Source organism: Flavobacterium frigidimaris (assembly GCF_002217275.1).
Classification (GTDB): Bacteria; Bacteroidota; Bacteroidia; order Flavobacteriales; family Flavobacteriaceae; genus Flavobacterium; species Flavobacterium aquidurense.
Genome location: NZ_MUGV01000026.1, coordinates 1 through 57,671 on the forward strand (window position 1 = coordinate 1; position 57,671 = coordinate 57,671).

General features: G+C 33.4%; 58 protein-coding genes and 1 tRNA gene (1 of these 59 running past the window's edge). 27 read left to right on the plus strand and 32 right to left on the minus strand.

Annotation, left to right across the window (positions count from 1 at the left end; genetic code table 11):
* The first annotated feature begins 999 nt into the window (after positions 1 to 999).
* Positions 1,000 to 2,637, plus strand: a complete 1,638-nt coding sequence (gene pafA, locus B0A65_RS15660) for an alkaline phosphatase PafA (RefSeq protein WP_074659214.1) — start codon at positions 1,000 to 1,002, stop codon at positions 2,635 to 2,637.
* Between the two features lie 133 nt (positions 2,638 to 2,770).
* Here pafA and ald read toward each other — a convergent pair whose 3' ends face one another.
* The gene (gene ald, locus B0A65_RS15665) at positions 2,771 to 3,889 is read right to left on the minus strand and encodes an alanine dehydrogenase (protein WP_074659213.1); all 1,119 of its coding nucleotides are present in this window, start codon (positions 3,887 to 3,889) and stop codon (positions 2,771 to 2,773) included.
* A gap of 202 nt (positions 3,890 to 4,091) precedes the next feature.
* Here ald and B0A65_RS15670 point away from each other — a divergent pair, with 202 nt between their 5' ends.
* Positions 4,092 to 4,550, plus strand: coding sequence for an Lrp/AsnC family transcriptional regulator (locus tag B0A65_RS15670; RefSeq protein WP_041516998.1), 459 nt, complete (start codon positions 4,092 to 4,094; stop codon positions 4,548 to 4,550).
* Positions 4,551 to 4,612: 62 nt separating this feature from the next.
* Here B0A65_RS15670 and B0A65_RS15675 read toward each other — a convergent pair whose 3' ends face one another.
* Positions 4,613 to 6,061, minus strand: a complete 1,449-nt coding sequence (locus B0A65_RS15675; protein WP_074659212.1) for a glyceraldehyde-3-phosphate dehydrogenase — start codon at positions 6,059 to 6,061, stop codon at positions 4,613 to 4,615.
* A 230-nt stretch (positions 6,062 to 6,291) separates the two neighbouring features.
* Complete coding sequence (locus B0A65_RS15680; protein WP_074659211.1) at positions 6,292 to 7,692, minus strand: trypsin-like peptidase domain-containing protein; 1,401 nt, start codon at positions 7,690 to 7,692, stop codon at positions 6,292 to 6,294.
* Positions 7,693 to 7,830: 138 nt separating this feature from the next.
* Here B0A65_RS15680 and dapF point away from each other — a divergent pair, with 138 nt between their 5' ends.
* The 4 genes from dapF (at position 7,831) to B0A65_RS15700 (ending at position 11,400) form a co-directional block, all read left to right on the plus strand.
* On the plus strand, positions 7,831 to 8,613 hold the full coding sequence (gene dapF, locus B0A65_RS15685) for a diaminopimelate epimerase (protein ID WP_074659210.1): 783 nt from the start codon (positions 7,831 to 7,833) through the stop codon (positions 8,611 to 8,613).
* Between the two features lie 68 nt (positions 8,614 to 8,681).
* A complete protein-coding gene (locus B0A65_RS15690; protein ID WP_074659209.1) occupies positions 8,682 to 9,215 on the plus strand; it encodes a GNAT family N-acetyltransferase in 534 nt (177 codons plus the stop codon).
* Between the two features lie 10 nt (positions 9,216 to 9,225).
* Positions 9,226 to 10,266 carry an endolytic transglycosylase MltG gene (gene mltG, locus B0A65_RS15695; RefSeq protein ID WP_074659208.1) on the plus strand — a complete coding sequence of 347 codons (1,041 nt, stop codon included), beginning with the start codon at positions 9,226 to 9,228 and terminating at the stop codon, positions 10,264 to 10,266.
* 486 nt (positions 10,267 to 10,752) lie between these two features.
* Positions 10,753 to 11,400, plus strand: a complete 648-nt coding sequence (locus tag B0A65_RS15700) for a peptidoglycan-binding protein LysM (protein ID WP_074659207.1) — start codon at positions 10,753 to 10,755, stop codon at positions 11,398 to 11,400.
* Between the two features lie 53 nt (positions 11,401 to 11,453).
* On the opposite strand, the gene scpA is transcribed toward B0A65_RS15700, so the two are convergent.
* From scpA to dnaA, 10 genes are all read right to left on the minus strand, one after another.
* Complete coding sequence (scpA, locus tag B0A65_RS15705; RefSeq protein ID WP_074659206.1) at positions 11,454 to 13,589, minus strand: methylmalonyl-CoA mutase; 2,136 nt, start codon at positions 13,587 to 13,589, stop codon at positions 11,454 to 11,456.
* Between the two features lie 45 nt (positions 13,590 to 13,634).
* Positions 13,635 to 14,999, minus strand: coding sequence for a methylmalonyl-CoA mutase subunit beta (locus tag B0A65_RS15710; protein ID WP_074659205.1), 1,365 nt, complete (start codon positions 14,997 to 14,999; stop codon positions 13,635 to 13,637).
* A gap of 12 nt (positions 15,000 to 15,011) precedes the next feature.
* Positions 15,012 to 15,347, minus strand: a complete 336-nt coding sequence (locus B0A65_RS15715; RefSeq protein ID WP_074659204.1) for an FtsB family cell division protein — start codon at positions 15,345 to 15,347, stop codon at positions 15,012 to 15,014.
* Between the two features lie 153 nt (positions 15,348 to 15,500).
* Positions 15,501 to 16,109, minus strand: coding sequence for a uridine kinase (udk, locus tag B0A65_RS15720; RefSeq protein WP_026984962.1), 609 nt, complete (start codon positions 16,107 to 16,109; stop codon positions 15,501 to 15,503).
* Between the two features lie 254 nt (positions 16,110 to 16,363).
* Complete coding sequence (locus B0A65_RS15725) at positions 16,364 to 17,245, minus strand: SDR family oxidoreductase (protein ID WP_074659203.1); 882 nt, start codon at positions 17,243 to 17,245, stop codon at positions 16,364 to 16,366.
* A 74-nt stretch (positions 17,246 to 17,319) separates the two neighbouring features.
* Positions 17,320 to 18,447, minus strand: a complete 1,128-nt coding sequence (locus B0A65_RS15730) for a methionine aminotransferase (RefSeq protein WP_074659202.1) — start codon at positions 18,445 to 18,447, stop codon at positions 17,320 to 17,322.
* A 59-nt stretch (positions 18,448 to 18,506) separates the two neighbouring features.
* On the minus strand, positions 18,507 to 19,019 hold the full coding sequence (locus B0A65_RS15735) for an energy transducer TonB (RefSeq protein ID WP_083370413.1): 513 nt from the start codon (positions 19,017 to 19,019) through the stop codon (positions 18,507 to 18,509).
* 23 nt (positions 19,020 to 19,042) lie between these two features.
* Complete coding sequence (locus tag B0A65_RS15740) at positions 19,043 to 19,756, minus strand: SAM-dependent methyltransferase (protein WP_074659200.1); 714 nt, start codon at positions 19,754 to 19,756, stop codon at positions 19,043 to 19,045.
* A gap of 67 nt (positions 19,757 to 19,823) precedes the next feature.
* Entirely contained in the window at positions 19,824 to 20,291 is a 468-nt protein-coding gene (locus B0A65_RS15745; protein WP_074659199.1) for a low molecular weight protein-tyrosine-phosphatase, read from the minus strand.
* A gap of 9 nt (positions 20,292 to 20,300) precedes the next feature.
* On the minus strand, positions 20,301 to 21,728 hold the full coding sequence (gene dnaA / locus B0A65_RS15750; protein WP_074659198.1) for a chromosomal replication initiator protein DnaA: 1,428 nt from the start codon (positions 21,726 to 21,728) through the stop codon (positions 20,301 to 20,303).
* 186 nt (positions 21,729 to 21,914) lie between these two features.
* Here dnaA and B0A65_RS15755 point away from each other — a divergent pair, with 186 nt between their 5' ends.
* Complete coding sequence (locus B0A65_RS15755) at positions 21,915 to 22,319, plus strand: acyl-CoA thioesterase (RefSeq protein WP_074659197.1); 405 nt, start codon at positions 21,915 to 21,917, stop codon at positions 22,317 to 22,319.
* 31 nt (positions 22,320 to 22,350) lie between these two features.
* On the opposite strand, the gene B0A65_RS15760 is transcribed toward B0A65_RS15755, so the two are convergent.
* From B0A65_RS15760 to ribD, 3 genes are all read right to left on the minus strand, one after another.
* Positions 22,351 to 22,983 (minus strand): IMPACT family protein, encoded by a 633-nt coding sequence (locus tag B0A65_RS15760; RefSeq protein ID WP_074659196.1) that lies wholly within the window; start codon positions 22,981 to 22,983, stop codon positions 22,351 to 22,353.
* Positions 22,984 to 23,152: 169 nt separating this feature from the next.
* The gene (locus B0A65_RS15765) at positions 23,153 to 23,755 is read right to left on the minus strand and encodes an HAD family hydrolase (protein ID WP_074659195.1); all 603 of its coding nucleotides are present in this window, start codon (positions 23,753 to 23,755) and stop codon (positions 23,153 to 23,155) included.
* Positions 23,748 to 24,797, minus strand: a complete 1,050-nt coding sequence (ribD, locus tag B0A65_RS15770; protein ID WP_074659194.1) for a bifunctional diaminohydroxyphosphoribosylaminopyrimidine deaminase/5-amino-6-(5-phosphoribosylamino)uracil reductase RibD — start codon at positions 24,795 to 24,797, stop codon at positions 23,748 to 23,750. Before ribD ends, B0A65_RS15765 begins: the two co-directional genes overlap by 8 nt.
* 109 nt (positions 24,798 to 24,906) lie before the next feature.
* Between ribD and B0A65_RS15775 the strand changes: the two genes are divergently transcribed.
* Both B0A65_RS15775 and prmC read left to right on the plus strand, forming a co-directional pair.
* Positions 24,907 to 25,392, plus strand: a complete 486-nt coding sequence (locus B0A65_RS15775; RefSeq protein ID WP_074659193.1) for a GNAT family N-acetyltransferase — start codon at positions 24,907 to 24,909, stop codon at positions 25,390 to 25,392.
* An 84-nt stretch (positions 25,393 to 25,476) separates the two neighbouring features.
* Positions 25,477 to 26,331 (plus strand): peptide chain release factor N(5)-glutamine methyltransferase, encoded by an 855-nt coding sequence (gene prmC / locus B0A65_RS15780; RefSeq protein WP_074659247.1) that lies wholly within the window; start codon positions 25,477 to 25,479, stop codon positions 26,329 to 26,331.
* Positions 26,332 to 26,609: 278 nt separating this feature from the next.
* Here prmC and B0A65_RS15785 read toward each other — a convergent pair whose 3' ends face one another.
* Entirely contained in the window at positions 26,610 to 27,854 is a 1,245-nt protein-coding gene (locus tag B0A65_RS15785; RefSeq protein ID WP_074659192.1) for an ABC transporter permease, read from the minus strand.
* A gap of 247 nt (positions 27,855 to 28,101) precedes the next feature.
* Between B0A65_RS15785 and hisS the strand changes: the two genes are divergently transcribed.
* The 11 genes from hisS (at position 28,102) to B0A65_RS15840 (ending at position 38,436) form a co-directional block, all read left to right on the plus strand.
* Positions 28,102 to 29,529, plus strand: coding sequence for a histidine--tRNA ligase (gene hisS, locus B0A65_RS15790; protein WP_074659191.1), 1,428 nt, complete (start codon positions 28,102 to 28,104; stop codon positions 29,527 to 29,529).
* A gap of 286 nt (positions 29,530 to 29,815) precedes the next feature.
* A tRNA-Trp gene (locus B0A65_RS15795) sits at positions 29,816 to 29,886 on the plus strand.
* Between the two features lie 481 nt (positions 29,887 to 30,367).
* On the plus strand, positions 30,368 to 30,946 hold the full coding sequence (locus B0A65_RS15800; RefSeq protein WP_074659190.1) for a nucleotide exchange factor GrpE: 579 nt from the start codon (positions 30,368 to 30,370) through the stop codon (positions 30,944 to 30,946).
* A gap of 79 nt (positions 30,947 to 31,025) precedes the next feature.
* Complete coding sequence (gene dnaJ, locus B0A65_RS15805; RefSeq protein ID WP_074659189.1) at positions 31,026 to 32,135, plus strand: molecular chaperone DnaJ; 1,110 nt, start codon at positions 31,026 to 31,028, stop codon at positions 32,133 to 32,135.
* Between the two features lie 163 nt (positions 32,136 to 32,298).
* Positions 32,299 to 33,228, plus strand: a complete 930-nt coding sequence (locus B0A65_RS15810) for an ABC transporter ATP-binding protein (RefSeq protein ID WP_074659246.1) — start codon at positions 32,299 to 32,301, stop codon at positions 33,226 to 33,228.
* Positions 33,229 to 33,311: 83 nt separating this feature from the next.
* The gene (locus B0A65_RS15815; protein ID WP_074659188.1) at positions 33,312 to 34,628 is read left to right on the plus strand and encodes an ABC transporter permease; all 1,317 of its coding nucleotides are present in this window, start codon (positions 33,312 to 33,314) and stop codon (positions 34,626 to 34,628) included.
* A 106-nt stretch (positions 34,629 to 34,734) separates the two neighbouring features.
* The gene (locus B0A65_RS15820) at positions 34,735 to 35,898 is read left to right on the plus strand and encodes a sigma-54-dependent transcriptional regulator (protein ID WP_074659187.1); all 1,164 of its coding nucleotides are present in this window, start codon (positions 34,735 to 34,737) and stop codon (positions 35,896 to 35,898) included.
* A 94-nt stretch (positions 35,899 to 35,992) separates the two neighbouring features.
* A complete protein-coding gene (locus B0A65_RS15825; protein WP_074659186.1) occupies positions 35,993 to 36,658 on the plus strand; it encodes a DEAD/DEAH box helicase in 666 nt (221 codons plus the stop codon).
* Between the two features lie 89 nt (positions 36,659 to 36,747).
* Positions 36,748 to 36,966, plus strand: a complete 219-nt coding sequence (locus B0A65_RS15830; RefSeq protein WP_074659185.1) for a putative signal transducing protein — start codon at positions 36,748 to 36,750, stop codon at positions 36,964 to 36,966.
* A gap of 128 nt (positions 36,967 to 37,094) precedes the next feature.
* The gene (locus tag B0A65_RS15835) at positions 37,095 to 37,922 is read left to right on the plus strand and encodes a Cof-type HAD-IIB family hydrolase (protein WP_074659184.1); all 828 of its coding nucleotides are present in this window, start codon (positions 37,095 to 37,097) and stop codon (positions 37,920 to 37,922) included.
* Complete coding sequence (locus tag B0A65_RS15840; protein ID WP_074659183.1) at positions 37,906 to 38,436, plus strand: GNAT family N-acetyltransferase; 531 nt, start codon at positions 37,906 to 37,908, stop codon at positions 38,434 to 38,436. Before B0A65_RS15835 ends, B0A65_RS15840 begins: the two co-directional genes overlap by 17 nt.
* A 99-nt stretch (positions 38,437 to 38,535) precedes the next feature.
* Here the strand turns inward: B0A65_RS15840 and B0A65_RS15845 are convergent, their stop codons facing one another.
* Complete coding sequence (locus B0A65_RS15845) at positions 38,536 to 39,057, minus strand: hypothetical protein (protein ID WP_074659182.1); 522 nt, start codon at positions 39,055 to 39,057, stop codon at positions 38,536 to 38,538.
* Positions 39,058 to 39,547: 490 nt separating this feature from the next.
* Between B0A65_RS15845 and mtaB the strand changes: the two genes are divergently transcribed.
* Entirely contained in the window at positions 39,548 to 40,882 is a 1,335-nt protein-coding gene (gene mtaB / locus B0A65_RS15850) for a tRNA (N(6)-L-threonylcarbamoyladenosine(37)-C(2))-methylthiotransferase MtaB (protein WP_074659181.1), read from the plus strand.
* Between the two features lie 84 nt (positions 40,883 to 40,966).
* Here the strand turns inward: mtaB and B0A65_RS15855 are convergent, their stop codons facing one another.
* The 10 genes from B0A65_RS15855 to B0A65_RS15900 all read right to left on the minus strand — a co-directional run bounded on the left by B0A65_RS15855 (position 40,967) and on the right by B0A65_RS15900 (position 48,206).
* The gene (locus B0A65_RS15855) at positions 40,967 to 41,584 is read right to left on the minus strand and encodes a hypothetical protein (protein ID WP_074659180.1); all 618 of its coding nucleotides are present in this window, start codon (positions 41,582 to 41,584) and stop codon (positions 40,967 to 40,969) included.
* Between the two features lies 1 nt (position 41,585).
* The gene (locus B0A65_RS15860; RefSeq protein WP_074659245.1) at positions 41,586 to 42,095 is read right to left on the minus strand and encodes a hypothetical protein; all 510 of its coding nucleotides are present in this window, start codon (positions 42,093 to 42,095) and stop codon (positions 41,586 to 41,588) included.
* Positions 42,096 to 42,329: 234 nt separating this feature from the next.
* Positions 42,330 to 43,046 (minus strand): 3-ketoacyl-ACP reductase, encoded by a 717-nt coding sequence (locus B0A65_RS15865; protein WP_074659179.1) that lies wholly within the window; start codon positions 43,044 to 43,046, stop codon positions 42,330 to 42,332.
* 111 nt (positions 43,047 to 43,157) lie between these two features.
* Positions 43,158 to 43,745, minus strand: coding sequence for a phospholipid scramblase-related protein (locus B0A65_RS15870; protein WP_074659178.1), 588 nt, complete (start codon positions 43,743 to 43,745; stop codon positions 43,158 to 43,160).
* Positions 43,746 to 43,864: 119 nt separating this feature from the next.
* Positions 43,865 to 44,290: a TonB-dependent receptor plug domain-containing protein gene (locus tag B0A65_RS23665; protein WP_074659177.1), complete on the minus strand. Its 426-nt coding sequence runs from the start codon at positions 44,288 to 44,290 to the stop codon at positions 43,865 to 43,867.
* 77 nt (positions 44,291 to 44,367) lie between these two features.
* Positions 44,368 to 45,336 (minus strand): hypothetical protein, encoded by a 969-nt coding sequence (locus B0A65_RS15880; RefSeq protein WP_074659176.1) that lies wholly within the window; start codon positions 45,334 to 45,336, stop codon positions 44,368 to 44,370.
* A 2-nt stretch (positions 45,337 to 45,338) separates the two neighbouring features.
* Positions 45,339 to 45,839, minus strand: coding sequence for an RNA polymerase sigma factor (locus B0A65_RS15885; protein WP_074659175.1), 501 nt, complete (start codon positions 45,837 to 45,839; stop codon positions 45,339 to 45,341).
* A gap of 526 nt (positions 45,840 to 46,365) precedes the next feature.
* Positions 46,366 to 46,830: a hypothetical protein gene (locus tag B0A65_RS15890; RefSeq protein WP_074659174.1), complete on the minus strand. Its 465-nt coding sequence runs from the start codon at positions 46,828 to 46,830 to the stop codon at positions 46,366 to 46,368.
* 17 nt (positions 46,831 to 46,847) lie between these two features.
* The gene (locus B0A65_RS15895; protein ID WP_074659173.1) at positions 46,848 to 47,360 is read right to left on the minus strand and encodes a hypothetical protein; all 513 of its coding nucleotides are present in this window, start codon (positions 47,358 to 47,360) and stop codon (positions 46,848 to 46,850) included.
* A 9-nt stretch (positions 47,361 to 47,369) separates the two neighbouring features.
* Positions 47,370 to 48,206, minus strand: coding sequence for a DUF6929 family protein (locus tag B0A65_RS15900; protein WP_074659172.1), 837 nt, complete (start codon positions 48,204 to 48,206; stop codon positions 47,370 to 47,372).
* Between the two features lie 123 nt (positions 48,207 to 48,329).
* Here B0A65_RS15900 and B0A65_RS15905 point away from each other — a divergent pair, with 123 nt between their 5' ends.
* The gene (locus B0A65_RS15905) at positions 48,330 to 49,205 is read left to right on the plus strand and encodes a PPK2 family polyphosphate kinase (protein ID WP_074659171.1); all 876 of its coding nucleotides are present in this window, start codon (positions 48,330 to 48,332) and stop codon (positions 49,203 to 49,205) included.
* Positions 49,206 to 49,391: 186 nt separating this feature from the next.
* On the opposite strand, the gene B0A65_RS15910 is transcribed toward B0A65_RS15905, so the two are convergent.
* Positions 49,392 to 49,937 carry a hypothetical protein gene (locus B0A65_RS15910; protein ID WP_074659170.1) on the minus strand — a complete coding sequence of 182 codons (546 nt, stop codon included), beginning with the start codon at positions 49,935 to 49,937 and terminating at the stop codon, positions 49,392 to 49,394.
* A gap of 247 nt (positions 49,938 to 50,184) precedes the next feature.
* Here B0A65_RS15910 and B0A65_RS15915 point away from each other — a divergent pair, with 247 nt between their 5' ends.
* The 3 genes from B0A65_RS15915 (at position 50,185) to B0A65_RS15925 (ending at position 53,920) form a co-directional block, all read left to right on the plus strand.
* Positions 50,185 to 51,570 (plus strand): MATE family efflux transporter, encoded by a 1,386-nt coding sequence (locus B0A65_RS15915; protein WP_074659169.1) that lies wholly within the window; start codon positions 50,185 to 50,187, stop codon positions 51,568 to 51,570.
* 120 nt (positions 51,571 to 51,690) lie between these two features.
* Entirely contained in the window at positions 51,691 to 51,918 is a 228-nt protein-coding gene (locus B0A65_RS15920; RefSeq protein ID WP_056196313.1) for a hypothetical protein, read from the plus strand.
* A gap of 64 nt (positions 51,919 to 51,982) precedes the next feature.
* Complete coding sequence (locus B0A65_RS15925) at positions 51,983 to 53,920, plus strand: LTA synthase family protein (protein ID WP_074659168.1); 1,938 nt, start codon at positions 51,983 to 51,985, stop codon at positions 53,918 to 53,920.
* 60 nt (positions 53,921 to 53,980) lie between these two features.
* On the opposite strand, the gene meaB is transcribed toward B0A65_RS15925, so the two are convergent.
* The 3 genes from meaB to B0A65_RS15940 form a co-directional block, all read right to left on the minus strand.
* Positions 53,981 to 55,078 (minus strand): methylmalonyl Co-A mutase-associated GTPase MeaB, encoded by a 1,098-nt coding sequence (gene meaB / locus B0A65_RS15930; RefSeq protein ID WP_074659167.1) that lies wholly within the window; start codon positions 55,076 to 55,078, stop codon positions 53,981 to 53,983.
* 139 nt (positions 55,079 to 55,217) lie between these two features.
* Positions 55,218 to 55,859 (minus strand): NAD(P)-dependent oxidoreductase, encoded by a 642-nt coding sequence (locus tag B0A65_RS15935; protein ID WP_074659166.1) that lies wholly within the window; start codon positions 55,857 to 55,859, stop codon positions 55,218 to 55,220.
* A gap of 56 nt (positions 55,860 to 55,915) precedes the next feature.
* Positions 55,916 to 56,323, minus strand: a complete 408-nt coding sequence (locus B0A65_RS15940; protein WP_074659165.1) for an RrF2 family transcriptional regulator — start codon at positions 56,321 to 56,323, stop codon at positions 55,916 to 55,918.
* A gap of 248 nt (positions 56,324 to 56,571) precedes the next feature.
* On the opposite strand from B0A65_RS15940, the gene B0A65_RS15945 reads away from it, so the two are divergent.
* A complete protein-coding gene (locus B0A65_RS15945; RefSeq protein ID WP_317044616.1) occupies positions 56,572 to 57,501 on the plus strand; it encodes an AEC family transporter in 930 nt (309 codons plus the stop codon).
* A 109-nt stretch (positions 57,502 to 57,610) separates the two neighbouring features.
* Positions 57,611 to 57,671 carry the 5' end (the start) of a peroxiredoxin gene (locus B0A65_RS15950; protein ID WP_074659163.1) on the plus strand. The gene runs 578 nt beyond the window's last position, so the window shows 61 of its 639 coding nt (coding positions 1-61); its start codon is at positions 57,611 to 57,613; its stop codon lies beyond the right edge, outside the window.

Below are 57,671 nucleotides of genomic sequence, written 5' to 3' on the forward strand. Positions count from 1 at the left end.
TTAACCGCAAAGTGCGCAAAAGATTTTTTTTTGTGTTTGTAGTTGTCTTTATTAAGTTCGCAAAGCTGTGTGGTGTAACTTTGCGAGCTTTGCGTATCCCTTTGCGTGCTTTGCGGTAAGATTTTTAACCGCAAAGAGCGCAAAGGTTTTTTTTCTTTATACTTTGTTGCTGCCTTTATTAAGGTCGCAAAGGCTTTTGGTGGTGTAACTTTGCGAGCTTTGCGTATCCCTTTGCGTTCTTTGCGGTAAGATTTTTAACCGCAAAGAGCGCAAAGAATTTTTTTTCTTTGTGTTTGTCGGTTGTCTTTATTAAGTTCGCAAAGCTGTGGGGTGTAACGTTGCGAGTTTTGCGTATCCCTTTGCGTTCTTTGCGGTAAGATTTTTAACCGCAAAGAGCGCGAAGGCCTTTTTTCTTTGTGTTTGTGGTTGTCTTTATTAAGTTCGCAAAGCTGTGTGGTATAACTTTGCGAGTTTTGCGTGTCCCTTTGCGTTCTTTGCGGTAAGATTTTTAACCGCAAAGAGTGCGAAGGCCTTTTTTCTTTGTGTTTACTGTTGTCTTTATCAAGTTCGCAAAGCTGTGTGTTATAACTTGGCGAGCTTTGCGTAGCTCTTTGTGTGCTTTGCGGTTAAATAGCAGTTGCTGCATAAAAGTTTTTTCTGAAAGTGAAAACAAATCTTTCACGGTCTATATTGGAATTTGGGATTTAAAAGTTGGAATTTCTTTTGAAGACAATACTTCCTTTTTGCCGTAGACTGCGTTAGGGATGGGAGCGGCATCCTTTTGCGACACCCGAAACTTCTTTTCAAACCCAAAACGTCTATCGCAAAAGATATAGCGGACAGCCCGGCCCGGAGGGAAACGCCCAGATTATATGTATTCTTTAAACAATGTATCATCTTGTTTCTGTTAAATTAAAATCAATTTTGAGTTTTAATTTAGCCTCGGTTAGCCATTTTAAATGTGAATCAGTATTTTTGTGTAAATATTATAATTTAAGTATGAAAAAAAGTATTGTATTGTTGACATTGTTTGTTATCGCAAATTTAAATGCTCAACAACGACCTAAATTAGTTGTAGGTATTGTAGTTGATCAGATGAAAATGGAATATTTATATCGGTTTTCAGATGATTTTTCACCGTATGGTTTTAAGAAATTAATGAATAATGGGTATACTTTTCAGAATATGCATTATAACTACATGCCAACTTACACGGCTCCGGGACATGCTTCAATTTATACAGGAACAACTCCTGCTACACATGGAATTGTTGGTAACGAATGGTTTAGCAGAACACTAGGCAAAGAAATGTACTGTACAGATGATGCTGGTGTGAAAACAGTTGGAGATGGAACAGTTGAAGAAGGAGCAATGTCTCCTAAAAATCTTCAAAGTACCACTATTACAGATGAAGTAAGAATGGCTACCAATTTTGAAGGTAAAGTTATTGGAATGAGCCTTAAAGACCGTGGTGCAATTTTGCCTGCGGGTCATTTTGCAAACTGGGCTTTCTGGTATAGCAAAACTGGTTCTTTTATTTCAAGTACATTTTATGGTGAAAAATTACCTGAATGGGTGAATCAGTTTAATAATGAGAAGCATTACATGCCTTATATTAATAAAGGTTGGGATTTGTATAAACCTGCTTCAACTTACAATGAAAGTTTGCCGGATAATAATCCGTATGAAGGTAAGTTATATGGCAGTGCAGCACCCGTTTTCCCATATGACTTGAAAACGATGTATGAGAAAAATGATGCAGGAATTCTAAGGGCAACTCCTTATGGTAATGATTTATTAGCTGAATTTGCTAAAAAGGCTATCGAAAAAGAAGAATTAGGAAAGGATAATATTACTGATTTTTTAACGGTTAGTTTTTCGTCAACAGATTATGTGGGGCATTTATTAGGGCCTCGTTCTATGGAACTTCAGGATACTTATTTAAGATTAGATCAGACGATTGCTGATTTTTTAGATTATTTGGATAAAACAGTTGGAAAAGGGAATTATTTACTTTTTCTCACAGCGGATCATGCAGGAGCAGAAAATGTTATTTACTTAAAAGATCGTAAATACAATGTTGATAATTATCCGTCAAAAGATTTTAGAAAGAATTTGGGTGATTTCTCTGTAAAAACTTTTGGTGTTGATTTGCTTTTAAATTATTCTAATTTTAATATCTTCTTTAATAAACAAATAGTTAAAGATAAAGGTTTGGATTTAGTAAAAGTAAAACAAGCTTTTAAAGAGTATATGATTTCCATGCCTCAGATTAAAAAAGTCTATACAGAAGAAGAAATTTTAGCTAATTCTGGAAATGATTACTATTTAAATTTTGTAGCAAAAGGATATGATGTTACTCAGGATGGGGATATGGTTATAATCAATAAACCTGGAGATATGGAATATTCGGTTACCGGAACCTCTCATGGGACACCTTATGCATATGATACTCATGTACCGGCTATTTTTTACGGATGGCACATTAAAAAAGGTGAATCATATGATAAAAAAGCAATTACTGAAATTGCCCCGACAATAGCTCAAAAAATTAAAGTTAGTTTTCCTAATGGAACTGAGGCAAAATTGTTGCAAGAGGTTTTAGATGAAAAAATCGAGAAAACTGAGAAAAAATAGTTTTTCTATTTCTATATAAAGTTAAACCTGTCATTGTTTTATGACAGGTTTTTTTTATGCTAAAAAAAAGGCTTTTCAATTAAGAAAAGCCCTTTTAGTAGTGTTTTAGTAAGCACTTATTATAATGTTAACACTATGCGTTTGCTAACACTAATTCTTCGTTAAAAGGAAGATTCCAAGCTTCAGCAACTCCTTTGTAAAGGATTTTTCCGTTAGCAATGTTTAATCCTTTTTTCAATTCTTCGTTTTCGTTACAAGCTTTTTCCCATCCTTTGTTTGCTAATTGTACAGCGTAAGGTAAAGTAGCATTTGTTAAAGCTAAAGTTGATGTGTAAGGCACAGCGCCTGGCATATTAGCCACACAATAGTGAACGATATCATCAATAATAAAAGTTGGGTTTTCGTGTGTTGTAGGCGTACAAGTCTCAATACAACCACCTTGATCTACAGCAACGTCAACAACAACAGTTCCCGGACGCATTAATTTAAGCATGTCACGAGTGATTAAGTGAGGTGCTTTTGCTCCTGGAATTAAAACGGCTCCAACAATTAAATCTGCGTCTTTAATTGCTCTTGTGATGTTATAATGGTTTGACATCTCTGTATTTACGTTTGCTGGCATGATATCATCTAAATGACGTAAACGTGGCAAACTTAAATCCATAATAGTCACTTGTGCTCCTAAACCAGCAGCCATTTTTGCAGCCTGAGTTCCAACAATTCCTCCACCTAAAACTAATACTTTAGCTGGTGGCACACCTGGAACACCACCTAAAAGAATTCCTCTTCCTTTTAATGGTTTTTCAAGATATTTTGCTCCTTGTTGAATTGCCATACGACCCGCAACTTCAGACATTGGAACTAATAAAGGTAAACTGCGATCTGCTTTTTCAACTGTTTCGTAAGCTAAGCAAACTGCACCTTTTTCAAGCATAGCATGAGTTAATGGTTCTGATGAAGCAAAGTGAAAATAAGTAAAAAGTAATTGATCTTTTTTGATTAGAGGATATTCAGAAGCAATTGGTTCTTTTACCTTAATGATCATCTCTGCGATAGCATAAACTTCTTCAATAGTTCCTAAAACTACTGCCCCTGCAGTCACATATTCATCATCGCTGAAGCCACTTCCTAAACCTGCAGTTGCTTGAACATAAACTGTATGTCCATGTTTTTTCATCTCAGAAACACCAGCTGGAGTTAATGCTACACGATTTTCGTTGTTTTTGATTTCTTTTGGAACACCTATTATCATCTTGTTATATTTTTTTGTTTTTTTCTTAAATTGTTTTTACAAAGCTACTGATAGAGAATATATTATTGATATTGGGCGTATAAATAAGAAAATATTATTTTATTTTATACTTTTACAGAAATTTATTCTTTTTGGAGCGTCTTGCAAGTCTCAAAAGAGAAAAAAAGACTAAATTTTACTAATTTAAGAAAACGTTTTCGCTATGGCTTTAGATGAAATTGACAAAAAAATCTTACGACTTTTGCAGGAAAATGCCCATTATACGTTAAAGGACATTGCAAATAAAATAAATCTGTCTCTTACACCGGTTCATGATAGGGTCAAACGCCTTGAAAAAGAAGGAGTTATAGAAAAGTATGTTTCGATTTTGAACAAGAAAAAACTTGGAAATAATCTAACAGTTTACTGTCAGGTGACACTTACGAAACAGACTTATGATACTTCTGAGGGGTTTAATCAATCGATTTTGAATTTACCGGAAGTTGTGGAATGTAATTATGTTTCTGGTAATTTCGATTACATGCTTAAAATCATTATTCCTGATATGGAAAGCTATCATCATTTTCATCAAAAAAAATTATCTATTTTACCTGAGGTTTCTCTAATAAACACTGTTTTTGTAATTTCTGAAGTAAAAAGCACTACAGTTCTCCCAATTTAAAACAAACAAAAAACCACCAAGAAAAACTTGATGGTTTTAAGAATGGTTGGATTGGTTTTATATTAATAATAAGTAAAACGTCTAACTTTAGCAATGTACTTTGCTAAACGAATTACTTGATGACTATATCCATATTCGTTATCGTACCAAATATAAAGTACGATGTTCTTGCCATCTTTTGAAACAATTGTGGCGTTGCTATCATAAATTGAAGGGGCAGAAGTTCCTACTATATCAGAAGAAACCAATTCATTATTTAAGGAATATTTAATTTGCTCTACAAGTTCACCTTCCAAAGCATATTTTTTCATTATTTTATTGATTGCTGCTATAGAGGTAACTTTTTTAACTTCTAAGTTTAATACCACCAACGATCCGTTTGGAACTGGGACTCTAATAGCATTTGAAGTTAATTTTCCTTCAAGGGATGGAATTGCTTTTGCAACTGCAGTTCCGGCACCAGTTTCCGTAATAACCATATTTAATGCAGCAGCTCTTCCGCGACGGTATTTTTTATGCATATTGTCAACCAGATTCTGATCGTTTGTATACGCATGAATGGTTTCTAAGTGGCCTTTTAAAACTCCTAAAGTATCTTCAACTGCTTTTAAAATTGGAGTTATCGCATTTGTAGTGCAGGATGCTGCCGAAAAAATATTTATTTCGTCAGGATTATATTCGTTATGATTTACCCCGTGAACGATATTTGGAACTCCTTTTCCAGGTGCTGTCAATAAAACTTTACCAACTCCATTTGAAGTTAAATGCCTTTTAAGGGTTTCCTCTGTTGTAAAAGCGCCAGTATTATCTATAACTAAAGCATCATTGATTCCGTATTGTGTATAGTCTATTTCTTCCGGAGTATTGGCATTTATAATGTGAACGGTGGTTCCGTTAATGATTAAAGCATTATTCTTTGGATCAGCAATTACGGATCCTTGAAAATCTCCATGAATTGAATCGTAACGTAACAGAGAAGCTCGTTTCTCTAAAATTGACGCATCATTTTTGTCACGGGTTACAATTGCTCTCAAACGCAGTTGGTTTCCTTTACCAGTTTTTGACATTAATTCTCTTGCAAGTAGACGTCCAATTCTTCCAAAGCCATATAATACGACATCTTTTGGCTGAATTTCTTTTGTTGATTTGGCTTTTTTCAATTTTTCCATCACAAAATATCTGGCATCCGGATATTTTTCTTCTTCTAAAAGATATTCGTATGTCAATTTTCCTAAATCTAATTTTGCAGGTGGAAAATCTAATGACAAAATTACTTTTGCAATTTCAACAGAATCAAAAACACTAATAGGTTTACCTACGAATTCACCTGCGTATTGATGTAAATTTATTATGTCACTGACATTTTTATCCAATAATTGGTTTTTAAATAAAACCATTTCAATGGATTTGTCATACCATAAATCGCTTATGACTTTTATTAATTCGACACCAGCTCTTCTTCGGTCGACTTGTAACGATACCTCTTTTTGGTACAAAGATTTTTTACTCATAATTGATTAAATTGAAAAAATAAAATGCTCACTATTTTAAAATTTTGCGCAAAAGTATCCATTTCAATCGATTTCGTAAACTATTTTGTGATTTATTTTTGAAAAATAAAAAAGCCATCTTAATTTTTTAAGATGACTTTTTATGAGAGGATTTTAACTAGTTTTCAGTCTCAGTCATAGTATTCAGTCTTTAGGGATCTGATAACTGTGACTGAAAACTGCGACTATAATTAAATAATTATTCTGAAGATTTCTCCATTTCTATTTATCATTTCGATTCGGACACTTTGTCCTTCGTCTTTTTTACTTAAAAGTTTCGAAACGGTTTCAACATTTGTTGCTTTTACATTATCAATGCTTAAAATAATATTGCCTTGCAATTCATTTTGATATTGCATTAAATTGTCGTTGGTTATGTTTTTAATTTTTACACCATAATCAATTCTGAATTTCTTTTTATCAGCAGCATCGATATTTTCTAATTCTATTCCTTTAAATTCGGTACTAAAGAATTCATTTTTACTTAAAGTTACCGGAACCGTTCTCGTTTGTCCGTCCTTCATATAAGTAACTTTGACAACATCATTTGGTCTTTTCGTGTTAATGTAACCTGAAAGATCAGCATAAGTTGCAATATTTTGGTCGTCTAATTTTACAATAATATCTCCTTTTGAAAGACCAGCTTTTTCAGCTCCTGAATTTTTAGAAACTTTACTGATATAAAAGCCTTGCGTTTGAGTTACACCCAATTCTTTTGAAGCTGTACTGTTTAATTCGCCGCCTTCAACACCTAAAATACCTCTTTGAACATTTCCGAATTCCATAATGTCTTCAATAATTTTTCTCGCGATATTAGACGGAACGGCAAATGAATAACCAACATATGAACCAGTCATGGAAGAAATCATTGTATTAATACCAATTAATTCTCCTCGCGTATTTACTAACGCTCCACCACTATTTCCTGGATTTACAGCTGCATCAGTCTGAATAAAAGATTGAATTCCACTTGTGTCTAAATTTCTGGCTTTCGCCGAAACAATTCCCGCAGTTACAGTCGAAGTTAAGTTGTACGGATTACCTACAGCCAAAACCCATTCGCCAATTTTTACATTATCAGAATTGGCAAAAGCAGTATAGGGAAGTTTTTCATCGGCATTGATTTTTAATAGGGCGATGTCCATTTTTGAATCGGTACCAATCAATTTTGCAGTATATGATTTCTTGTTGTTTAAGGTAATTTCGATTTCCGAAGCATCTTTAATTACGTGATTGTTCGTCACGATATATCCATCCTCAGAAATAATAACACCAGAACCAGTTCCTACTTGTTCCTGTTGTTGTTGACCACCGTATCCATAGAAAAATTCCATCATCGGATTACTGACTGTCCTTCTCGAGACATTTTTTACGTGAACAACAGTATGGATTGTCTTATCTGCGGCAGCTGTAAAATCAACCGTTTCAGCTGATAGTGCAACATTTCTGCCATATGAATTTGGGGCTAGCGTAACAACAGAATTTTCTCTTCCAAAAAAAGAATTGTTGCCATCAAATAATAATTTGTAAGCACCAAGTGTAGTAGCACCACTCAGTAATGACACTAAAAATAAGCTTGAAAATCTTTTCATAATTAGGATTTATGTTTAAGTTACTAACGTAAAATTAAAGGAAAAAATTATTTCAAAAAATGCTTTAACGCTCTTTAACATTGATTAACATTTCATTAATTAATAGTTCGTACTTTTGTACTTATTAATAGACAAAAAATGCAAATAGAATTTTATAAATATCAAGGTACGGGCAATGATTTTGTGATGATTGACAATCGTACTAATTTTTTTCCAAAAGAAGATATTCAACTAATTGAGCAATTGTGTGACAGACGATTTGGTATTGGCGCTGACGGACTTATTTTACTTGAAAATGATTCGGATACGGACTTCAGAATGGTTTATTACAATTCTGATGGAAATGAAAGTTCGATGTGTGGAAACGGAGGTCGTTGCTTGGTAGCTTTTGCAAATCAATTGGGCGTGATCAACAATCAGGCAATTTTTATGGCAACGGACGGATTACATCATGCTTCAGTTGGAAATGATGCCATTGTTTCTTTGCAAATGATTGATGTAGATGACATACAAAAGAAAGATTCTTATACTTTTTTAAATACTGGTTCTCCACATCATGTTCAAATTGTCGAAGATTTGAAGAATTATAATGTAAAAGATAATGGAGCATCGATTCGCTACGGAGAATTATATGGAGAAAAAGGAAGTAATGTGAATTTTGTAAAGAAAATTGATGAAGATACTTTTTCAGTTCGTACTTATGAAAGAGGTGTTGAAGATGAAACTCTGGCCTGTGGGACAGGAGTAACTGCGGTTGCAATTGCAATGAATGCAATTGGAGAAACGGATAAAACATCTATCAATTTAAATGTTGAAGGAGGAAAGCTTAATGTCTCTTTTGATAAATTAGGAGATCATTTTACTAATGTTTTCTTGACCGGACCAGCAAAATTTGTTTTCAAGGGAACAATAGAAATATAAAATCTCAATTTTTAAATTCCAAATTCCAAATCTTCATTTCAAATCTACAATCAACAATCTAAAATTAAATGATCACACTCAAAGGCAAAAATATCTATCTGCGTGCATTAGAACCTAATGATTTAGAGTTTGTGTATGCGATGGAAAATGATCAAAACATTTGGGAAGTTAGTAATACTTATACGCCTTACAGCCGTTTTTTGGTTCGTCAGTATCTTGAAAATGCACATCAGGATATTTATGAAGCCAAACAACTGCGATTGGCTATTTGCCAGGATGAAGATTTTCCTGCGATTGGATTAATTGATTTATTTGAATTTGACCCCAAGAATAATAAAGCGGGTGTTGGAATCGTTATCCAAAAGGATGAAAATAAAAGGCAAAATATTGGCTCTGAAGCATTAGAGCTTTTAATAAAATATGCGTTTTATAATTTAAATTTACATCAGCTCTATGCAAATATTAGTGTCGAAAATGTAGCAAGTATAGCTCTTTTTACTAAATTTGGTTTTGAGAAAATAGGAATTAAAAAAGATTGGATCTTGCTGAATAACCACTATCAAGACGAAGCAATGTTTCAATTAATTAACAAACAAATTTAAAATTTAAACTTTGAGCTTAAAAAAAATTATCACGATAACTGCTGTAGCCGTAATTTCAGTTTTAATGATTTACGGATTTATTTTGATTAGCAGAATTTTTAGCGCCAACACAAAATTTGAGGAAAAAGAACTTTATGTTTATGTTCCGACTGGTGCCAATTATACCGATGTTAAAAAAATATTAGAACCTTATATTAAGAATTTCGAAAACTTCGAAATGGTAGCCAATAAAAGAAGCTATCCGGAAAATGTAAAATCAGGCCGTTTTTTACTTAAAAAAGATATGAATAATATCGATTTGGTTCGTGCAATGCGTTCTAATGTTCCTGTTAAATTAGCTTTTAATAATCAGGAGCGTTTGGAGAATTTTGCCGGAAGAGTTGGCTCTGAAATCGAAGCTGACAGTTTATCTTTAATGAAAGCGATTAAGGATTCGACTTTTATGGCAACAAACGGTTTTAATGAAGACAATGTATTTGCAATGTTTATTCCAAATACATATGAAGTGTATTGGAATACTTCTGCAGAGAAATTCCGTGATAAAATGATCAAGGAGTATCATAATTTCTGGACAGATAAAAGAATTGCAGAAGCAAAAGAACAAGGTTTAACACCTGTTCAGGTTACTATTTTAGCTTCAATTGTTCATAAAGAATCAGTTAAAAAAGACGAAAGACCCAGAATTGCAGGAGTTTATTTAAACCGTTTGCGTTTAGCAATGCCTTTACAAGCAGATCCCACGGTAATTTATGCTTTAAAATTAAGAGACAATAATTTTGACCAGGTTATCAAAAGAGTATTTTATAATGACTTAGTAATGAAATCTCCGTATAATACTTATGTAAATATTGGATTGCCTCCTGGGCCAATTGCAATGCCAGATATTACGGCTCTTGAAGCAGTTTTAAATCCGGAGAAAAACGATTATATCTATTTTTGTGCTAGTGTTGAGCGTTTTGGATATCATGAATTTGCTTCCACTTTAGCAGAACACAATGTAAATGCAAAAAAATATTCTGACTGGATTGCGAGCCAGGGTGTAACAAGATAGTTTTTTGATTACTTCATAAAAAATATAACCGAAGCGTAAAGCTTCGGTTTTTTTATTTTTTAGAGGTTTCGGTTTTTCTATGAAATAGGATTATTTGTGAATTTTGATTGGATCACTTTTAAAATTTTAAAGGAAGAAAAGTAAATGAAGGTCGCTTTTTAAATTTAAAAAAAATAAAATTGAGGTTAAATCTCATTTATTTATCTGTAAATAAATTGTAAATAATGTAAGTTAAGTAGTATTATTTTAACAAAATTGCTAAAAATTTGATAAAAATGATGTTTTTGGAATTTATTTTTTACTGCTTTTAATGCTAATTTGAAGTCTTCCATTTATGCTTGAAAAGGGCATCATTAAAGGGATGAAGCTCAATTTTACAATTCTTAAAAACGCTTAATTACCTGATTGTCAGTATTGTTTTGTTTTGGTTATCTTTGCACCGTAGAAATTTCAAGAGGGTGACAGCGTTTTGAAGAAAAACAATTTATGATAAAGAAATGGTATTTTTATGCGAGTTTAGTCGTTATTATTACATTTTTAAGTTTGGGTTTTAAACCCTTTAATCTAGAAACCAAACCTTGGTTTTTAATAGAAAAAACAGATGGATCAGAATACTTATTTCCATCGCTCGATAAGGATGATTATCCTGAATCAAACAAATTAAACGTCCCATACACGGGAAATCATCTAATCGGTTTTAAAGAAGCAGTTGCTTTTAAAGAGTCTCAGGGAAAATACCGTTTGGTAAACTCTCTTGGATATATGGGGAAATACCAATTTGGTCCTCAGGCATTGAGATCGATTGGTGTTCACAGTGGGAAAGCATTTTTAAAAAACCCTGCTTTACAAGAAAAAGCATTTGTTGCGCTATTATCCAAAAACAAATGGATTTTACGTAATGAAATTGAAAGGTACGAAGGGAAAATTATTAGCGGTGTGGCCATTACCGAATCTGGAATTTTGGCAGCAGCACATCTTGGGGGCGCTGGCTCCGTAAAAAACTTCTTTAAAAATAAAGGGAATAGACGTTTCAGAGATGCTTACGGAACTTCATTAAGAAGTTATATGAAAGCCTTTGGAGGTTATGATCTTTCTTATATTGAAGCAGATAGTAACGCTACAATAAACGACTAAAAAGTAAAAAAAATAAAATCCCGATTAACTCGGGATTTTTTTTATGAAATAAATTAGTCAATTAATATTTCTAAAATTTTAATTGCAGCTTCACTAATTTTTGTTCCTGGTCCAAAAACGGCAACTGCACCAGCATCAAATAAATATTGATAGTCTTGTGCCGGTATAACACCGCCCACAATTACCAAGATATCTTCGCGGCCATGTTTTTTAAGTTCTTCAATAACTTGTGGAACCAAAGTTTTATGTCCGGCAGCTAGGGAAGAAACGCCTAATATATGTACATCATTTTCCACAGCTTGTTTGGCGGCTTCAGCAGGAGTTTGAAAAAGCGGACCAATATCAACATCAAAACCTACATCAGCATAACCTGTTGCTACTACTTTTGCTCCTCTGTCATGCCCGTCTTGCCCCATTTTGGCAATCATAATTCTAGGGCGTCTTCCTTCTTGTTTAGCAAAAGCATTGGCTAATTGTTTTGCCTTTTCAAAATTTTCGTCATTTTTTATTGCTGCACTATACACACCGCTAAAGGATTTAATTTGCGCTTTGTACCTGCCAAAAACACTTTCCAGAGCATCGCTTATTTCTCCTAATGTTGCTCTTTCACGAGCTGCTTCAGTCGCAATTTCCAGTAAGTTACCTTCGCCAGTTTTGGCACAATGAATTAATTTTTCCAGTGATTGATTTACTTTTTTAGTATCTCTTTTTGCTTTTATTTCTTCAAGACGTTCAATTTGTTGCTTACGAACCATTTGGTTGTCAACATCCAAAATATGCAACGGATCTTCTTTTTCTAATCTGAATTGATTTACACCAACAATAATATCTTGCCCGCTGTCAATTCGTGCTTGTTTTCTCGCTGCAGCTTCTTCAATTCTCAGTTTTGGAATTCCGGCTTCAATGGCTTTTGTCATTCCTCCTAGTTCTTCAACTTCTTCAATAAGTTTCCAGGTACTTTCTAGTATTTCATTGGTCAAACTTTCAACATAATAGCTTCCGGCCCAAGGATCGACGGTTTTAGTTATCTTAGTTTCCTCTTGTAGAAAGATTTGTGTATTACGTGCAATTCTGGCAGAAAAATCAGTTGGCAAGGCAATCGCTTCGTCAAGTGCATTGGTGTGTAAAGACTGTGTTCCTCCAAAAGCAGCAGCAGTTGCTTCGATACAGGTTCTGGCTACATTATTAAAAGGGTCTTGTTCTGTTAAACTCCAACCGCTTGTTTGACAATGCGTTCTTAGTGCTAAAGATTTATCGCTTTTCGGATTAAATTTTTGAATTAATTTTGCCCAAATCATTCGACCTGCTCTCATCTTGGCGATTTCCATAAAATGATTCATACCAATTGCCCAAAAGAAAGAAAGGCGAGGAGCAAACTCATCAATTGTCATTCCGGTTGAAAGTCCGGTTCTGATATATTCTAAACCATCTGCTAAAGTATAAGCCAATTCAATATCAGCAGTGGCACCCGCTTCCTGCATATGATATCCTGATATTGAAATAGAATTGAATTTTGGCATTTTTTTGCTCGTAAATTCAAAAATATCAGCAATAATTTTCATTGATGGTGTTGGAGGATAGATATAAGTATTACGTACCATAAACTCTTTCAAAATATCATTCTGAATCGTTCCTGATAATTTTCCGATTTCAACACCTTGTTCTTCGGCAGCAACAATATAGAAAGCCATAATAGGTAAAACAGCTCCATTCATCGTCATTGAAACTGACATTTCATCTAATGGAATCTGATCAAACAGAACTTTCATATCTTCGACAGAATCAATTGCAACGCCCGCTTTTCCAACATCACCAACAACTCTTTCGTGATCTGAGTCGTAACCACGGTGTGTTGGTAAATCAAAAGCAATTGAAAGTCCTTTTTGTCCGGCAGCTAAATTTCTTCTGTAAAAAGCATTGCTTTCTTCAGCTGTTGAAAATCCGGCATATTGACGAATAGTCCACGGACGTCTGACATACATTGTAGCATACGGGCCACGTAAATTTGGCGCAAAGCCAGCCCCAAAATCAAGAAATTCTAAATTTTCAAGATCTTTTTCTGAATATGTTTTTTTAAGTTCAATACCTTCAGCAGTAAAAAAGTTATCGGCTAAAATGTCTGACTTTTGACTTTCGACTTTTAACTTTTCACTGTCCAGATTAATATGTTTAAGGTCTTTTCTTATCATGGAGACACTTCGTTTTGTTTGATTATTAATTACTTTGAAAAAGATTTATTCAAGTTCTAGGCGTTCTTGTTCCAGCTTTTCAGCTAATCTTTTTTCTATAATTGGTGTAATTAATGTTTTTCTTGGTTTGATTTTTACAAAAGGAAAAAGCTCTAAATCGTGTTTCATTTTGTCTTCTTTGTTTGGATATTTATTCGTTCCAAGTAAAACTTCTTTTTTTGAATCGAATAATTCCTGTTCTTTTGCAGAACTTTCCTGAATTTTCTTCTTGATTGTTCCGTCGTTTAATAATTTTAGAAATCCACCATCAGCTTCTATCTCTTTGAATAATTTTAAACTTTTTTCTGCCAACTGCATTGTCAAACTTTCAATATAATAACTTCCGTCAGCTGGATTGTCGACTTTGTCAAAATAACTTTCGTGTTTTAAAACCAATAATTGATTTCTGGCAATTCGGTCTCCAAATTCGTTGTCTTTATGGTATAATGCATCATAAGGAAGATTTGCAACCGAATCAGCACCACCTAAAATAGCCGACATGCATTCGGTTGTCGTACGAAGCATATTGACATTGTAATCGTAAATGGTTTTATTTCGTTTGGTTGGTGTAACCAATAAATGACAGTCGATGTCAGGATTATATGCTGAAGAAATTAATTTAAAAAGCATTCGTAAAGCACGAAGTTTTGCAATTTCAAAGAAATAATTAGTTCCAACAGAAACCTGAAAAACAATTGGTTTGGTAATACTTGGCAAGCGATTTAAATATTCGTTTGCGTGTGCTAAACTGTAAGCAATTTGTTGTGTAATATTTGCACCGGCATTTTGATATAAACCTAGATCAATACTAAGTAAAGAAAGGTTTGTCGTTGCTTTTGCAATATTTTCAATCGTTTCAAAATTATTTTTATCAGATGTTACCAGCCAATTTCCTTCTCTTGCAAAATATCCAATGGGATCAATATTACAGTAAAAAATGGAATTTTTTTGTAAAGAAATGGTGTCTAATTTTTTTACGAAATCGATTGAAATAAAATTCAAATTAAAGTAAACGGTTCTGTTCTCTAAAGGAAGTGATTCCAATAGTTTTTGAACGTCGATTTTTTCGTTTTGAATCGTAAAACGCAAACTTTCTGCACCTCTTTGGATAGTATCGATGGCTCTTTGAATTGATTTCTCAATATCAAAAACAAAAATATTTTGACAGATTTTAAAATTAGAAGCCTCCGTTTTTACGGCTGCCGCTTTTGAAAATTCATCACTGTGATAAAAAGGCTTTACCTGAATATCTTCGGGAGAATTCCAGATTACGGTTTGGTTATATTCGGCTCCATCTAATTCAAACTGAATTTTTTGTTTCCATTGTTTGGATGAAATCGGATTAAAATCGTCGAACAGGGTAGTGGCCATTTGGTGTTTTTTCTAATTATTCTTATCTTGAATGGTATCTCCTTCAAATTGGATAATGTAAATATCTTCGCTGTCTTTTTTCATAAAGTACTTTTCGCGCGCATATTTTTCTATTTGCTCAGGATTTTTAAGTTGTTTGATCTGCTCCTGATCTTTCTTTATTTCTTCCTGATAGTATTTTTTATTGTCTTGTAATTCATTTATTTGTCCATCTAAAAAGCGATGATCAAAATAAGAGTAGTTGTCTAAAAATAACATCCATATAACAAAAAACAGCAACACCCAAACATATTTATTGCCCAGGAATTTAAACCACGATTTGCCTTTATATGGATTTTTTATTTTCATTTTTAATTAATCGATTGTGTATGAGAATTATGACTCGTCTTTCTAGCTTGATGTAGCCGATATCCTTTTTGTGTTCACCGCGGCGGACACAAAAAGATAAAGGCGAGAGCGGAAAAAGCTCTTAATTTTTATGGACTAAATTTACAATAAAAATTATGAAATTCGTTGATTAATTACGGCACGAACTACATCAATTGCTACAGTATTGTATTTGTCATTTGGAATAATGATATCAGCAAAAGCTTTTGATGGCTCGATAAATTGCTCGTGCATAGGTTTTAAAGTGTTTTGATAACGGTTTAAAACCTCGTCGATATCACGTCCGCGTTCTGAAATATCTCTTTTTAAACGACGCACTAATCTTTCATCAGAATCGGCATGAACGAAAATTTTGATGTCAAAAAGTTCGCGTAATTCAGGATTGGTTAAGATTAAAATACCTTCAACAATCATTACTTTTCTCGGATGTGTCGAAACAGTATCGTCAGTTCTGTTATGCTGTATAAAAGAATAAACCGGTTGATCAATTGTTTCGCCCGCTTTTAAAGCTTTAAGATGCTTTACCAATAGTTCAAAATCAATAGATCTTGGGTGATCAAAATTAATTAATGCTCTTTCGTCAAAAGACAAATTGGTTGTTTCTTTATAATACGAATCCTGAGAAATTACGCCAACTTCAGTGTCGGGTAATTCAGTCATGATTTGGTGTACTACTGTTGTTTTTCCACTTCCTGTTCCTCCTGCAAGTCCAATAATGAGCATAAATTTGATATTATATATTTATTCGGCAAAAATAATAATTTAAGTGGATTGTATAAGCATATTATTTATTTAAACCATATAAGTAACATAAGTAAATTTAAGCAAACAGATATTTAAACAAAGTATTATTTAACTGAACTAATATTACTTATATGGTGAAAATGATAAAAAAAATCCCGAAAGCAAAGCCGTCGGGATTTCGTGCAATCAGTATAGTTTTAATAAAATATTCTGAATTTAGTAAGCACTTGTAATTATTTATTCTTTTTTGCTTTTATCATCATTTCGAGCTGATCCCAAAGTTCCTCAGGAATTGCTTCTAGTAAGTTGAATTGTCCTGCACCTTTTAACCATTCGCCACCATCAATTGTAATAACGTCACCGTTTACATAAGCTGAAAAGTCAGAAACTAAATAAGCCGCTAAATTGGCCAGTTCCTGATGATCACCCACACGTTTTAATGGTACTTTCTTAGCCATATCAAATTTTTCTGCAAGATCTCCAGGTAATAATCTGTCCCAGGCTCCTTTAGTAGGGAATGGTCCCGGAGCGATTGCGTTAGAACGGATTCCGTATTTTGCCCATTCTACAGCTAAACTTCTTGTCATGGCTAAAACTCCTGCTTTTGCAGTAGCACTTGGTACCACGTAAGCTGAACCAGTCCATGCATAAGTTGTAACAATATTTAAAATAGTAGCTGATGTTTGTTTACTATCGATCCAATGTTTTCCAAAGGCTAGCGTACAGTTTTTAGAACCTTTTAATACGATATCAATAACAGTATCAAATGCATTTGCAGATAAACGTTCTGTGGGAGAAATGAAATTCCCGGCAGCATTGTTCAAAAGAACATCTACTTTTCCGAATTCTTTCAAAACGGCCTGAAGCATATTTTCTACTTCTTCATAATGACGAACGTCACATTGAAGTGGTAAACATTTTCCACCAGTTTCTGTTTCAAGTTCCGTTGCAGTGTTTTTTAGCTTTTCTAAATCTCTTGAAGTAATCGCTACCTGAGCACCTAATTCTAAGAAATATTTAGTCATTGCTTTTCCTAAACCACTTCCACCGCCTGTAACAACTATAACTTTGCCTTTTAAAGCATCGTCACGTAACATTTTATCTGTATAGCTCATACTTTTCTTTTTTTACAATATTAATTAAAATAATAGGATGCATGCATAATAATGTTATAAAATTTTGATAAATTTTATATATCATACAATTTTTTTGCTGCTGACTCTAATGTGAAGTTGTCTTTGGCAAAACAAAAACGTATTAATTTTTGGTCTTTATGATCCGAATAGAAAGTTGATATTGGAATTGCTGCCACTCCATGATCTGTGATTAGTTTTTTGCAAAATGTCACATCATCTTCATCTGAGATATTGGCATAAGAAGCCACCTGAAAATAAGTTCCCTCGCAAGGTTTTAATTCGAATCGGCTGTTTTGAAGGAGTTTCTGAAAATAATCGCGTTTTTCCTGATAAAATTTTCCAAGTAAATTTACATCAACAACATCTAAATATTGACTGATGGCAACCTGAGAAATACTATTGACGCTGAAAACCAAAAACTGATGTACTTTTTTAATTTCCTTCATCAGATATTCCGGTGCGACTGTGTAACCAATTTTCCAACCTGTAATATGAAATGATTTTCCGAAAGAAGAAACCATGATACAGCGATTCAAAAGAAAATTTTTGGTATGTGCTGAAATATGCTTTTCTTCGAAAGTAATGTATTCGTAAACTTCGTCAGATAAAACTATAATCTCAGGATATTTTGAAAGTAATTTTTCAAGTTCTAAAAAATCATTTTCCGTCAAAATTTTTCCTGTCGGGTTATGCGGATTATTGATGATCATCATTTTAGTTTTAGCCGAACAAGCTTTTTCAATGGTTTCCCAATTTGGCGTGTAATCATCATTTAAAGCTACACGAACGGGATTTGCATTACAAAGTAAAACGGGAGATTCATAAGAATCATAACTCGGATCCAGAATAACCACTTCATCCCCAGTTTTTACCAAAGCTAAAATCGTAGTGAAAATTCCCTGCGTTGCGCCAGCTGTAACCAAAAGTTCTAAGTCAGGATTTATCGTTCTGTTATATGAACTCTCAATTAGTTTAACGATCTGATTCATCAAAGGCGGATAACCGGCCATTGGTGTATATTGGTGTACATTTTCTTTGGATAATTTTGCCAGAATATTGGTTAATCTCTCGTCAACGGGAAAATTTGGAAATCCTTGGGAAAGATTTATGGCATTATATTCGGCTGCCATTTTTGACATTACTGTAAAAATACTTGTGCTGACGTTAGGGAGTTTGCTCATTAAAATGTTTAATTAGGGGAAACTGTAAGTGAGATATAAAAGAGATTAATTAAATTAAACTATTTTAAAGTTATTGGGAGCGAATATAAAACTCTAACTTTTTTGCCATTTTTTTCTCCGGGAATCCATCTGGGGCATTTTTTTAGAACTCGAATTGCTTCAGCTCCTGTTTCGTAACCTGCATCTTTCAGGATTTTTATGTCTGTTAATGCGCCATCTTGTTCAACTATAAATGTTGTGTAGATTTTTTTGTCCTTTAAGTCAATATTTTCGTCAGAGTATTTAAAATTGTTATCTACAAATTTATAAAATTTCTCAAACCCTCCGGGAAAGGTTGGTTTACTATCTATTTCCGCAGTATTATAAATTGTATTATCGTTATTTGAATCTTTAGAGGAAGGAATAGGTTCGTCAATAACTAAATGAGAATCGTAATAAAGCTCTTTGTCTTTAACAATAACTGGTTCTGTGCTTTTTGTGTCAGAAGCTTTTGTTTTCGAAATATCTTTAGTACTTTGAGAAAACATAATTTGTGTACAGCAAATAAAAATCAGAATCAAAAATTTTTTCATGACAACTGGATTTAAATGTTAGTTTACATTTTATGAATAATAAAAATCGTTGGTCTATTATGCAGATCAACTTTCAATTTTTTCCAATCTGCAACTCGCATTGTTTTAATAAATTCTGTTGGCAGTGTAATATCAGTTGCAATACAAAGATGTGTTGACGGATTTACAATTTGCAGAATATCTTCGACTAATTTATTGTTTCTATAAGGTGTCTCAATAAAAATCTGAGATTGATTTTTATCCTGAGATAATTTTTCAAAATGTTTTAAGGCTGATTTTTTTTCATCTTTATCAATTGGCAAATATCCGTTGAACGTAAAACTTTGGCCGTTCATTCCAGAAGCCATCATGGCTAATAATATAGAAGAAGGCCCAACCAATGGTACTACCTGAATTCCTTTTTCATGCGCCAGCTTTACAATTACTGCACCCGGATCAGCAACACCCGGGCAACCCGCTTCGCTCATTAATCCTACATTTTTTCCTTCTAATAAAGGTTTAATGAAGTCTAAATGTTCGCTTGCTTCAGTTCGTTTATTAAGCGTGAAAAGAATTAATTCTGACTGTTTTTTCTCCGGAGAAACGGCTTTTATTGATTTTCTCGCCGTTTTTTCGTTTTCAACAATATAATGATCTATAAAATCAATGCTTCTTTTTACGGTTTGTGGCAAAACATCCATTGGATCGCTTTCGCCCATTGTTGTTGGAATTAAATATAATTTTCCTAGAAGTTTCATGTGATTTATTTTATAGATTATAAAATGAAAAATTCCAATTATTTAGAAATCAAATAATTGAAATAAGTTAAGAGTGTTTTTCGATGAGTTTTTTAGAAATGATGTCAGTCACATCGTCTAACATTTGGTAAACGTTGTCAAAACCATTAACGGCTCCAAAGTAAGGATCTGGAACATCTACATTTTCGCCCGGAAATAATTCGTTTAAAATAAGATGGACTTTTTCTTTATGTTCTGGTGTTTTGGCAAGATGAATGACATCACGGTAATTCGAATTATCCATAACGTAGATATAATCGAATTCATCAAAATCTGAAGTTTTAAATTGCCTTCCCTTTTGACCATCAATACATAAGCCGTTTTTTTGGGCAACTGCAATAGAACGTTTGTCTGGTGCGTGACCTACATGCCAGGATCCTGTTCCAGCTGAATCAACTGTAAATTTATCTTTAGGAAGTTTAGAGGCTAAAATACCTTCTGCTAAAGGTGATCTGCATATATTTCCCAAACAAACCATTAAAACTTTTACCGGCATGATTCGCGTTTATAGCGTTAATTTTTTGTTGATGTCTTCGACAAATTTTTTGAATTGTTTGTCTGTAGAAACTAAATTGTCAACTGTTTTACAAGCGTGTAATACGGTAGCGTGATCGCGATCTCCAATTTGTGAACCAATGTTTGCCAAAGAAGCTTTAGTGAATTTCTTTGCAAAAAACATAGCTAATTGTCTCGCCTGAACAACGTGCCTTTTTCTGGTCTTTGATTGAAGCGTTTCAATATCCAACTGAAAATAATCAGACACAATTTTTTGAATATAATCGATAGAGATTTCTCTCTTTACGTTTTTAACAAATTTCTCTACAACACTTTTCGCTAAGTCGATTGTAACTTCTTTTTTGTTGAAAGAAGATTGGGCAATTAAGGATATAATCGCACCTTCAAGCTCACGAACATTTGATTTAATATTGCGTGCAACATATTCGATAATGTCATCCGGCATTTCCACTCCATCGCGGTACAAAATGTTTTTTAAGATAGAAATACGAGTTTCGTAATCTGGCTGATGTAACTCAGCAGATAATCCCCATTTAAAACGAGATAGCAAACGTTGCTCGATATCCTGCATATCTACAGGCGCTTTGTCAGATGTTAAAATTACCTGTTTTCCGTTTTGGTGCAGGTAATTAAAAATATGGAAAAACACGTCCTGAGTTCCTGATTTTCCAGATAAAAACTGAACATCATCAATAATCAAAACGTCAATTAATTGGTAAAAGTGAATAAAATCATTACGATTATTCTTTTTTACTGAGTCAATATATTGTTGTGTGAAAATTTCGGCAGAAATATATAAAACCGTTTTTTCAGGATACTTATCTTTTACTTCAACACCAATAGCGTGCGCTAAGTGTGTTTTTCCTAAACCAACTCCACCAAAAATCAACAATGGATTAAATGATGTTCCTCCAGGTTTATTGGCAACAGCCATACCTGCAGAACGGGCCAAACGGTTAGAATCTCCTTCTAAGAAATTATCAAAACTGTAGTTTGCATTTAATTGCGACTCAATTTTTAAATTTCTAATTCCGGGAATTACGAAAGGATTTTTAAGTTCAGGATTTAAGTTTTTAAATGGAGCATCAACCTCTTGCGGTTTCATTGGCACTCTATTAGCACTTGGCAACTGTTCGGTAAACGGTTGTTTATTGCCATAAGTGTTCTCCATTTTAATTTTATAGAGTAACTTTGCGTTTTTTCCTAGTTCTTTGGTAAGCGCAACTTTCAATAATTTTACGTAGTGCTCTTCGAGCCATTCGTAGAAAAATTTACTTGGTACTTGAATATATAATGCGTTGTCGGTTAGCTCAACTGATTTGATTGGTTCGAACCAAGTTTTATATGCTTGATCTTGAATATTGTCCTTTATAAAAGACAAACAGTTTTCCCATACCGATTGAGCAGTTTTAGTCATAGATTCAGATAAATTTTTTATTATTGATAAAGATTCTCCTAATAAAAAAGGAGCAAAATTTTTCCGTATTTCAGGATAACAAATATGTGAACAAATTTCTGTAAAAAAAAATATTTTGGGGTCTAATTTTATAAAAAAATGTTGTAAGTGAACTTTAGGAAGTTAATTTTTTTTAATCAATAAATAATGAAAAATCATCAAACGCAAGTGCGTGTTCGTTACTCTGAAACAGACCAAATGGGGGTTGTTTATCACGGAAATTATGTACCATATTTTGAGATCGGACGCGTGGAATGGCTTAGAGACAAAGGGATTTCGTATAAAAGTATGGAAGAAAGCGGAATCGGTTTACCAATTGTTTCAATGCAAATAAATTACAAAAAATCGGCGCGTTATGATGAGCTTCTTACGATTCAAACTACTTTCAAAAGTCAATCTTCTGTTAAGATTGAATTCGACTGTGCGATCTATAACGAAGCGAATGAGTTATTAACAACAGCGGTGTTTATTTTAGTATTTATTTCGTTAAAATCAGGTCGTCCAACTGCCCCTCCGGATTATATTTTAGAATTATTTAAAACACTGGTATAATTGTTAAAATGGTGTAGGTTTTTATATCGATTTATATAATTTTAATATCGATTTCAAACATTAAATCAAAAATGTCGAATACTAATTCGGCATTTTTTTTTCGTGTTTTTGTGATTATTTTGCCAATTGGAAGTCCGGAATCTTCATCAATTTCCATTTCCTGAGAAGTAATTTCCAGTTTTTTTTCTTTGACAACACGCATAACTTTATTCATATTTTTATAATCAAAAGAGATTAAAAAATGAACGTCGATAGTTTTTTCGACAATTTCACAAACTTCAAGTGTCATTTGTGCAGTTGTTTTGTAAGCGGCAATCAATCCGCCAACACCCAATTTGACCCCGCCAAAAATCCGAACTACAACTACCAAAATATTTGTTACTCCAAAAGACTGAATCTGGCCATAAATAGGAGCGCCGGCCGTATTACTGGGTTCTCCGTCGTCATTGGCACGGTACGATATTTTTGGAGCTGTTCCTAGTTGATAAGCATAACAATAATGAACGGCGTGAGGATGTTGTTTTTTTAAGTTTTCAATAATAGGTTTTACTTCTTCTTCACTTATAATAGGAAAAGCATAACCAAAGAACTTGCTTCCTTTTTCTTTAAAAAGCACTTCTTCAGATTCAAAAGCAATGGTTTGATACGTATCGTTATATTCCAAAAGTAAATTTCTAAATTATGTTTCTCTTAGCTATGAGTAAGTTTTTCACGCAGATTTAAAAAGATTTAAGCTGATCTATACAGATTATAATTAAAATTAAATCTGCTTAAATCTGCAGAATCTGCGTGAAAAAATCATTTTAATCTGTGAAATCTGTGGCATAAGATTTCTATACTATTTTTTTATCAAATAAATCGACAACATCTTCCTGACCCACTTGCAAATTCCAGACATGAAGTCCTAAGGCTGCGGCTGCATCTGTATTTTCTTTTTTATCATCAACAAATAAAGTTCGTTTTGGCGATAGCTCGTGTTTGTTAATGATGTATTGGTATGCTTCAGCATTTGGTTTTCGCTTTCCAATTTCAAAAGAAAAATAAACTTTTTCAAAACATTGGTAGAAATCACTATAAAATGAAATACCGCTTTTGGTTTCGAAAGTTTCAATATGAATCGAATCAGTATTGCTTAATAAAAATAAGCGATATTTTTTTGAAAGCATTTGAAGGAATTCTAATCGGTACAAAGGAAAATCGGCCAAAACAGCATTCCACGCTTCCAGAATTTCTTCGATTGAAGCATTTGGAAGTTGTTTTTGAAAACCAGCCAGAAATTCATCATGCGAAATATCTCCGGTTTCAAACAAAAGATTCAAACGATCCAATTCTGCATTCCATTCCGTCATGCCAAGTTTCTGCAATCCTGAAATAGTGGCCTGTTTATCTAAATTGATAAAAATATCTCCAAAGTCAAAAATTATAGTATCAATCATGATTTCTAACGTATATTAATTCGTCGTTCTGAATATTTGTTTTGGTTGTAATTTTCTTTTGCATAACTGGAGCTTTTGTTCCTTTATTAAAAGTAGTGTTTCCAATAAAAATGCGAGCTTCGTCCCAAATGTCGTGATCGATAAATGCCTGTAAAGTTTTCAAACCGCCTTCTATAATAATAGACTGAATTTGGTTTTGATGCAAAACAGTTAAAATTTGCGGTATTATATTTTGATTAAAATCGATTACTTCAAAGGTAGTGTTTTCTGCTGAAAAGTTAATTTCACATTTTGTAAATAGGATAGTTTTAACGCTGTCATCAAAAATAAAACTCTCTTTCGAAATGCGATTATTTTGATCTAAGACAACACGAACAGGATTATTTCCTGACCAATCTCTAACATTTAATTTCGGATTGTCATCAATTACGGTTTGAGTTCCCACTAAAATGGCTTGTTCTTCACTTCGCCATTTATGAACCAGTTGTCTTGAATAGGAATTGGTAATCCAAATGGGTTTCCGTTCCTGATTAACATCTTTCTCAGGAGATAAAAAACCATCCTGACTTTCGGCCCATTTTAATATAATATAAGGTCTCTGTCTATTATGAAAAGTAAAAAAGCGTTTGTTTAGCTCGTAGCATTCGTTTTCTAAAATTCCGACGGTAACATTAATTCCGGCTTCAATTAGTTTTTTGATTCCGTTTCCGGCCACTTTTTCATTTGGATCCACAGTTCCAACAACGACATTCGGAATCTCATTTGCAATAATCAAATCGCAACAAGGAGGTGTTTTTCCAAAATGACTGCAAGGTTCTAAACTTACATAAATTGTGGCCTTTTTTAGCAACGATTTGTCTTTTACAGATCGAATCGCATTGACTTCTGCGTGCGGTTCTCCGGCTTTTTTATGCCAGCCTTCACCTATAATTTGGTCATTGTAAACAATTACGCTTCCTACCATTGGGTTTGGATAAGTTGTTCCAAAACCATTTTTGGCAAGTTCTATACAGCGTTTTATGTATTTTTCATGTGCATTCACACTACAAAAGTAATTATTTTTGAGTTTAGTCCCATAGTTATTCATGTATGATAAGAAACTATAAGAAAAGTATTTTTACTTTTGTAGAGATTACAAGTATAAAAGAAATATGAAAAATTGGCTTATTAGAAAGATTAAAAAAGAAGACAATCAGGCAGTTGCAAAATTAATAAGATCAGTTTTTGATGAAATGGAAATTCCAAAAGTGGGTACGGCCTATGAGGATCCCTATTTAGACTTAATGTTTGAAGAATACAATAAACCACGATCTGTTTATTTTGTGGTTGAAAATGAAGGTAAAATAGTGGGTTGTTGCGGAATTGCACCTTTAGAAAATGGTGATCCCTTAATTTGTGAATTGCAAAAGATGTACTTTTTGCCTGAAACACGAGGTTTGGGAATTGGAAGTAAAATGATGGAGAAATGTTTGGAGCAGGCTAAAGTTTTTGGTTTTGAAAAATGTTATATTGAGACAATGCCATTCATGCATGCTGCTCAAAAATTATATAAAAAATCAGGTTTTGAATATTTAGATGCACCAATGGGATGTACCGGACATAGTTCTTGTCCTATTTGGATGTTGAAAGATTTGTAAAATCTTTTGTAACAAATTAGCTTTTAGCATACTTATTTGAAAGGAAATTGGCTTTTGCCGAAAGATAATACTCAAAGACCCGAAATGAAAATTAAACAATACCGCACTCAATTTATAAAAGAATTATCGCCTTTTTACGATGCGTATGAAGCGGAAAGTTTTTTCTATTTAATTTTAGAAGACAAGCACAAATTAAGGCAAATCGATCTGGCTTTGAATCATGAACTGAATTTTTCGGAAAGTGATTTTGTTATTTGGAATTCGTTGTTGAAGCAATTAAAAAAAGAAGTTCCAATTCAGTATTTACTTGGAAAAACAAGCTTTTATGGTTTGGATTTTGAAGTAAATGAGAATGTTTTGATTCCGAGACCAGAAACTGAAGAATTGGTTGAGTGGATTATAAATGAGAATTCAATAGCAGACAAGACTAAAAAGTTAAAGATTTTAGATATCGGTACGGGAAGTGGGTGTATTGCTATCTCACTGGCAAAAAATCTACCCAACGCTGATGTTTATGCTCTTGACGTTTCTAAAAAAGCATTAGATACGGCAAAACGAAATTCTGTAAACAATAATGTAGAAGTGACTTTTATGCTTAAAAATGTTTTAGAATTAGAAGCTTTGAAATCTAATTATGATATTATTGTTTCCAATCCTCCTTATGTTCGAAATTTAGAGAAAGTAGAAATTAAAAAGAATGTTTTAGATTATGAACCGCATTTGGCTCTTTTTGTGGAAGATAATGATGCATTAATTTTTTACAGGAAAATTGCAGAAATAGGAAAGGTAAATCTTTTGGAAAACGGACAATTGTATTTTGAAATCAATCAATATCTAGGCAAGGAGACAAGTGATTTACTTGAGCAAATGAATTTTAAAAATATTGAATTAAAAAAAGATATTTACGATAATGACCGAATGATGAAAGGGAATATTTAGTTTTCAGTCTCAATCTCAGTCTTCAATTATTAGGTCATTTTTGCATATAATTTTATTACTTATTGCTAAAGCCTTAAAACCTCAAAAGAGTTCTTAAAAGTTGAAAAGTTCTAATTTAGCCCCGATAGCAGTGGAAATCCTTTTTTGTCCGCTGCGGCGGACAAAAAAGATTGAAACGAATAGCGGGACAGATCGTCTTATGGAACGATTTATTCTGCTTCTAAATATTTTTATCAGTTCATAATGTAGTGACTGAAAACCGCGACTGCGACTGAAAACTACTCGTAACGCAAAGCCTCAATAGGATCCAGTTGTGAAGCTTTTATAGCCGGATATAACCCTGAAACAATGGCAACCATAAAACTAGTGGCAAAAGCGGCAAAAATCGCCATCCAGGGAATGACAAATGCAAAGCTCATTGCGGCTGCAAAAGCAAAACCGATTAAAATTCCTAATACGATACCGACCATACCACCAATTTGCCCAATCAATAAAGTTTCGATAAAAAACTGAACAGATATCGTGATTTTTGTAGCGCCTAAAGCTTTACGAACACCTATTTCGCGGGTACGCTCTGTGACCGAAACAATCATGATATTCATTAAGGCGATAGAAGATCCGAGAATTGTAATAATACTGATGATCCAGGAAGCCCAGCCTAAATATTTAGTGATTCCAAGAATTCGGTTAATTAAATCGTCGCTTCGGCCAATACCGAAATTATTGTCACGAACGGGGCTCAATTTACGGACTCTTCGCATGGTACTTGTGGCGTTGTCAACAGCTTCGTCTAAAAGTTCTTTTTTAGAAACCATTACACTCATGGTGTAATTAATGTTTGGTGCTGTAAATAAAGAACGCGCGACCTGAATTGGAATTAATACACGTAAATCCTGACTGTTTCCAAATGTTGATCCTTTTTCTTTTAAAACGCCAATAACCTTAAAGCGGGCACCACGAATCGAAATTATTTTATCAATTGGGTTAACGTCTTTTAGTAAACCTTTTTCGAAATCAGAACCTACAATGCAAGAGTAGGTATTGTTCTCAATATCAAATTGATTGAAAGAACGGCCTAAACTTATTTCTAAACCGGAGTTACCAATGAAATGTTCATCGACGCCCAGCACTTTAATTTCGGGATCTGTTTTTTGATCTAGATATTTTACTTCTGCCGTTGCTGTTGCCGTAAAGGAAAGAGAAGTTTCAGTAAACGGATATTTGTATTTGTTTTTGAAAGCAACCGCTTCCGGATAGGAGATAATCGGGTTTATGATTTCACGTTTGTTTCCACCTCGATTCTTTACAGTGTTTTCGTATTGGTTGATGTTGAAGGTGTTAGCTCCCATAGAAGCGAAATTGGTAGAAACGGTATTTTCAAGAGCGGTTACAACTGTCAGGATTCCAACAAGCGCTGTAATACCAATCGCGATGATTAATACGGTAAGAATAGTTCGCAGCAATTGTGTTTTGATGGAACCAAAAGCAATTCGGATATTTTCTTTAAATAATTTTAGCATCATGACCAATTTGTCACGAAAATACGTTTTTTGTTACAAGTTTGTTTTCGAACGGACATTATTTATTTTAAAAAATCAGATATTTGCAGACTTATTTAAGTCGAAAGTTGGAAAGTCATAAAGTCGAAAGTCTAAAGAGCGAACAATCTAAAAGAAAATCTAGAAATAAATTAATTTTAAAGTTTTTAGATTTTAGGTCTAAAAGAATCTAAAATCTAAAATCTAAAATCAGAAATCTAAAATAAAAAAGATGGCTTCAAAACCAAGCATCCCACAAGGAACACGAGATTTTTCGCCTGCAGAGGTGTCAAAACGTCAATATATTATTCAGACGATAAAAAATAATTTTGAAAAATTTGGTTTTCAACCGATCGAAACGCCGTCGTTTGAAAATTCAGATACCTTGATGGGGAAATATGGAGAAGAAGGAGATCGTTTGATTTTTAAAATATTAAATTCAGGTAATTTCTTCTTCAATAAAAATAAAATTGAATTACCGGAATCTATTGAATCGTTGCAAGTTAATTCGGCAGAAACTATTGATTTGAGTCAAAGAATTGAGCTGAATAAATTCACGGGAAAAATTTCAGAGAAAGCATTACGTTACGATTTAACTGTTCCGTTTGCAAGATACGTCGTACAACACCAAAACGAAATTGAATTTCCGTTTAAAAGATATCAGATCCAACCGGTTTGGAGAGCTGACAGACCACAAAGAGGACGTTACAGAGAATTTTATCAATGTGATGCTGACGTTGTGGGTTCAAAATCGTTGTGGCAGGAAGTAGAATTGGTACAATTGTATGATACTGTTTTTACATCATTAAGATTAGAAGGCGTTACCATCAAAATCAATAACAGAAAAATATTATCGGGAATTGCTGAAGTAATTGGAGCATCTGATAAATTGATTGATTTTACGGTTGCTCTTGATAAACTGGATAAAATTGGTGAAGACGGCGTTAAAAAAGAAATGATCGAAAAAGGGATTGCTGAAGAAGCTTTGGTTAAAGTACAGCCGCTTTTTAGTTTTACAGGATCTTTTTCAGATAAAATAAATCAACTTTCAGATTTATTAGCTTCATCAGAAGAGGGAATGAAAGGAGTGCAGGAATTAAAATTCATTTGTGACAATGTGGCAACTTTAGGTTTGGCAACTGCGACATTAGATCTTGATGTGACATTAGCACGCGGATTGAATTATTATACCGGTGCTATTTTTGAAGTTGCAGCTCCAAAAACAGTTTCGATGGGCTCTATTGGTGGTGGTGGAAGATACGACGATTTGACTGGTATTTTTGGTTTGAAAAATATGAGCGGTGTTGGAATTTCTTTTGGCCTTGACCGAATTTATCTGGTTTTAGAAGAATTGCAATTATTCCCTGAAACAGTAGCGGCGACATCAAAAGCATTGTTTATTAATTATGGAGATGCTGAAGCTTTGTACGCTTCGCAGGCGATTCAGAAATTGAGAAAAGAAAATATAAAAGTGGAATTGTATCCAGACAATGTAAAAGTTGGAAAGCAGTTTCAGTATGCCGATAAAAGATTGATTCCGTTTGCAGTAATTGCGGGCGATCAGGAGATTGCGTCAAATTCTTACTCACTTAAAAATTTAGTGACAGGCGAACAGGTTTCAGTTGATTTCGAAGGATTAAAAAATGCTTTGTTGGCATAGTTTCATTCTAAACTGGTTTTTGATAGATTAGAGGATTATTTAGATTTTTGTTTCACGCAGATCTTGCAGATTCACGCAGATTTAATTTGATTGTTATGTAAATAAATCTGCATTAATCTGCCTAAATCTTTTTAAAATCTGCGTGAAATAAAAAATTATAGGTTAACTGTTTGAAGCAAAGGTTTTTGCTTCATATAGCTCAGATTTAAAGGATTTTCTTTTGAAATCTCTTCCTGAAATAGTTGCCGGGGAAGAAAAAAAACTTTTAATTTGCCGACCTTAAGTTACGGGCGTAGTTCAAGGGTAGAATAGCGGTCTCCAAAACCGTTGATGGGGGTTCGAATCCCTCCGCCCGTGCAATTTCTACGGCAAAAAATGTAAAGAATTTTGTCATAAGAATACTTTCAAAAAACATAAAGTTCGCAAAGCTATATTAATACAAAGCTTTGCGAACTTTGTGTTTATTATAAAGCTTAAGAGTAAAAAACTTTGCGTTCTTTGCGGTAAAATTTTTTCGCTTTTCAGGTTTTAGGGAGGGATAAGCATAAAAAAAGCTTCGTCTCTTAAGGCGAAGCTTTTTTTTAATATAAGGTAAACTTGAATTAATAATTATTTATGAGGCCGAAGCCAACCCTTAAATTCAATTTTGATAGGTAATAATTTAGTTTTTTATTTTGGATACCAAATATACTATAAACTATAACGTAATAGTCTTAAAATTATACTAAATTTTAAAGCGCTATTTTCGTTTTTTAAAGTTCTCATTTTTAATAAAGTGACAATTTGACATTTTAAGAGATTTGGCAGTACTTTTGCAATCCAACAGAAAGAATAAAAAATGAAGTTTAAAGATATTTTTAAAAATAAAAGTAATATGACTACGGAAAATACAGAGTTCGATCAGGAATTAGATGATGTAACGTTAGAAAACAATGCCAACGGTGAGCAGTTAATTGTTGAAGAATTAAGTGTTGAAGAGCAATTGGCTCAAGACTTGGCAAAAGAAAAAGATAAATTTTTGAGATTATTTGCCGAATTTGAAAATTACAAAAAAAGAACTTCAAAAGAGCGTATGGATTTGTTTAAAACAGCAAACCAAGAAGTTTTGTTAGCAATGCTTCCTGTTTTGGATGATTTTGACAGAGCAACTGTAGAGATCAGTAAGTCTGACGATGAAAACTTGAAAAAAGGAGTTGAATTGATTCACGAAAAACTAAAAAGCACTTTGGTAGCTAAAGGTTTAGAGCAAGTTGAAGTTAGAGCTGGTGATGCTTTTAATGCTGACTTTGCTGAAGCAATTACACAAATTCCTGCACCTTCTGACAAATTGAAAGGTAAAATTGTTGACGTTATTGAAAAAGGATACAAATTAGGAGACAAAATTATTCGTTTCCCTAAAGTGGTTATTGGTAACTAAAAAATACAATTAATACATTCTGAAAGTCAATTTTAAGAATTGGAATTTGGAGTTTATATTTTGGAATTTAACCTAAATTATGAAAAAAGATTTTTACGAAATACTAGGCATTTCAAAAAATGCTGACGCTGCCGAAATAAAAAAAGCTTACCGAAAAAGTGCGTTGAAATATCACCCGGATAAAAATCCAGGCGACAAAGAGGCAGAAGAAAACTTCAAATTGGCGGCAGAAGCTTACGAAGTTTTAAGTGATCCTGGCAAAAAAGCAAAATACGATCAGTATGGACATCAGGCATTTGATGGTTCTGGCGGATTTGGTGGTGGCCACGGTGGTATGAATATGGATGACATTTTCAGCCAGTTTGGTGATATTTTTGGTGGAGGATTTGGCGGTTTCGGTGGAGGCGGAGGCGGTCCTCGTCGCGCTAAAGGAAGCAATCTTCGAATTAAAGTTAAATTGACTTTAGAAGAAATTGCAAATGGAGTTGAGAAAAAAGTAAAAGTAAAACGTAAAGTTCAGGCAAAAGGTGTAACGTATAAAACGTGTTCGACTTGTAACGGTCAGGGGCAGGTAATGCGTGTTACCAATACTATTTTAGGAAGAATGCAATCTGCATCTACTTGTCCTACTTGTGGTGGTTCTGGACAGATTTTAGATAAAAGACCTTCTGAAGCTGATGCTCAGGGAATGATTCTGGAAGACGAAACGGTTTCGATCAAAATTCCGGCAGGAGTTGTTGACGGGATGCAGTTGAAAGTTTCTAATAAAGGAAATGATGCTCCGGGAAATAGCGTTCCGGGTGATTTGATTGTTGCAATTGAAGAGTTAGAACACGAATTTTTGAAACGTGAAGGTGAAAATATTCACTTTGATTTATATATTAGTTTTCCAGAGGCTGTTTTAGGTGTTTCTAAAGATATCGAAGCAATCAACGGAAAAGTTCGTATTAAACTGGAAGAAGGAATTCAATCTGGTAAAATATTAAGATTAAAAGGAAAAGGTATTCCAAGTATTAACGGTTACGGAAGCGGAGATTTACTGGTTCACGTAAATGTATGGACACCAAAAACGCTGAACAAAGAGCAAAAACAATTTTTTGAAAATGCTTTGAACGACGAACACTTTGTTCCGAGTCCTGAAAAATCAGAAAAATCATTTTTTGAAAAAGTAAAAGATATGTTTTCATAAGCTAAACTTTTTCAGAAATGTTTAAATCAATATAAAACCCATTCTAACATAAATTTAGAATGGGTTTTTTGCGTATTAGTACTCAGATTAGCTGTGAATTATTTACTTTTACAGGCGCAAAGCCACAATGGTCAAATTGACTAAAGAAAATCTAAAAAATCGCATGAGCAACTTACTCGAAGTACATAAAGTCGTAAAACAATACGGTGATTATGTAGCGCTTAACGAAGTTTCATTAAATGTGCCAAAAGGTAGTATTTACGGATTATTAGGTCCGAATGGAGCTGGAAAAACTTCCCTTATCCGAATCATCAATCAAATTACATTGCCAGACAGCGGTGAGGTTATTTTAGATGGAGAAAAATTACAGCCTAAACATGTCCAGACTATTGGTTATTTGCCTGAAGAAAGAGGTTTGTATACTTCTATGAAAGTGGGTGAGCAATGTTTGTATTTGGCGCAGATGAAAGGACTTTCTAAAGCGGAGGCAAAAGTACAATTAGAATATTGGTTCGATCGTTTAGGAATTCAGGGTTGGTGGAACAAAAAGATTCAGGAGCTTTCAAAAGGAATGGCGCAAAAAATTCAGTTTGTGGTTTGTGTTTTGCATAAGCCTAAATTGCTGATTTTTGACGAGCCCTTTTCTGGTTTTGACCCGGTTAATGCGAATATTATTAAAGATGAAATTCTGGCATTGAAAGAACAGGGTGCAACGATTATTTTTTCGACACACCGAATGGAAAGTGTAGAAGAACTTTGCGATCATATTGCTTTAATTCACAAATCGAATAAATTAATTGAAGGAAAACTGAGCGATGTAAAACGTCAGTTTAAAACCAATAGTTTCGAAGTTGGAATCCTGACCAGCAATGTTGAAGGTTTAATGTATGACATCACACAGAAGTTTACGGTTTCGCCAGCCAATTTTAAATCACTAAATGATGATTTGAAATTAAACATCCAAATTGGAGATGCTGCGCCAAATGAGTTATTGTATATTTTAACGCAACGCGGACAGGTGACACATTTTGTAGAAAAAATTCCGAGTGTAAACGATATATTTATTCAAACGGTTACTGAAAATAAAGTTTAGATTTCAGATTTCAGATTTTAGAGTGAAGAGCTAAAATCTAGATCGACAATCTAAAATCAACAATCTAAAATCTAAAATTAAGAATGAGCATCATTTCGCTGATTATAAAAAGAGAATTTATTGCAAAAGTTCGCAATAAGTCTTTTGTTGTCATGACTTTTTTGAGTCCGCTTTTGTTTGTAGCAATTGCGGTGTTTATTGGGTATTTGAGTTCGATGAAGGCTGAAACCAAACGAATTGCGATTCATGATGAAACAGGTTTGTTTGCCAATGATTTTTTGAAACAAAATAAGAAAGACGGAGAGTTTAAATACTTGAATTTATCTGAAATTGATGTAAAAGCTTTAAAGGACAGTATTACAAAAGAAGATTTTAGCGGTCTGATTATTATTCCAAAAACGGATAATTTAAAAGATTTAGAAAGTAAAATTGAGTTTGTTTCGAACAATAGTCCAAGCATCACTTTTATTGAAAACACACAAGATGTTATTGCAGAAAAAATCACGAAACTAAATTTAGAAAAAGCAAAACTGGATACTTCGGCAATTAAAAAAGCACAGGCTGATGTAAATATTCATTTGTCAAAAGCATCCGGAGAAGAAAGTTTGAAAGGATTAAATGAAATAAAAATAGGAATTGGTGGTGCTTTCGGATATTTGATTATGATGTTCATTATCATTTATGGAAACATGGTAATGAGAAGTGTAATCGAAGAAAAAACAAACCGAATTATTGAAATTATAATTTCATCAGTAAAACCATTTCAATTAATGATTGGTAAAATTGTTGGAACTTCGCTTGCAGGAATATTGCAATTTATGATTTGGGCTATTATTGGACTTGGATTGATGTTTGCAGCTTCGGCCTTTTTTGGCGTAAATGTAGGACCAACAGCTAAAATTCCACCAGAATTAGTGAATGCTGCACAACATGAAATGTCAGGAAAGGCACAAATGTATATCAGCGAATTATGGAATTTACCAATCGCCAGTATTCTAATTAGTTTTGTGGTTTATTTTGTCGGAGGATACTTTTTGTACAGTTCGTTTTATGCCGCAATTGGAGCAGCGGTAGATAATCAGACTGATTCGCAACAATTTCTTTTGCCTATTATTATGCCGCTTATTTTAAGCGTTTACATAGGATTCTTTACAGTAGTAAATGATCCACACGGAACCGTAGCGGTAGTATTTTCAATGATTCCGTTAACGTCACCAATTGTTATGTTAATGCGTATTCCGTTTGGCGTGCCGTGGTGGCAAATTGCGATTTCGGTATCATTATTGTTTGCTACCTTTTTCCTTGTAGTATGGTTCGCCGCAAAAATTTACCGCGTTGGTATTTTGATGTATGGTAAAAAACCAACCTGGAAGGAGCTTTATAGATGGCTTAAATATTAATTTTAAAGGTGCTAAGTTGCTAAGGTTCTGAGGTTCTAAGATTTCTTAGCTTACTCATTAAAAACCTTAGAACCTTAGCATCTCAGAACCTTAGAACCTCAAAAAAATGAGTAAAATACTAATTATTGAAGACGAAGCAGCGATCAGACGTGTTTTGGTAAAGATTTTATCAGAAGAAAATGATACCTATCAGGTTGATGAAGCTGAAGATGGGGTTGTGGGACTTGACAAAATAAAAAACAACGATTACGATTTGGTTTTGTGTGATATCAAAATGCCAAAGATGGACGGTGTTGAGGTTTTGGAAGAAGTAAAAAAGATAAAACCGGAAATTCCGATGGTTATGATTTCCGGTCACGGCGATATGGAAACTGCTATTCATACGATGCGTTTGGGGGCTTTTGATTATATTTCAAAACCGCCAGATTTAAATCGTTTATTGAATACGGTTCGTAATGCTTTAGATAAAAAACAACTGGTAGTTGAGAATAAAATTCTAAAGAAAAAAGTGAGTAAAAACTACGAAATGGTAGGGGAGAGTGAAGCGATCAGTCATATTAAATTAATGATTGATAAAGTGGCACAAACCGAAGCCAGAGTTTTGATAACGGGTCCAAACGGAACCGGAAAAGAATTAGTGGCACATCAATTACATGAAAAAAGCGAACGCGCTAATTTTCCTTTAATCGAAGTAAACTGTGCTGCAATTCCGAGTGAATTAATTGAAAGTGAATTGTTTGGTCACGTTAAAGGTGCTTTTACATCAGCGGTTAAAGACCGTGCCGGGAAATTTGAAGCAGCTGACAAAGGAACTATTTTCTTAGATGAAATTGGAGACATGAGTCTTTCGGCGCAAGCCAAAGTGTTACGTGCTTTACAAGAAAGCATGATTACAAGAGTTGGTGCTGAGAAAGATATTAAAGTTGACGTTCGTGTAGTGGCAGCGACCAATAAAGATTTAAAAACAGAAATTGCCGAAGGTCGTTTCCGTGAAGATTTATACCATCGTCTGGCTGTAATTTTGATTAAAGTGCCGCCATTGAATGAAAGACGTGACGATATTCCGGCTTTGATAAGACACTTTGCAGAGAAAATTGCTTCGGAACAAGGAAATGTAGTGAAAGTGTTTTCACAACCAGCCATAAAATTATTACAGGAATACGATTGGACAGGAAATATCCGTGAACTTCGAAATGTAGTCGAAAGATTGATTATTTTAGGAGGAACAGAAATTTCTGAAACCGATGTAAAAATGTTTGCCAGTAAATAAATTAATTTAATGATTGAATAATTTAAAAATTTAAAGATTTGGCCTGAGCTGAAATTTTCAATTTTTCAATTTTTCAATCTTTTAATCATTAAGAATGAAACTAAAAAAAATAAACGAGAAGTTACAAGATGCCTTAATTGAAAATGGTTTAACAGAAGCAAATATATTGCAGATGGAAACTTTTTCAACCATAAAAAGTGGTGCAGATTGTATGATTGTCTCTCCAAAAGGAACTGGAAAGTCGACAACAATTGTAATAAATGTAATTCAGCAATTAGTGGGTCATACAGAAGAGTCTCCACGTGCTTTGATTATTGTAGAAGACAAGGAAAAAGTATTGGCGATGGAAGCCCTTTTTGAGAAATACGGAAAATATACCAATCTTGAAGTTTACGGAGTTCATGACAAAGGCGATATGGACTACGATAAAAACTATATCTCAACAGGAGTTGATGTTTTAATTGGAACGCCAAACAAACTGAGTGATATGTTTACCACTGCCGGTTACAATGTAAACCGTTTAAAAATGTTAATTTTAGATGATGCAGACCCGATTTTGAGATTGCGTAATGAGACTAAAATCATGCGTATTTCAAACAGTATTGCCAAAACGCAACGTATTATTTTTGCTGAAATATTGACAGAACGTATCGAGATTTTGGCCGATAAATTCCTGTTTGAACCTTATTTCTTCGATATGGATGAAGAAGGAGAAGAAGAGTTGGACGAAGAAGAGGACGGAATTGAAGAGGAGGAATAAGTTTTCAGTTTCAGTCACGGTGTACAGTATTGGAATAAAAAACGGTACTATAGAAACAAGATAGTAAAATATATAAAAAATAAAATGTCATGGGATTAATGAAAGTGTTTTCAGGAAGTGAAGTTTTAGCAATTGCTTTACAGGAAAGATTAGAACAAGCGGGAGTAGAAACTACAAAAAAAGACAATATTCAATCGGCGCGTTTGGGAGGTTTTGGACAAACTGATTTAGCTGTTGAGGTATTTATTCAGGAAACTGATTTTGCGAAGGCAAACCCAGTGATTGAAGAATTCAGAATGAGTATTTAGGAAAGTCTTCAGTCTTAGTTTTCAGTCTCAGTACAGAAAACAGATTGGTATAAAGTAGAAAAAGTAATCAGTCTCAGTTAACAGTTATAATACTGTCAACTGAGACTGCGACTGAAAACTAAAAAAATATGCAATACAAAATGCTGGTACTCGACATGGATGATACCTTGTTGACAGACGATCATAAAATTTCGGAATTAAATAAAAAAGTACTTCTTGAAGCGCAGGCAAAAGGTGTTTATGTGGTTTTGGCTTCTGGCCGTCCAACATCTGCCATGACAGCTTATGCAAAAGAACTCGAATTGGATTTAAACGATTCTTATATTATTTCCTTTAATGGTGCTATAATTAGTACGGTAAAAGATGATTTAGTTTTATTTGAACAAAAGTTGACTGTAGAACAAATCCATGACTTATACGATTATAGTGTGAAAATGAAAACACACATTATAACCTACCTGGATAATGAAATTATAAGTGAAACAGATTCTGAGTATATTGAAATCGAAAAAGAGATAACGGGCTTAACTCATATTAAAGTTCCCAGTTTTAAAGATGCCGTTACTAAACCTGCAGTAAAATGTATTTTATTGGCTGAACCTTCATATTTAAAAGGATTAGAGCAAGATTTAAAATTAGCAATGCCTCATTTAAGTATTGCCATGTCAAAACCATTTTTTCTTGAAGCAGCTCAAAACGGAATCGATAAAGCAGCAAGTATAAAAATCTTAGCAGAGAAGCTAAATATTCATCAAAGCGAAATTATTGCTGTCGGAAACGCAGGCAATGATTTAACCATGATTGAATATGCGGGTTTAGGTGTTTGGGTTGATAATGTGACACCTGAATTGCGTGACAGGGCTAATGTAATTGTAGCATCAAATAACGATGATGGTGTTGCTGAAGTTGTTCAGAAATATATCTTAAATAATTATGTTCATGAAGAAGTCAATTGAAACAGAACGTTTGCTTCTAAGAGAATTACAAATGTCAGATGTTGATGGTATGTTTGAATTGGATTCTAATCCGAATGTGCATCTCTTTGTTGGTAAGAAACCAGTAAAAAGTATTGAAGAAAGTATTGGTTATATTGAAAATGTTCAACAACAATACAAAGATTTTGGAACAGGCCGTTGGGCTGTTATTCTAAAAGAAACTAATGAATTTTTAGGATGGTCCGGTATAAAATTTATTACCAATGAAATCAATAATCATAAAGATTTTTATGAAATTGGATATCGTTTTATAGAGAAGCATTGGGGAAAAGGATACGCTACCGAAGCAGGAAAAGTCTTTGTAGATTATGCTTTTAACGAATTGAAAGCAGACGCACTTTATGCGTACGCAGATGAAGGAAATGAAAATTCAAGAAAAATTCTCGAAAAACTCGGTCTGCGTTACATTAATTCATTTGAATACGAAGGAGAATTCGAAGTTTGGTATGAATTGAAAAACCCAAATTTGGTTTAACCAGAGAAATGCGTCCCAAATCTTTGTAAACTTACCTCATTAAGGTTTGCAAAGATTTGGAAAACAACTCGTCGTTTTTATTCTCTGAATTTTTTGGTATTATTTTTTAGCTACAGAAACAAAATATTTATTTCCATCACCCATAGTTAATTTTACACGTTCGTCGCAAAGATCGATTGCAAAATTTACACTTTCATAACAGCTGCAAGTTGTGTTTTTGTCTTTAGACATTTCTGTTTTACAGTTGTTGTTTTTGAAAGTTGCCAATTGTGGTGTGTACAAACTTACTAAATCTGTAGAAGCAGTAACTAAAGAAATAATACTTGCTGAATTGTTGTTTGTAATTCTATAAACAATTCTATCAGTATAATTTACTTCATTTACAGTCACTTTACGAATATAAGTATAAGCAGTTGAACCTTCACCTGGCTCTTTTACTTCAAATTTAAATCCAACCGCACGAATAGCAATATCAAATTGTGACTGAGAGTTTAAACTCGCCCAAGTTGTTAAAGTGCTAATCGATGGAAAAGGATTAGCTGCAGCCGGAGTACTAGTTTGCGCTTGCGAACTAAAAGCGGTTAAGATCATCAAGCAGATTGTGGGTAAAAATGCTTTCATATAGAATTTAATTTATAATTTTTGCCTACTCTTTCTGGTTTTCGGCCTGCCCATTTTTTATTATAACAAAACAACAACATAACGAGTAAAAAACAAAATTGTTATGCGTAATTTGTTTATAAAATAATTTAGTTTTTTTTAATGAAGTGAAAATACTTCTAAAAATTTTCTAAACAAAGTTAAATGTAAGAAAATTTCAATTTTAATCTTAAAAAAATGTATTTAATCGATAATATTTGCATTTAATCGATATTTTGTCAATTTATTCTTATTGAAATTCTTTTTTGTATTTCTACAATTATCTTGTTTTCAAAATATACTTTGTACGGATTGCTGTTTTTCAGACTGATTCAAAATATAGGTTCCGTGCAAAATGTTGATATATAGTGTATTATTGATTTTATTTTAAAGAATATTGTACGTAAATTTGCAAACTCTTCAAAAGAGATGTAAATATAATATCTTACTACTTAAAACGTAGTCTATTCCTATGGAAAACAGAAAAAAAGTTGCTTTTTATACGCTTGGTTGCAAACTGAACTTTTCAGAGACTTCTACAATCGCCAGAAACTTCAATGATGAAGGTTTCGATCGTGTCGATTTTGAAGAAGTTGCAGACATCTATGTTATCAATACCTGTTCGGTTACAGAGAATGCAGATAAACAATTTAAGCAGGTTGTGAAGAAAGCAATGAAACTCAATGAAAAGGCTTTTGTGGCTGCCGTTGGTTGTTATGCGCAATTAAAACCGGAAGAATTAGCAGCTGTTGATGGCGTTGATTTGGTTTTGGGTGCTACAGAGAAATTTAAAATAACGGATTATATTCATGACTTAAGTAAAAACGATATGGGTGAAGTACACTCGTGTGAAATTGCTGAAGCTGATTTTTATGTTGGAAGTTATTCTATTGGAGACAGAACTCGTGCTTTCTTAAAAGTTCAGGATGGTTGTGATTATAAATGTACATATTGTACAATTCCGTTAGCAAGAGGAATTTCACGAAGTGATGCTCTTGAAAATGTTTTGCAAAATGCTAAAGAAATCTCAGCTCAAAACATCAGAGAAATTGTTTTGACCGGAGTAAATATTGGTGATTACGGAAAAGGAGAATTCGGAAATAAAAAACACGAACATACTTTTCTTGATTTGGTTCAGGCTTTAGACAAAGTTGAGGGAATTGAACGTTTGAGAATTTCTTCAATCGAACCTAATTTGTTGAAAAACGAAACAATTGAATTCGTTTCTAAAAGCCGCACTTTTGTACCGCATTTTCATATTCCGTTACAGTCAGGAAGCAATGCTATTTTGAAGTTAATGAAACGTCGTTATTTACGTGAAGTTTATACAGAACGTGTAAATAAGATCCGTGAAGTAATGCCGCACGCTTGTATAGGTGTTGATGTTATTGTTGGTTTTCCAGGGGAAACAGATGAGCACTTTTTAGAAACCTATCACTTCTTGAATGAAATGGACATTTCGTATTTACACGTATTTACGTATTCTGAAAGAGATAATACTGAAGCCGCTAATATGTCAGGAGTTGTTCCTGCAAATGTTCGTGCAAAACGAAGCAAAATGCTTCGAGGTTTATCTGTTAAAAAGCGTCGTGCTTTTTACGAAAGCCAATTAGGAACTAACAGAACGGTTCTTTTTGAAAGTGAAAATAAAGAAGGATACATTCATGGTTTTACTGAAAACTACGTAAAAGTAAAAACACCATGGAATCCGGAATTGATTAATACGCTTCAAGAGATTAATTTGACAAAAATCGATGAAGACGGAAGTGTTCGTTTAGAGTTTTTAAATAAATTAGCAGAAGTGTAAAATGATATTTGTGAAATGTAAAATGGTTTATATTTCTAAAGTTTATAAAAACAGCAAAGCCCTTTTTAAAGGGCTTTGCTGTTTTTAATTTAATTTAATCTTTTTCTTAATCAATTTATAATTTTCATCATTGGGATCCTCTTTAAGGATATACATTGTATTGTTCTCAAGAAAAACTCTCTTTTGTAGCTCTTCATTATTCAATTCTTTATGCGCCGTTGGTATCAAAAAAGTTTCTATGATTTGTTTCCAATTTGAATTTTGAAGTGAATAGGTTTTCATTTCATAAACAGTCCCATTCATTGGAGCCTGATAAACTGAAAAATCTTCTTTACCGTCCTGATTTAAATCGCCCTCATTTATTAATTGAGCTGCACAACACCCAATAATGATTGGCTTTAATGTCTTATTACTAAAAAAGATTGTATATTCATCCGGAGTTCCATTTTCAACAGGATTTCCTTCCCCTTGTTTTGTCTGGTTAATAATTGCAAATTCATCTTTACCATCGCCATCAAAATCGCCATCTATTTTAGTCCCAATTAAAATTCGGTTCGTTTTTTCCTTTTGAATAGATTTTATTTGGCTTTTTGAAGTATCAATTCTTTTTGTAGTAGGAGATGCAGTAATTTCATTATTGATCTTTGTATTACAAGAAAAAACAAAAAAAGAAACAATCGTGGAATAGATAATTTTATTCATGCTACTTTATTTCTTGCTCCAATACCAACTTCAAAGAATTGATATAATCCGTATCAAATTCAATAACTCTGATTTTTTCAGGATTAAAACTTAATTCACCTCCAAACTGACCTCTTGTGTCCAGGAAATCAATAGTTAATTCTTCATCATTTAAAGTAAGTAGTTTTCCTAAGTAAGCCGATTTAGCCGATTTTTTTGAAATCTGAAAAATGCCATATTTATTGGTTAAGAAATTCACAATCGTGGCTAAATCTTTGATTGGAATAATATCTTCGGCATTTGTTTTTAAACCTTTTAAACGGATCACTTTTTCCGTGAAGGCAAGATCCTGATCTCTGTGAATTGCTTCTATATTTTTATTTTTCAGAATCACAAAACCATCCAGTATATAATCAACCGGATTGTTTCTCAAAAGAATCCAATCATCAGAATAATCAATAAGGAATCCAGTAAAAATTTCTTTTTTATCGGTGAATTCTATTGCAATTAATTGTCTTAAATATTGTTCCATCATTTTAGTTTTAGTAAAATTCCAATTTTTTAAATTCCAAATTCCAAATCAATCAGTATTTTAAATAGGGAATTTAAATATTAAAATTTTTATTTTTTAGGCTATTAGATCTTAGCGAAAGTTTTAAACTTTCATAAAGATTAAAGTACGATAGTTTTTATATTCCAATTTTTTAAATTCTACTCGTATAAGAGTTGGAATTTGGAATTTTAATATTGGAATTTATTTTTAAAATTAAGGATTTGTAGACCAAATACTGCTATTTTTAATAAAAACTCTTCGGCTTAATTTAAGTTGAGCAATCAATAATTCGGCAATATCTTCAGACTGCATTACTTTTTCAGGGTTACCATCTGTTAAGTTTAAATCTTTTGCCATGTCAGTCGCTACCGTACTTGGAATTAATGCGGAAACACGAATATTGTGTTTTCTCATTTCCTGCATTAGAGAATCTGTCAAACCTAAAACTGCAAATTTTGAAGCGCTGTAAGCACTCGTTAATGCATTTCCTGCAAGTCCTGCAGTTGACGAAATATTAATAATATCACCCGTTTGTCTCTCGATCATATTTGGAATAACGGCGCGGGTTGTATAATAGGTTCCCATTAAATTCACCTGAATGATTTTTTCCCAGGCTGCTGGTTCCAATTCCATGAATTTTCCAAAAGAAGCGATTCCGGCGCTGTTAATTAAAATGTCTATCATTTTAAATTTTGTTAGTGCCTTTTCTACTGCATTGTTTATCGAATTTATATCTGAAACGTCTGCCGCTAAAGCCAATGATTTTACGCCTAAATTAGATGCTTCGTCTGCCAGTTGATCAATGTCGTTTTGTGTTCTTGAAATTAAAATTACATTTACACCTTCTTTGGCCAAAGCAAGCGCAATAGCTTTTCCGATTCCTTTTCCGGCTCCCGTAATTAGGGCATTTTTATTTTTTAAGTCTGTCATGGTAGTATTTTTAGAAATGCAGAAAGCATCATTTTAGTAACACAAAAATACAGTTTTTGCTTCCTAAAATAATGCTTTAAATGTTTTCTTAATCTAAGTTTAACAACTTTTTTATTCTTTCAGAACCATATCGATACACATTACCGCCGCAAGGATTAATTGTCTAAGCGGACTGTCTTGGGGTACAGTTTCTTCTATCTGTAAAACATAATTATCAGCACTGGTAAAAAACTCTTTGCCCATTCCGGCCCATTTTTTATTTACTTGCGCCAATTGTTTGTTTTCATAGCTGAATTTAAAATCCCAACCCGTCCATTTTCCCTGAAGTGTCGCAACGGGTTTTTCATTTTTGTCTAAAATCTCAAATTTTCCTCCAATAGAAAGTAATCTTTGTTTAAAAGTTCCAATTAAACGATCTTTCTCATCAAAAACTTCAACAGTCGAACGAAACCACGCAATACCGCGTTTTACAGCAATTATTTTCTCACCAGAAGCCGATGTGATTTCGATATTAAAGGGCGTCATTCTTTTGTATTCTGTAAAGCGTAACATTTTGGTAAAAAATCCCAAATTGTTTTCTCTGCAATTCATTATAAGCTGATTGCTCTCGGGATTGTAAATATCATAATTATTAGCGGCCTTAAACATTCCAATGTGTTCTTTTACAAGAAATAAATTCTGATTTAAAATAGGGTTCATGAAATTTTGTTTGAAATTGATTTTGTACTAGAATAATTTTTGAAAGATTTTTCAAAAGGAAACCAAATGTAAATAAATATTGGTTAATATTAGTACTGAAGTAAAGGTTTAAATCAATTTTATTCCTCATTATTGTTTTGATTGTGCTTCTTTTTTGTCGTAATAATAATAACTCCATTTCTGCCTTGATTGCCATAAGCCGAAGTAGCTTCAGCATCTTTTAAAACTTTTATCTCCTGAATATCGTTTGGATTGATTACAGAAAACTCTTTAGAATTTATTGCAACACCATCGATAATATACAGAGGTTCAATAATTCGAGATCGTGAAGGTGCACATATTACGATTCGGGTTGTCGGAGTTGCAGGTTGAACGTAATTCAGTGAAAGTTTTACATTAGTAGTTGTATCTTTTGATTTAGTAAAAGAGGTAGATTTTATTTCTGTTTGCGAAGAATTCTTTTCAACATTTGTTTTTTCCTGTGCATGAGTTATGAAACATATAAGCATAGCAATGCCCAATGAAATAATTTTTACATTTTTCATAAAAGTGATTTTTAAAATGAATATTGGAATTAATCTTTGTCAAAGTTTTAAACTTTGACAAAGATCTCTTGGTAAGATTATTTTTTGCTGGAAGGTTTTCCGGTTTTTGTCGTAATAATTACAACACCTTTTTTTCCTTTTTCGCCATATTTTGCAACGGCTTCAGTATCCTGGAGAATAGTAATGGTTTTGATTTCCTGTTTGTTTAAAGGAGCGTATGGGCTAGTTGGATTATCTCCGAATAAATCATTTTCTGAATAATAGACGCCATCAATAATATATAAGGGTTCGTCTAAAACCACTAATGATTCTACGTTTTCCGGTTGTAGATTTGGTAATTCTGCCTGCATCATTTCATCTCTTTTTGCATCGTTGCTATGAGACATTGCTTTTCCGTTTAAGATAACCAAAGGGGTTGTTTTTTTAGCTTGTTCAGCTTGTTGTCCGGCTGCTTTTGCTGAAAAAGCTTCTCTTTCTGCCTTTTTTGAATAACCGAAATCAGCAACTTTATCTTTTGCAACTGAATTTTCGTCGTCATTAACATAACCTGAATGAACAGATTCTGAAATTGGTGCGTTTGCTTCTTCGTAAACAGGTGCAGAAATGACGGTTCCGGCGCCAACAGCTTCTGTAACTGTAATTTGCTCATTGTTGGCAACCGTAGTTTGCTGTTTTTTTATTTGGTTGTCTAAAATTTTGACAGCTTCCGCTTTCGGAACTAGTTTTGAATCTTCAACGACAACTCCATCTTTTTTAATTTCTGAATTCTGAATCACTTCTTTCTCCGTTTCATTTACTACAACTTCTGAAGCCGGAATTGTAGTTTTTTGATCTGATTTAAAAAATTGTACCCCTAAAGAAATTAGTAATAAAAGAGAAGCAGCGATGGCAATTTTTTTCCATAGCGAAATCGCTTTTTTGTCTTCTTTTTTGTCCAGTTTTTCTTCAACACGTGCCCAGACTTTTTCCATTCCCGGAAACTCTTTTTGTTCCGAGTTGTGGGCGGCTTCTTTAAATTTATCGAATATTTTATCTTGATTGTCCATGACTACTTTGCTTTTTGATAATACAATTTGTTTACTAATTCCTTCAGCTTGGTTTTAGCTGCATTCAACTGTGATTTTGATGTGCCTTCAGAAATGTTAAGCACCGCTGCAATTTCTTTGTGCCCAAAACCTTCAATAACAAAAAGGTTAAAAACAGTTTTACAGCCGTCCGGAATATGGTTTAGTAAATTGAGTAAATCTTCTTCTTCAAGAGAATTGATTTCATCTGTAAAAGGTTGTGACAGCAATTTGACATCATCAAGATACATATTGAAATTGGTATTTTTCTTGATTGTTGCCAAACAGTGATTGACGGTTATTTTTCGCGCCCAAGCTTCAAACGCTTTTGGTTCTTTAAGTTGTTCCAGTTTTGTGAAAATAGTATAGAAAGCGTCAGCCATAGCTTCTTCAATTTCTTCTTCCTTCTTTAGGTATCGTTTGCAAACGCGATACAATTTTGGAGCCATATGCTCATACACCTGACGCTGAGCCTCACGATGCATTTTTTTGCAGTTAGAAATGATGGTTTCGTTTATCACAATTGTTGTCTTTATACTAAAGAGAGCTTAATAGATAAAAAGGTTGGGAAGGCGATGAAAAAAAGTTTAGAAATGGCGTTTATTTATTTAAATATACGTTTTTTATTGTGTAGAGGCGCACAGCAGTGCTTCTACGTTATAATTAGAATAATTTTCTCCTAAATCTTTGCATTGCTCTGTGCTTTCTTTGTGAATCTCTGTGGTAAAGCTATTACACAAAGATTCGCAAAGGATTCGCAAAATTGCACAAAGTGAAATATGTTTTATGTGGAATGTTTATGGCAACGGAAATTCATTGTGTGAGACGCACTGCTTTGCTCTTTATATTATCTTCTTTACAGAATTACAAGTAGTGTAAACTTTTGTTTCGCGTGATCTTGTCATTCCGAGGAACGAGGAATCTCCGCAAGTAGCTCGACAAAGATTGGCGATTTTGTCTGCGGAGTTTCTTGCGGAGATTCCTCGTTCCTCGGAATGACATAAAATGAGGTCAATTAGTTTGTTCCTGATACCACATTTCAATTTGTTTAATTGAATCAGGATCTGTTTTAGGATTACAATTTAAGCCTAAATTTATTTTTGTTTGAGAAATATAAGAATTAAGAAAAATTATGGCAAAACCTCCAACTTCAGCATTATCATTTGAGATGTACGAAGAGAAAATATTCATGTAGCCGCAGCATTTTTGTTTAGAATGCATAATTGAGATTAAATATTGGATATCATTTGGTTTTACCCAATTTTCAGGAAATTCTCCACCCAGTGTTACAAAATTTGTTAGCCTCTTATTATATCTCTCTGTAAAGAGAGTAATAAAAGATTTTGGATCTAAATCTTTTGGTGATAGAGTTTTATAATATTCCTTTTTTGGTTTGTTTATTTTAAAATCATAAAAAAAATAGCCTCCAACTAAAAGAGTGAAGATTAGTAATATTGAAATAATTATTTTTCTCATATAAAGTTCATTAGTACTTAGTTGGCAAACTGAGGTTTAAATCTACGTTTTAATATGATTTCATCGTAATCATTATTATTGTTTATCTCTAAAATTTTAAATGACTCGACAATAATTTTGTTTTGGTCAAAAAAGTCGATCATTATTTCATCTTCAACTTTATAAATTGCAATTGTAAAATAATCTTGCGGGTATATTGTCACTGATCTGGTAGCAGGCTCCTTGCATAAAGATTCGCTACCTAATATGAATGCATTTTTGCGATAAAAAGTCCAGATAATTGATTCACAATGACTTTTATGCTTGCCAGATTTGTAATAAATAGCATTTATTGTATCTTGTTTATAATATAAACTATCGGTATTACTAAAGTTCCAGGATTGATCTGAAGACATTGTGAAACGACCATTTTTCTTTTTGACAATGCTCTCTTTTAATATTTTTTTTACTAAAGATTCTGTTATTGTGGTCTGAGCAATTAAACATATTGGAACTAACAGAAATAAACTGAAAATAATTATCTTTTTCATTTGGATAATTTACTTAACTGGCAAACTCAATTTAAAAATCTTAGTTTCCAATAATTCCGTATCATTATCTTCACAAAGCAAAAACTCAATTTTATCATTTGATTTTTTGTAAAAAGTCAATCCTTCAAATTTATTAGTTGAAGTGATTTTTTGAGTAAAATCGATTTTCATGGTTTTAAGATCTATTCTTCCAATGAAACTTCCTAAAATTTCGCCGTCATCATAAGTCGATTTGGTGTCTTCCGCAGTTGATAAGAAATAGATTTTATCTTCGACCAAAATAGCATCGGTGAAACTGGAACGAACGCCTTTAATTTTTGGTAGCTTATAATTGGTTGCCACCAAAGCAAATGCTTCGCCCAGGCTTTTAGCGTGAATGGTGAAAATGGTATTTTTGTTTGATATTCCATTGCCACGATTGAATAAATACCAATTTTCGCCATCGAAAATTGCGCCTTCCAAATTGAAGTCTTCTGGTTTTATTTCGCCGAAACTTTGCATTAAGGCATATAAATCAACTAAATCATTTTTCTGTAAGATGGTTTTCGACTTAAGATCGAAGGCAATCATTTTGTTTCGTTTGTCTGTAGAACCCGAACCAAAAACATATAAAGTATCATTATGATGTGTTACCGATTCGAAATCGGGTTTTATGTTTTTTGGAATGTTTTGTGACGGATTGTCAATTAAAGGATGATGACTCAATTGCTGATCCTGCATATTGTATTCGTATAAAAATCCGCTGTTATCGCCAATGATATAAAGTGAATTGTTATTAAAGAATAATCCTGATGCTGATCCGATTCCGATGATTTGAAATAATATTTCTAATGTAAATTTCTCCATTGAATGTTGTTTTGAAAAAGATATGAGCCCTGATAGTAATGAAAAAGTATTGCAATGAGCAGTCCCGATAGCTATCGGGATTCGTAAAATTAGTATATTTATAATTATAAAAATGAAAGATATATGAAATCTATAGATCCGAATGATTTTAAAGTTGTAAAAAAAATAAAGTTATCAAAGATTCCGACTTTGCTTGATATTGACGCAGATGAAGAGACTAAAGAAAAAAAACTGGATAAAGTTCAGGCAAAACTGAGCGACTTGCAGGATGTTATGTACTCGCACAATAGATACGGTGTTTTGATTTGCCTGCAGGGTATGGATACTTCAGGAAAAGATAGTTTAATTAGAGAAGTTTTTAAGGAATTTAATCCGCGTGGGGTTGTGGTGCACAGCTTTAAAACACCTAATTCGACTGAGTTGGAACACGATTATTTGTGGAGACATTATATTGCACTACCAGAAAAAGGAAAGTTTGCGATTTTTAACAGAACGCATTACGAGAATGTTTTGGTAACACGCGTGCATCCCGAATATATTTTGGGAGAGAATTTACCAGGAATAAATTCGGTTAAAGATATTACGCCTCAATTTTGGGAAAACAGAATTGAGCAAATCAATAATTTTGAAAAGCATATTTCGCAAAACGGAACGATTGTAATGAAATTCTATTTGCATCTGAGCAAGGAGGAACAAAGGGAACGTTTGCTTCGCCGTTTGGAAGAAGAAAAACACCATTGGAAATTTTCGCCTGGTGATTTAAAAGAACGTGAACATTGGAAAGAATATCAAAAATATTATGAAGAAGCGATCAATAAGACTTCGACAGATTATGCTCCGTGGTATGTGATTCCGGCAGATGATAAAGAAATGGCGCGTTATATAGTGGCAAAAATTATCTGGGAAGAAATGCAAAAACATACGGATATTAAAGAACCAGAACTTGACGATAAGATTAAAGCCAATATCGAAATGTATAAAAAGGAATTAGGAGCTTAATTAGCTAATTAGATAATGTGACGATTAGAAAATTAGATAATTTTTTTACTGTATTGAACCCGATTGGTTTTTGAAACTTGTCGGGTTTATTTATTATGTCTGGACTTTATATAAACAACAAAACCCGACAGACTATGAGGATCTGTCGGGTTCATACCAAAAACAAAAGAATAAATGAACGTATTTTTATAAATCAAATCCGTAGGCAAGACGTAAAGCTACCTGATTGGTTTTGAATTTGTTGTAGTCTTCGTATCGAACACTAATGTCGATATATTTGTTAGCGTACCCAATTCCTGGAGCCCATAAAAAAGTAGTGTCGTTATATCCGTTTGTAACGGCAAAACCTGCACCCACTTCACCTAAAACATAAAATTGATCTTCCCAAATGAAGGCTTTAAAACCCGCTTTTGCAGGAATAAATCCAAGGTCTTTTTGATCAACTCCATTGTCATCTTTCCCCATGAATAAGTTTGTAAAACCTGTGGTCAATGTCAACGATGTTCTTTTAGACAAATCATATTGTAAACGAACATCTCCTCCAAGAGACCAATCGTAAGCATTGTCAGTTGGTAAACCTCCGTTTAAACCAAATCCCAATCTAAAACCCTGATCGTAATTTTTAATTTCACCTTCTGGTTTTGCAGTTGCAGTATCTTGGGCGAAAGTTGTGTTGGCAGATAAAAAAGCTATAGCAGCTAGGCAGATAAATTTCAGATTTCTTGAGATCATAAAGGCATTTTTTTTTGAATTATTAATAATGTAAAAGTAGCAGTGAGGTCTTTTTTAGTCGTTATATAATTTTCCGAAATTGTTATATAATTTTCAAACGGGTGTGTTTTTTTCCTATTTCTTACTATTAAATTTTGGAATTTGGAACTTGGCTTTTTTTTGAATTTTTAATATTGGCTTATCTTTTTCAATAATACAAGAGAATCCAAAGCTTCTGATTATCTTTGCCGACTTAAAAAGAAAAGAATTGAACTTAGCGCAGTATACAAAAGAGTTTTCATATAATTTAAAGCTAGCTTATCCCGTAATTTTGGGAATGGTGGGACATACTCTAATAGGTATTGTCGATAATATAATGGTAGGGAAGTTAGGAAGTACAGAACTTGCAGCTGTTTCTCTTGGAAACAGCATGATTTTTATAGCAATGTCTCTGGGAATTGGTTTTTCTACAGCCATTACGCCAATTGTAGCCGAAGGTGATGCCGAAAAGAATGATACTAAAGTTCGCTCTGCTTTTCATCATGGCCTATTCTTATGTACTATTTTAGGATTAATGCTTTTTGGCGTAATTGTTCTGGCAAAGCCAATAATGGAATTACTTCATCAACCAGCCGATGTTATTGCATTAGCAAAACCTTATCTTGATTGGGTTGCTTTTTCATTAATCCCACTAATCATATATCAGGGATATAAACAATTTGCTGACGGAATGTCGATGACAAAGTATTCGATGTACGCTATGATTATGGCAAATGTATTGCACGTAGGTATTAATTATATGCTGATTTATGGTATTTGGATTTTTCCAAAAATGGGAATCATCGGTGCAGCTTTAGGAACAGTAATTTCAAGGATCTTTTTAGTAATGTTCATGCATATTATGCTGTCAAGAAGAAATGATTTAAAGCGCTTTTTTAAGGATTTTAGTTTTCAGGAAATTAAAAAAGAAACTATAAAAAAAATAATAAGTATTGGTTTTCCGTCCGCTATGCAAATGCTTTTTGAAGTTGTGTTGTTTACAGCTTCCATCTGGCTTTGTGGAAATATTGGTAAAACCAGTCAGGCAGCCAATCAAATTGCGTTGAGTCTGGCGTCAATGACTTTTATGTTTGCTATGGGATTAAGTGTAACTTCAATGATTAGAGTCAGCAATCAAAGAGGTTTACAGGATTTTAAAAAATTGTTGGTTGTTGCCCGTTCTATTTTTTTACTTGCAATAGTACTTGAAACCATTTTTGCGATTCTGTTTGTTGCGTTTCATAATTATTTGCCTTACATCTTTTTGAATATGGAAAATGGAGGACAATTGCTGGATAATAATGAAGTAATTACTATTGCGTCAAAATTACTTTTGATAGCGGCTATTTTTCAAATTTCTGATGGAATACAAGTGGTGGTTCTTGGAGCGCTCCGCGGTTTACAGGATGTAAAAATTCCAATGTATATTACTTTTGTTGCTTACTGGGTAATTGGTTTTCCGATCTCGTATTATCTCGCAGAATATACGCCATGGAAAGCAGAGGGCGTATGGATTGGACTTTTAGCAGGTTTGACTTCGGCAGCTATATTTCTGTACATTCGTTTTCATTACTTAACCAAAAAATTAATCAATAATTCAGTTTCAAATAGTTAAATTTGAAAAAATAAAACAGCCCCAGATTTAACCGATTAAAAAGATTATTGTCAACTTTTAATTTGCTTTTTTAAATCTGAAGAACTGTGGCAAAAAAAAATATAAACAAAAAAAAATAAAATGGAATTACCTAAATTTTTACTCGGAGACAATACTGATTTTCCAGATGATATTTTTATCGTTCACCTTGATTACCCAAGATTTATCATCAATCTAAAAGATGATGAGGTAGAGTTTTTAGAAGAAGCAGAAGATCTTGATGAAGCTGAATTAAATGCAGAAATGGAAGGTTTGATTGAAAAAGCGAATGAATTTTATGATCGCGAAATAAATCGTTACGAAGAGTAAAGATGCACTGCAGTGCGTCTTTACTTAATTTTTCAAGTTGTTTTTTACGTTCTAAATCTTTCTAATGAAAAAATTAAGTTTTTTAAAACCCATTTTCAATTTTATAGCAATCGGATTGCTAATTACTACTTTAAGTCGACTATTTTTATTTTTTATTTTTAAAGACAGGGTTGTAGAAACACCAAATTTCTGGTACATTTTTCCAATCGGTCTTCGAATGGATTTGATTTTATTATGTTATTTGTCTTTTCTTCCGGCCGTTTTAATTACTTTTTTGCCGAATAAATGGTTAAAGTTTACTAATAAATTCCTTGTGATTTATAGTTTCTTATTTCTGTTTTTGATTCTGTTTGTAGAATTAGCTTCTCCGGATTTTGTAAAACAATACGACACACGTCCGAATAAAATTTTCTTAGATTATCTGATTTACCCTAAGGAAGTTGTTGGAATGCTTTTAAAAAGTTACCTGACTTCGATTATTGTTACTTTCCTGATTTTGGGAGCTGTTATTTATTTTGCTTTCAAAAAAGGGAAAAAATATTTCTATACTTCACTTGCTGATTATAAATTCAAATTAATGGTTTTTCCATTATTAGCGTTTTTATTGTTTTTTGGAGCACGTTCAAGCCTTACCTCAAAGCGACCAATTAATGCAAGCAATGCTGTTTTCTCTACAGATCAACTGACGAATACTTTGGGATTGAATTCATTTTATACTGTTGCTTTTGCAGCGTATTCTATAAAAAATGAAGGAAACACGAAGATGTATGGAAAAATGGATGAAGCCGAAGCCATTGCTCGTGTGAAAAAATACATGATTACCGGACCAAATGATTTTACAGATGCTGAAATTCCGTTTTTGCATGTACAGCAGCCGGACTCTGTTAATAAGAAACCTTATAATTTGGTTATCTTTTTACAAGAAAGTTTAGGAGCAGAGTATGTTGGAATTTTAGGCGGAAAACCATTAACGCCAGAGTTTGATAAATTATCAAAAGAAGGTTTATTGTTTACTAATCTATATTGCACCGGAACAAGAAGCGTTCGCGGAATTGAAGCGGTTGTAACCGGATTTTTGCCTTCGCCTTCAGAAAGTGTCGTAAAATTAGGAAACTCACAACAAGGGTTTTTTACTTTGGCTGATGCCTTAAAACAAAAGGGGTATGACACTAGTTTTATTTATGGTGGAATGGCAAATTTTGATAACATGGCCTCATTTTTCAACGGAAATGGGTTTCAGGATATTGTAGATCAGGAAGATTTTGAATCAGACGGAAACAAATATGCTTTCAAAGGAACCTGGGGTTATTCAGATGAAGATTTGGTTACCAAAGCAAATAGTTATTTTAAGGCAAAAGGAGATAAACCTTTCTTTTCTTTAATGTTTTCAACTTCAAATCATGAACCTTTTGAATATCCGGCAGGAAGAATCAAACCTTTTGATAAGAAACCTGCAACTGTAAATAATGCGATGAAATATGCCGATTTCTCTATAGGGAAATTCTTCGAAATGGCTAAAAAAGAAGCGTATTTTAAAAACACTATTTTCATCGTTATTGCTGATCATAACACAAGAACATACGGTAAAAATTTAGTGCCAATTAACAAATTCCATATTCCGGCTTTAATATTGGGGCCAGGAGTGAAGAAAGGTACTGTTTACAGCAATTTGGCTAGTCAGATTGATATTCCGCCAACGTTATTAGGCTATTTAGGAATCCCTTTTGAAACGCCAATGGTGGGTAGAAACTTAAATAAGTTAGATGCCAAAATACAAGGAAGATCAATTATGCAGTTTAATGATATCAACGCGTTCAGAGTCGAAAATCAAGTTGTGATTATGCAACCCAATTTGAAACCACTACAGTTTGAAATCAAAAATGATACGACTTTAATTCCGGTTAAATTAAATGAAGAATTAGCTAAAGATGCTTTAGCGCATGTAATTACAGCAGGAAATTTGTACAAGGAAAATAAATACAAGTTGAGAGGAACTAAATAGGTGCAAAGGAACAAAGGTTCAAAGCGACAAAGGTTTTTCCTCTGTACCTTTGAACCTTTGCTACTTTGAACCTTTATTAAAATATAATTTTAATAAAAGCTGAGCAGCTGCAAAAGGTGAAATTTCATCATTTTGCACTGCTTTTTTGTTTTGCTCTAATTGCGAAATAATTTCGGGCTGATTGTAGAAGTTCAGTTTCAATTGTTCGTTGATGGTTTCCATCATCCAAAAATGATTCTGTTCTTTTCGTTTTTCGGAAAAGAAACCCGTTTCATTGGTCATTTCAAAATAAGACGAAATGGTATCCCAAATTTCAGAAACTCCTTCTTTTGTAATAGCACTGCAAGTGGTAACTTTTGGCTGCCAGTTTGATTTTTTGGGAGGAAATAAATGCAAAGCGCGATTGAATTCCAGTTTCGCCTGATTGGCTTTTTTAATATTATCGCCATCGGCTTTGTTGATGACAATCGCATCTGCCATTTCCATGATACCACGTTTAATGCCCTGAAGTTCATCGCCGGCGCCGGAAATTTTTAGTAATAAAAAAAAGTCCACCATACTATGAACAGCAGTTTCACTTTGTCCGACACCAACAGTTTCGATAATGATAGTGTCATAACCTGCAGCTTCGCACAAAATAATCGATTCTCGGGTTTTTCTCGCCACGCCCCCTAAAGTATCTCCGGAAGCACTTGGCCTGATAAAAGCATTTTCATCTTTTACCAATTCTTCCATACGGGTTTTATCCCCTAAAATACTTCCATGCGAAAGCGAACTGCTCGGATCAACGGCCAATACGGCAACTTTTTTTCCAAGTTGCGTCAGGAAACTTCCAAAAGCTTCAATAAAAGTGCTTTTTCCAACACCGGGAACGCCTGTAATTCCAATTCTGATAGATTTATTAGCGTTTGGCAAACATCCTTTAATAACTTCATTTGCTTTTTCAGTATGTTCGGGATTGGTACTTTCGACCAAAGTTATGGCACGGCTCAAAGCAGTTCTGTTTCCATCCAGTATTCCAGCAATTAATTCTTCTGAAGAAGGTTGTTGTCGCCTGTTTTTTTGAATTTGAGTAATAGCCGATACATTGATAATTTCAGGAGGTGAAATACCGGCTTTTTCTTGTAAACTGCTAGATGGTTTTTTTGGACTTGACAAAATACTTTTTTTGGTATTGTAAAAGTACAGAAAACAAAAACAGTTTCAAAAAAGGATTTTCTTTGAAACTGTTTTGAGATGTAACACGAATTTCACTAATTTACACAAATTAATTAGTGCTAATTAGTGAAATTCGTGTTTAATAAGCTGCGGTAAATCTTACCTGATGGTGTTTTGGAGTTTCTGCTTCATCAGCAATTACAACTGCCAAATCTTCTACAGATAAAATACTTCTTTGTTCTTCGTTGAAAACTGGATTTTCCAATCCTAAACGGTATTTTCCTGTTCTTCCGGTTGTAATACCTTGGTGCATTTCGAAAGCCGGACTGAAAAATGCCCAATCCAGTTCTTTTTCTTCTTTAATAATGTTGAGGTAATCACGTGCTCCAGTCGCAGCAACATAATATTCTTTAGGGAAGTCCGGTGTGTCTACCGCTTGTAAACCTGGTGCAACAAACAAACTTCCACCGCCGCCAATTACAATGAAGCGTTTCACCCCTGATTTTTTTACCGCTTCCTGAACAGATTTTGAACCGGCGATAAAATCGTCATAAATGTTTGGATTGGTCCAGCCAGCGTTGTAAGCACTAATAATAACATCATTTCCTTTTAAGATTTCGGCTAATGCATCTGAATTAAAAATATCAGCGGCTACCCAATTTACATTTGCAGTTTCTTTTGGTGTTCTTGCAATAGCAGTAATTTCATGATTTCTGCTTGTCAATTCGTTTAAAATGGCTGAGCCTACAAATCCTGTTGCTCCAATAAGTGCGATTTTCATAATATATAATTTTAATGAGTAATAAAAAATGTTACAGTTTTATGTAAAAAAATAGCTTAGAACTGATTCGAAAAATCTTCTAAAGAAATTCCTTCTAATTGTAAACTAACTTTCTGATTCATATCCGCATATAAAGCGGTTAAATTTTGATTTATTTTTTTTCCAACCGGGCAATCCGGATTAGGTTGATTTTTGGCATACCCTAAATTAATACTTTCAAATGTCATTTCAAATATTTCTTTCAAAGTTAGATTCGTCGGGTCTACAGTTAATTTCGTTCCGCCATTTTTGCCTTCTTTGCTTTCTACAATATGATGTGCTTTTAAATTGGCAATTTCTTTTCTTACCAAAACAGCATTTAGGTTAATACTTCCCGCAATATATTCAGATGATAAATAATCATTTGGATATTTGGTGAGCAAAGTAAGAATGTGAATCGTTATGGCAAATTTACCTGAAATCATACTGTAATAAAATATGTTACAAATGTAAAGTGTTTTATTGAACAAAAAAAATATTTTAACGGTTTTTTAGTTCCTAGTTCTTAGTCTTTAGTTCTTAGTTCTTAGTAATTAGTTTTGGTAAATAAGTAATCATCTAGGGATTTTAGTAAAATTATCTTTAAAACAATTACACTAACAACTAGGCACTACGAACTAACGACTAATTACTAACGACTAAGCACTAATTACTAAACTATAAATTCCTATTTTTGTCGGGAACCTACGATATGAACAACTTTATTCAGATATTCTTCTTCTTGTTTTTAGGATTGCTTTTGCAAAAGGTAAAGCGATTTCCAACTCATATCTATAAAAGCATTAATAAAATTGTCATTTATGTATGCTTACCAGCTATCACTTTATATCATATTCCTAAAATAAAATGGAACAATGATTTATTGTTTCCAATAGGAGCGGGATGGATTAGTTTTTTCCTGGCATTTGTATTCTTTCATTTTTTGGGGCGACGATTGGGCTGGTCAAATAAATTAATTGGTTGTTTGGTCCTGACCGCCGGCTTGAGTAATTCCTCTTTTTTAGGATATCCTATAGTGGAAGCTTTATTTGGTAAAAAAGGTTTAGAAACAGCCATTTTGGTAGATCAGCCCGGAACCTTTGTTGTAGTTTCGACTTTGGGTGTATTTGTGGCAGCATTTTATTCTAAAGGCAGCCCGGATGCGTGGAGTATTTTGAAGAAAGTAATTCTATTTCCGCCTTTCATTACGTTTGTAGTAGCCTGCTCTTTGAATGTTTTTAATTATGATTTAGATCTAAATCTTCAATCTGTATTGTTGAAAGTAGGAAGTCTGGTTACGCCCTTGGCGCTGTTTTCTGTTGGGTTGCAATTAAATTTTGATAGAAGAAGTCAGCATTGGCGATTTTTACGATTGGGTCTTTTCTTCAGACTTATCGTGACGCCATTCATTATTATGGTTTTGTATGTTTTCATTTTCAAGCAGCATTCTGAAGCCATTAAAATTACGATAATAGAAATTGCAATGGCACCCATGATTACTGGTGCCATACTAGCTTCGACTTATGGCTTAAAACCAAAATTAAGCAGTATGATGATTGGTTTCGGTATTCCAATTTCTTTTATAACGCTTGCTATCTGGTATTTTATTGTTAGTTTTATCTAAGATGTTTAAGCTATTTAAGTAGATTAGAATAAAATTGATAGAAAAAGTAGAGTTTAGTTTTTTTAATTATATTTTTTAGTAATTTTAGAGGAACTAAAAAAATATAATTATGTCAACATTAAGATTAGGCGATATAGCTCCGGATTTTCATGCAGAAACCACAGAAGGAC

Coding starts and splice junctions, on each gene's coding strand:
- pafA (WP_074659214.1), top strand. CDS start 1,000: ATGAAAAAAAGTATTGTATTGTTGACATTGTTTGTTATCGCAAATTTA.
- ald (WP_074659213.1), bottom strand. CDS start 3,889: ATGATAATAGGTGTTCCAAAAGAAATCAAAAACAACGAAAATCGTGTA.
- B0A65_RS15670 (WP_041516998.1), top strand. CDS start 4,092: ATGGCTTTAGATGAAATTGACAAAAAAATCTTACGACTTTTGCAGGAA.
- B0A65_RS15675 (WP_074659212.1), bottom strand. CDS start 6,061: ATGAGTAAAAAATCTTTGTACCAAAAAGAGGTATCGTTACAAGTCGAC.
- B0A65_RS15680 (WP_074659211.1), bottom strand. CDS start 7,692: ATGAAAAGATTTTCAAGCTTATTTTTAGTGTCATTACTGAGTGGTGCT.
- dapF (WP_074659210.1), top strand. CDS start 7,831: ATGCAAATAGAATTTTATAAATATCAAGGTACGGGCAATGATTTTGTG.
- B0A65_RS15690 (WP_074659209.1), top strand. CDS start 8,682: ATGATCACACTCAAAGGCAAAAATATCTATCTGCGTGCATTAGAACCT.
- B0A65_RS15700 (WP_074659207.1), top strand. CDS start 10,753: ATGATAAAGAAATGGTATTTTTATGCGAGTTTAGTCGTTATTATTACA.
- scpA (WP_074659206.1), bottom strand. CDS start 13,589: ATGATAAGAAAAGACCTTAAACATATTAATCTGGACAGTGAAAAGTTA.
- B0A65_RS15710 (WP_074659205.1), bottom strand. CDS start 14,999: ATGGCCACTACCCTGTTCGACGATTTTAATCCGATTTCATCCAAACAA.
- B0A65_RS15715 (WP_074659204.1), bottom strand. CDS start 15,347: ATGAAAATAAAAAATCCATATAAAGGCAAATCGTGGTTTAAATTCCTG.
- udk (WP_026984962.1), bottom strand. CDS start 16,109: ATGCTCATTATTGGACTTGCAGGAGGAACAGGAAGTGGAAAAACAACA.
- B0A65_RS15725 (WP_074659203.1), bottom strand. CDS start 17,245: ATGAGCTATACAGATAAAATGTTACGTGACGATGCTTTAAAAGGCAAA.
- B0A65_RS15730 (WP_074659202.1), bottom strand. CDS start 18,447: ATGAGCAAACTCCCTAACGTCAGCACAAGTATTTTTACAGTAATGTCA.
- B0A65_RS15735 (WP_083370413.1), bottom strand. CDS start 19,019: ATGAAAAAATTTTTGATTCTGATTTTTATTTGCTGTACACAAATTATG.
- B0A65_RS15740 (WP_074659200.1), bottom strand. CDS start 19,756: ATGAAACTTCTAGGAAAATTATATTTAATTCCAACAACAATGGGCGAA.
- B0A65_RS15745 (WP_074659199.1), bottom strand. CDS start 20,291: ATGCCGGTAAAAGTTTTAATGGTTTGTTTGGGAAATATATGCAGATCA.
- dnaA (WP_074659198.1), bottom strand. CDS start 21,728: ATGACTAAAACTGCTCAATCGGTATGGGAAAACTGTTTGTCTTTTATA.
- B0A65_RS15755 (WP_074659197.1), top strand. CDS start 21,915: ATGAAAAATCATCAAACGCAAGTGCGTGTTCGTTACTCTGAAACAGAC.
- B0A65_RS15765 (WP_074659195.1), bottom strand. CDS start 23,755: ATGATTGATACTATAATTTTTGACTTTGGAGATATTTTTATCAATTTA.
- B0A65_RS15775 (WP_074659193.1), top strand. CDS start 24,907: ATGAAAAATTGGCTTATTAGAAAGATTAAAAAAGAAGACAATCAGGCA.
- prmC (WP_074659247.1), top strand. CDS start 25,477: ATGAAAATTAAACAATACCGCACTCAATTTATAAAAGAATTATCGCCT.
- B0A65_RS15785 (WP_074659192.1), bottom strand. CDS start 27,854: ATGATGCTAAAATTATTTAAAGAAAATATCCGAATTGCTTTTGGTTCC.
- hisS (WP_074659191.1), top strand. CDS start 28,102: ATGGCTTCAAAACCAAGCATCCCACAAGGAACACGAGATTTTTCGCCT.
- B0A65_RS15800 (WP_074659190.1), top strand. CDS start 30,368: ATGAAGTTTAAAGATATTTTTAAAAATAAAAGTAATATGACTACGGAA.
- dnaJ (WP_074659189.1), top strand. CDS start 31,026: ATGAAAAAAGATTTTTACGAAATACTAGGCATTTCAAAAAATGCTGAC.
- B0A65_RS15810 (WP_074659246.1), top strand. CDS start 32,299: ATGAGCAACTTACTCGAAGTACATAAAGTCGTAAAACAATACGGTGAT.
- B0A65_RS15815 (WP_074659188.1), top strand. CDS start 33,312: ATGAGCATCATTTCGCTGATTATAAAAAGAGAATTTATTGCAAAAGTT.
- B0A65_RS15820 (WP_074659187.1), top strand. CDS start 34,735: ATGAGTAAAATACTAATTATTGAAGACGAAGCAGCGATCAGACGTGTT.
- B0A65_RS15825 (WP_074659186.1), top strand. CDS start 35,993: ATGAAACTAAAAAAAATAAACGAGAAGTTACAAGATGCCTTAATTGAA.
- B0A65_RS15830 (WP_074659185.1), top strand. CDS start 36,748: ATGGGATTAATGAAAGTGTTTTCAGGAAGTGAAGTTTTAGCAATTGCT.
- B0A65_RS15835 (WP_074659184.1), top strand. CDS start 37,095: ATGCAATACAAAATGCTGGTACTCGACATGGATGATACCTTGTTGACA.
- B0A65_RS15840 (WP_074659183.1), top strand. CDS start 37,906: ATGAAGAAGTCAATTGAAACAGAACGTTTGCTTCTAAGAGAATTACAA.
- B0A65_RS15845 (WP_074659182.1), bottom strand. CDS start 39,057: ATGAAAGCATTTTTACCCACAATCTGCTTGATGATCTTAACCGCTTTT.
- mtaB (WP_074659181.1), top strand. CDS start 39,548: ATGGAAAACAGAAAAAAAGTTGCTTTTTATACGCTTGGTTGCAAACTG.
- B0A65_RS15855 (WP_074659180.1), bottom strand. CDS start 41,584: ATGAATAAAATTATCTATTCCACGATTGTTTCTTTTTTTGTTTTTTCT.
- B0A65_RS15860 (WP_074659245.1), bottom strand. CDS start 42,095: ATGGAACAATATTTAAGACAATTAATTGCAATAGAATTCACCGATAAA.
- B0A65_RS15865 (WP_074659179.1), bottom strand. CDS start 43,046: ATGACAGACTTAAAAAATAAAAATGCCCTAATTACGGGAGCCGGAAAA.
- B0A65_RS15870 (WP_074659178.1), bottom strand. CDS start 43,745: ATGAACCCTATTTTAAATCAGAATTTATTTCTTGTAAAAGAACACATT.
- B0A65_RS23665 (WP_074659177.1), bottom strand. CDS start 44,290: ATGAAAAATGTAAAAATTATTTCATTGGGCATTGCTATGCTTATATGT.
- B0A65_RS15880 (WP_074659176.1), bottom strand. CDS start 45,336: ATGGACAATCAAGATAAAATATTCGATAAATTTAAAGAAGCCGCCCAC.
- B0A65_RS15885 (WP_074659175.1), bottom strand. CDS start 45,839: ATGCATCGTGAGGCTCAGCGTCAGGTGTATGAGCATATGGCTCCAAAA.
- B0A65_RS15890 (WP_074659174.1), bottom strand. CDS start 46,830: ATGAGAAAAATAATTATTTCAATATTACTAATCTTCACTCTTTTAGTT.
- B0A65_RS15895 (WP_074659173.1), bottom strand. CDS start 47,360: ATGAAAAAGATAATTATTTTCAGTTTATTTCTGTTAGTTCCAATATGT.
- B0A65_RS15900 (WP_074659172.1), bottom strand. CDS start 48,206: ATGGAGAAATTTACATTAGAAATATTATTTCAAATCATCGGAATCGGA.
- B0A65_RS15905 (WP_074659171.1), top strand. CDS start 48,330: ATGAAATCTATAGATCCGAATGATTTTAAAGTTGTAAAAAAAATAAAG.
- B0A65_RS15910 (WP_074659170.1), bottom strand. CDS start 49,937: ATGATCTCAAGAAATCTGAAATTTATCTGCCTAGCTGCTATAGCTTTT.
- B0A65_RS15920 (WP_056196313.1), top strand. CDS start 51,691: ATGGAATTACCTAAATTTTTACTCGGAGACAATACTGATTTTCCAGAT.
- B0A65_RS15925 (WP_074659168.1), top strand. CDS start 51,983: ATGAAAAAATTAAGTTTTTTAAAACCCATTTTCAATTTTATAGCAATC.
- B0A65_RS15935 (WP_074659166.1), bottom strand. CDS start 55,859: ATGAAAATCGCACTTATTGGAGCAACAGGATTTGTAGGCTCAGCCATT.
- B0A65_RS15940 (WP_074659165.1), bottom strand. CDS start 56,323: ATGATTTCAGGTAAATTTGCCATAACGATTCACATTCTTACTTTGCTC.